At 63.4% G+C, this 56825-nt stretch carries 51 protein-coding genes (2 of these 51 only partly in view); 26 read left to right on the top strand and 25 right to left on the bottom strand.

The window, feature by feature from the left end; translation table 11 throughout:
• Positions 1–723 carry the 3' portion of a LysR substrate-binding domain-containing protein gene (locus tag AC097O_RS05445; protein ID WP_479591840.1) on the top strand. It extends 201 nt beyond the left edge of the window, so 723 of the gene's 924 nt are visible here — the last part of the coding sequence; its start codon lies beyond the left edge, outside the window; the stop codon is at positions 721–723.
• Between the two features lie 200 nt (positions 724–923).
• Positions 924–2261, top strand: coding sequence for a Fic family protein (locus tag AC097O_RS05440; RefSeq protein ID WP_479591839.1), 1338 nt, complete (start codon positions 924–926; stop codon positions 2259–2261).
• Positions 2262–2346: 85 nt separating this feature from the next.
• Here the strand turns inward: AC097O_RS05440 and AC097O_RS05435 are convergent, their stop codons facing one another.
• Entirely contained in the window at positions 2347–3414 is a 1068-nt protein-coding gene (locus AC097O_RS05435) for a hypothetical protein (protein ID WP_479591838.1), read from the bottom strand.
• 121 nt (positions 3415–3535) lie between these two features.
• Positions 3536–3901 carry a helix-turn-helix transcriptional regulator gene (locus AC097O_RS05430; RefSeq protein WP_479591837.1) on the bottom strand — a complete coding sequence of 122 codons (366 nt, stop codon included), beginning with the start codon at positions 3899–3901 and terminating at the stop codon, positions 3536–3538.
• A gap of 258 nt (positions 3902–4159) precedes the next feature.
• On the opposite strand from AC097O_RS05430, the gene yghU reads away from it, so the two are divergent.
• The 4 genes from yghU to AC097O_RS05410 all read left to right on the top strand — a co-directional run bounded on the left by yghU (position 4160) and on the right by AC097O_RS05410 (position 8236).
• Positions 4160–5032: a glutathione-dependent disulfide-bond oxidoreductase gene (gene yghU / locus AC097O_RS05425; RefSeq protein ID WP_479591836.1), complete on the top strand. Its 873-nt coding sequence runs from the start codon at positions 4160–4162 to the stop codon at positions 5030–5032.
• Positions 5033–5307: 275 nt separating this feature from the next.
• Positions 5308–7041, top strand: a complete 1734-nt coding sequence (locus AC097O_RS05420) for a M35 family metallo-endopeptidase (RefSeq protein ID WP_479591835.1) — start codon at positions 5308–5310, stop codon at positions 7039–7041.
• A 68-nt stretch (positions 7042–7109) separates the two neighbouring features.
• The gene (locus AC097O_RS05415) at positions 7110–7334 is read left to right on the top strand and encodes an ATP-binding protein (protein WP_479591834.1); all 225 of its coding nucleotides are present in this window, start codon (positions 7110–7112) and stop codon (positions 7332–7334) included.
• Between the two features lie 41 nt (positions 7335–7375).
• Positions 7376–8236, top strand: coding sequence for a hypothetical protein (locus tag AC097O_RS05410; RefSeq protein WP_479591833.1), 861 nt, complete (start codon positions 7376–7378; stop codon positions 8234–8236).
• An 87-nt stretch (positions 8237–8323) separates the two neighbouring features.
• Here AC097O_RS05410 and AC097O_RS05405 read toward each other — a convergent pair whose 3' ends face one another.
• Positions 8324–8764, bottom strand: a complete 441-nt coding sequence (locus tag AC097O_RS05405; protein ID WP_479591832.1) for an OsmC family peroxiredoxin — start codon at positions 8762–8764, stop codon at positions 8324–8326.
• Between the two features lie 88 nt (positions 8765–8852).
• Positions 8853–9251 (bottom strand): hypothetical protein, encoded by a 399-nt coding sequence (locus AC097O_RS05400; RefSeq protein WP_479591831.1) that lies wholly within the window; start codon positions 9249–9251, stop codon positions 8853–8855.
• A 183-nt stretch (positions 9252–9434) separates the two neighbouring features.
• Here AC097O_RS05400 and AC097O_RS05395 point away from each other — a divergent pair, with 183 nt between their 5' ends.
• Positions 9435–10193 carry a sulfite exporter TauE/SafE family protein gene (locus AC097O_RS05395; RefSeq protein ID WP_479591830.1) on the top strand — a complete coding sequence of 253 codons (759 nt, stop codon included), beginning with the start codon at positions 9435–9437 and terminating at the stop codon, positions 10191–10193.
• A 55-nt stretch (positions 10194–10248) separates the two neighbouring features.
• On the opposite strand, the gene AC097O_RS05390 is transcribed toward AC097O_RS05395, so the two are convergent.
• The 5 genes from AC097O_RS05390 to AC097O_RS05370 all read right to left on the bottom strand — a co-directional run bounded on the left by AC097O_RS05390 (position 10249) and on the right by AC097O_RS05370 (position 15939).
• Positions 10249–11226 carry a peptide ABC transporter ATP-binding protein gene (locus AC097O_RS05390; RefSeq protein WP_479591829.1) on the bottom strand — a complete coding sequence of 326 codons (978 nt, stop codon included), beginning with the start codon at positions 11224–11226 and terminating at the stop codon, positions 10249–10251.
• A complete protein-coding gene (locus AC097O_RS05385) occupies positions 11223–12197 on the bottom strand; it encodes an ABC transporter ATP-binding protein (RefSeq protein WP_479591828.1) in 975 nt (324 codons plus the stop codon). The genes AC097O_RS05390 and AC097O_RS05385 overlap by 4 nt, the downstream gene beginning before the upstream one ends.
• Positions 12198–12216: 19 nt before the next feature.
• Entirely contained in the window at positions 12217–13149 is a 933-nt protein-coding gene (locus tag AC097O_RS05380; RefSeq protein WP_315203079.1) for an ABC transporter permease subunit, read from the bottom strand.
• Positions 13150–13155: 6 nt separating this feature from the next.
• Entirely contained in the window at positions 13156–14184 is a 1029-nt protein-coding gene (locus tag AC097O_RS05375; RefSeq protein WP_479591827.1) for an ABC transporter permease subunit, read from the bottom strand.
• A gap of 159 nt (positions 14185–14343) precedes the next feature.
• A complete protein-coding gene (locus AC097O_RS05370; RefSeq protein WP_479591826.1) occupies positions 14344–15939 on the bottom strand; it encodes an ABC transporter substrate-binding protein in 1596 nt (531 codons plus the stop codon).
• 275 nt (positions 15940–16214) lie between these two features.
• Between AC097O_RS05370 and AC097O_RS05365 the strand changes: the two genes are divergently transcribed.
• From AC097O_RS05365 to AC097O_RS05355, 3 genes are all read left to right on the top strand, one after another.
• Entirely contained in the window at positions 16215–18194 is a 1980-nt protein-coding gene (locus AC097O_RS05365) for an EAL domain-containing protein (RefSeq protein WP_479591825.1), read from the top strand.
• A gap of 138 nt (positions 18195–18332) precedes the next feature.
• Positions 18333–19316, top strand: coding sequence for an aldo/keto reductase (locus tag AC097O_RS05360; RefSeq protein ID WP_479591824.1), 984 nt, complete (start codon positions 18333–18335; stop codon positions 19314–19316).
• 7 nt (positions 19317–19323) lie between these two features.
• Positions 19324–20253: an NAD(P)-dependent oxidoreductase gene (locus AC097O_RS05355; RefSeq protein ID WP_479591823.1), complete on the top strand. Its 930-nt coding sequence runs from the start codon at positions 19324–19326 to the stop codon at positions 20251–20253.
• A 66-nt stretch (positions 20254–20319) separates the two neighbouring features.
• Here the strand turns inward: AC097O_RS05355 and AC097O_RS05350 are convergent, their stop codons facing one another.
• From AC097O_RS05350 to AC097O_RS05340, 3 genes are all read right to left on the bottom strand, one after another.
• Positions 20320–21564, bottom strand: a complete 1245-nt coding sequence (locus AC097O_RS05350; protein ID WP_479591822.1) for a D-arabinono-1,4-lactone oxidase — start codon at positions 21562–21564, stop codon at positions 20320–20322.
• A gap of 65 nt (positions 21565–21629) precedes the next feature.
• Positions 21630–22343, bottom strand: coding sequence for a PEP-CTERM sorting domain-containing protein (locus tag AC097O_RS05345; protein ID WP_479591821.1), 714 nt, complete (start codon positions 22341–22343; stop codon positions 21630–21632).
• Between the two features lie 21 nt (positions 22344–22364).
• The gene (locus AC097O_RS05340; protein ID WP_479591820.1) at positions 22365–24584 is read right to left on the bottom strand and encodes an ExeM/NucH family extracellular endonuclease; all 2220 of its coding nucleotides are present in this window, start codon (positions 24582–24584) and stop codon (positions 22365–22367) included.
• A 279-nt stretch (positions 24585–24863) separates the two neighbouring features.
• On the opposite strand from AC097O_RS05340, the gene urtA reads away from it, so the two are divergent.
• From urtA to AC097O_RS05310, 6 genes are all read left to right on the top strand, one after another.
• Positions 24864–26123: an urea ABC transporter substrate-binding protein gene (gene urtA, locus AC097O_RS05335; protein ID WP_315185488.1), complete on the top strand. Its 1260-nt coding sequence runs from the start codon at positions 24864–24866 to the stop codon at positions 26121–26123.
• A 138-nt stretch (positions 26124–26261) separates the two neighbouring features.
• Positions 26262–27836 carry an urea ABC transporter permease subunit UrtB gene (gene urtB / locus AC097O_RS05330; protein WP_479591819.1) on the top strand — a complete coding sequence of 525 codons (1575 nt, stop codon included), beginning with the start codon at positions 26262–26264 and terminating at the stop codon, positions 27834–27836.
• Positions 27833–28936 carry an urea ABC transporter permease subunit UrtC gene (gene urtC / locus AC097O_RS05325; RefSeq protein ID WP_479591818.1) on the top strand — a complete coding sequence of 368 codons (1104 nt, stop codon included), beginning with the start codon at positions 27833–27835 and terminating at the stop codon, positions 28934–28936. The genes urtB and urtC overlap by 4 nt, the downstream gene beginning before the upstream one ends.
• Positions 28933–29808 carry an urea ABC transporter ATP-binding protein UrtD gene (gene urtD, locus AC097O_RS05320; protein WP_479591817.1) on the top strand — a complete coding sequence of 292 codons (876 nt, stop codon included), beginning with the start codon at positions 28933–28935 and terminating at the stop codon, positions 29806–29808. Before urtC ends, urtD begins: the two co-directional genes overlap by 4 nt.
• A 644-nt stretch (positions 29809–30452) precedes the next feature.
• On the top strand, positions 30453–31145 hold the full coding sequence (urtE, locus tag AC097O_RS05315) for an urea ABC transporter ATP-binding subunit UrtE (RefSeq protein WP_479591816.1): 693 nt from the start codon (positions 30453–30455) through the stop codon (positions 31143–31145).
• Positions 31146–31268: 123 nt separating this feature from the next.
• Positions 31269–32675, top strand: a complete 1407-nt coding sequence (locus AC097O_RS05310) for an HDOD domain-containing protein (protein ID WP_479591815.1) — start codon at positions 31269–31271, stop codon at positions 32673–32675.
• Between the two features lie 70 nt (positions 32676–32745).
• On the opposite strand, the gene AC097O_RS05305 is transcribed toward AC097O_RS05310, so the two are convergent.
• The gene (locus tag AC097O_RS05305; protein WP_479591814.1) at positions 32746–33624 is read right to left on the bottom strand and encodes an EamA family transporter; all 879 of its coding nucleotides are present in this window, start codon (positions 33622–33624) and stop codon (positions 32746–32748) included.
• Between the two features lie 171 nt (positions 33625–33795).
• On the opposite strand from AC097O_RS05305, the gene AC097O_RS05300 reads away from it, so the two are divergent.
• From AC097O_RS05300 to AC097O_RS05285, 4 genes are all read left to right on the top strand, one after another.
• On the top strand, positions 33796–33996 hold the full coding sequence (locus AC097O_RS05300; RefSeq protein ID WP_315185503.1) for a hypothetical protein: 201 nt from the start codon (positions 33796–33798) through the stop codon (positions 33994–33996).
• Between the two features lie 22 nt (positions 33997–34018).
• A complete protein-coding gene (locus tag AC097O_RS05295; protein ID WP_315185505.1) occupies positions 34019–34393 on the top strand; it encodes a hypothetical protein in 375 nt (124 codons plus the stop codon).
• A gap of 103 nt (positions 34394–34496) precedes the next feature.
• A complete protein-coding gene (gene alaC / locus AC097O_RS05290; RefSeq protein ID WP_479591813.1) occupies positions 34497–35708 on the top strand; it encodes an alanine transaminase in 1212 nt (403 codons plus the stop codon).
• 152 nt (positions 35709–35860) lie between these two features.
• Positions 35861–36940, top strand: a complete 1080-nt coding sequence (locus AC097O_RS05285) for an adenylate/guanylate cyclase domain-containing protein (protein ID WP_315185509.1) — start codon at positions 35861–35863, stop codon at positions 36938–36940.
• A gap of 52 nt (positions 36941–36992) precedes the next feature.
• On the opposite strand, the gene AC097O_RS05280 is transcribed toward AC097O_RS05285, so the two are convergent.
• The 3 genes from AC097O_RS05280 to AC097O_RS05270 form a co-directional block, all read right to left on the bottom strand.
• Complete coding sequence (locus tag AC097O_RS05280; protein ID WP_479591812.1) at positions 36993–37823, bottom strand: urease accessory protein UreD; 831 nt, start codon at positions 37821–37823, stop codon at positions 36993–36995.
• An 85-nt stretch (positions 37824–37908) separates the two neighbouring features.
• On the bottom strand, positions 37909–39654 hold the full coding sequence (locus tag AC097O_RS05275) for a response regulator (RefSeq protein WP_479591811.1): 1746 nt from the start codon (positions 39652–39654) through the stop codon (positions 37909–37911).
• Positions 39655–39669: 15 nt separating this feature from the next.
• Positions 39670–39978 (bottom strand): flagellar basal body protein, encoded by a 309-nt coding sequence (locus AC097O_RS05270; protein WP_479591810.1) that lies wholly within the window; start codon positions 39976–39978, stop codon positions 39670–39672.
• A 278-nt stretch (positions 39979–40256) separates the two neighbouring features.
• On the opposite strand from AC097O_RS05270, the gene AC097O_RS05265 reads away from it, so the two are divergent.
• The 6 genes from AC097O_RS05265 to AC097O_RS05240 all read left to right on the top strand — a co-directional run bounded on the left by AC097O_RS05265 (position 40257) and on the right by AC097O_RS05240 (position 46608).
• Complete coding sequence (locus tag AC097O_RS05265; RefSeq protein ID WP_479591809.1) at positions 40257–40835, top strand: Csu type fimbrial protein; 579 nt, start codon at positions 40257–40259, stop codon at positions 40833–40835.
• A gap of 93 nt (positions 40836–40928) precedes the next feature.
• Positions 40929–41456 carry a Csu type fimbrial protein gene (locus AC097O_RS05260; RefSeq protein WP_479591808.1) on the top strand — a complete coding sequence of 176 codons (528 nt, stop codon included), beginning with the start codon at positions 40929–40931 and terminating at the stop codon, positions 41454–41456.
• A gap of 28 nt (positions 41457–41484) precedes the next feature.
• The gene (locus tag AC097O_RS05255; RefSeq protein ID WP_479591807.1) at positions 41485–42291 is read left to right on the top strand and encodes a fimbrial biogenesis chaperone; all 807 of its coding nucleotides are present in this window, start codon (positions 41485–41487) and stop codon (positions 42289–42291) included.
• 72 nt (positions 42292–42363) lie between these two features.
• The gene (locus AC097O_RS05250; RefSeq protein ID WP_479591806.1) at positions 42364–44745 is read left to right on the top strand and encodes a fimbria/pilus outer membrane usher protein; all 2382 of its coding nucleotides are present in this window, start codon (positions 42364–42366) and stop codon (positions 44743–44745) included.
• Positions 44738–45721, top strand: a complete 984-nt coding sequence (locus AC097O_RS05245) for a Csu type fimbrial protein (protein ID WP_479591805.1) — start codon at positions 44738–44740, stop codon at positions 45719–45721. Before AC097O_RS05250 ends, AC097O_RS05245 begins: the two co-directional genes overlap by 8 nt.
• Before the next feature lie 197 nt (positions 45722–45918).
• Positions 45919–46608 (top strand): response regulator transcription factor, encoded by a 690-nt coding sequence (locus AC097O_RS05240; protein ID WP_479591804.1) that lies wholly within the window; start codon positions 45919–45921, stop codon positions 46606–46608.
• 7 nt (positions 46609–46615) lie between these two features.
• Here AC097O_RS05240 and AC097O_RS05235 read toward each other — a convergent pair whose 3' ends face one another.
• The 9 genes from AC097O_RS05235 to AC097O_RS05195 form a co-directional block, all read right to left on the bottom strand.
• Positions 46616–50098, bottom strand: coding sequence for a response regulator (locus tag AC097O_RS05235; RefSeq protein WP_479591803.1), 3483 nt, complete (start codon positions 50096–50098; stop codon positions 46616–46618).
• 276 nt (positions 50099–50374) lie between these two features.
• Complete coding sequence (locus AC097O_RS05230) at positions 50375–51226, bottom strand: SDR family NAD(P)-dependent oxidoreductase (protein ID WP_479591802.1); 852 nt, start codon at positions 51224–51226, stop codon at positions 50375–50377.
• On the bottom strand, positions 51214–52395 hold the full coding sequence (locus AC097O_RS05225) for an ABC transporter substrate-binding protein (RefSeq protein ID WP_479591801.1): 1182 nt from the start codon (positions 52393–52395) through the stop codon (positions 51214–51216). Before AC097O_RS05225 ends, AC097O_RS05230 begins: the two co-directional genes overlap by 13 nt.
• A 64-nt stretch (positions 52396–52459) precedes the next feature.
• Positions 52460–53164 (bottom strand): ABC transporter ATP-binding protein, encoded by a 705-nt coding sequence (locus AC097O_RS05220; protein WP_479591800.1) that lies wholly within the window; start codon positions 53162–53164, stop codon positions 52460–52462.
• The gene (locus tag AC097O_RS05215) at positions 53161–53880 is read right to left on the bottom strand and encodes an ABC transporter ATP-binding protein (protein ID WP_479591799.1); all 720 of its coding nucleotides are present in this window, start codon (positions 53878–53880) and stop codon (positions 53161–53163) included. The genes AC097O_RS05220 and AC097O_RS05215 overlap by 4 nt, the downstream gene beginning before the upstream one ends.
• Positions 53881–53891: 11 nt before the next feature.
• Positions 53892–54872: a branched-chain amino acid ABC transporter permease gene (locus tag AC097O_RS05210; RefSeq protein ID WP_479591798.1), complete on the bottom strand. Its 981-nt coding sequence runs from the start codon at positions 54870–54872 to the stop codon at positions 53892–53894.
• A gap of 12 nt (positions 54873–54884) precedes the next feature.
• A complete protein-coding gene (locus tag AC097O_RS05205) occupies positions 54885–55736 on the bottom strand; it encodes a branched-chain amino acid ABC transporter permease (RefSeq protein ID WP_479591797.1) in 852 nt (283 codons plus the stop codon).
• Between the two features lie 28 nt (positions 55737–55764).
• Positions 55765–56547, bottom strand: a complete 783-nt coding sequence (locus AC097O_RS05200) for an SDR family NAD(P)-dependent oxidoreductase (protein ID WP_479591796.1) — start codon at positions 56545–56547, stop codon at positions 55765–55767.
• Positions 56548–56793: 246 nt separating this feature from the next.
• On the bottom strand, positions 56794–56825 hold the final stretch of the coding sequence (locus AC097O_RS05195) for an FAD-dependent oxidoreductase (protein ID WP_479591795.1). 1684 nt of this gene lie beyond the right edge of the window; only the last 32 of its 1716 coding nucleotides appear in the window; the start codon falls outside the window, past its right edge; the stop codon is at positions 56794–56796.

Raw genomic sequence — 56825 nt, 5'->3', positions numbered from 1 at the left:
CTGCGCCACACCCGCCGCATCCTCGACCAGGTGCGCATCGCTGATGAGGCCATGGCCGCCAGCCGCAATGGCGAGGGCGGGCTGCTGCACCTGGGCGTGGTGCCCACGGCGCACTACTTCGCGCCCGCGCTGCTCATGGCCTTCAAGGCGCGCCACCCCGGCATCCGCTTCAAGCTCACGGTGGAGCGGCGCGACAAAATCCTGGCCATGCTGCAAGACCACCAACTGGACGTGGCCATCGGCGGCTACCCGCCCAGCGAGGCCGACGTGGAAGCCGAAACCTTTGCCCGCAACCCCCACTGCATCGTCGCCCCGCCCAGCCACCCCTTGGCTGCGCGCCGCAAGCTCACCTGGGCCGATTTGCGCACCGAGGATTTCATCTTCCGCGAGCCCGGCTCGGCCACCCGGCAGTTTCTGGAGCACCTGCTGCAATCCCAGTCGCTGCAGGTGAATGTGTCCATGGAGCTGTCCGGCAACGAGACCATCAAGCAGGCCGTGATGGTCGGCATGGGCATCAGCTTCCTGTCCGCCCACGTGTTCCAGGTAGAGCTGGCCGCGGGCATGCTGGCCGTGCTGGACCTGCAGGACATGCCCAAGATGCTGGACTGGTGCCTGCTGCACCGCAGGGATGCCGTGCCGTCGGACCTGGGGGCGGCATTTCGGGACTTTGTGCTGGGGGATGGGGCGGGGTTTGCGGAGTGTCGGCTTAGCGGGCGGGGGTGAGGGTTGTGAGCCAAATTGGCACTTTGCGCTTATTCAGTGGGCGGGAGTAGCTATGGATTTTGTAGTGTGAGCGGATATGCTTAAGAATGAGCCGATTGATCCAATTTAAAGCATTGGCTCAAAATTTGCCCAGTATCGGCTCAAAATAGCATAATAGGCTCTCAGTTTGAGCCAATTTTGAGCGGATTGTGAGCCGATACATGCCAGCACCCCCGAAACCGACCGACCACGCCCTGGTCCAAGCCCTGCAAGCGCTCTTTCTGCAAGGCCACGCTTTGGTGACCACCACGCAGTTGGTGGAGGCGCTGCAGACCAGCCCGGCCACCGTTAAACGCATGCTGGAGCGCCTGCTCGCCGCCCAGCAAGTGGCCAGAGTGGGCCAAGCCCGCGCCACGCGGTACAGCTTGCCCGCACCAACACAAAGCCATGCTTCCAGTGGGCCGCTGTGGTCGGCAGACAGCCTGCAATTGCAGCAGCGGTTGGCCGTGCCTCTGGGTGCCCGCGAACCCGTGACCTACCAACGCAGCTTTGTCGAGGCCTACCAGCCCAACGAGTCCGCGCTGCTGCCCGCCAGCCTGTCCGCAGAGCTGGCCCAACTTGGCCGTATGCAGGGCCAGCAACCCGCAGGCACCTATGCCCGCAAAGTGCTGGAGCCGCTGTTGATCGACTTATCGTGGGCATCGTCCCGGCTGGAGGGCAACCGCTACAGCCTGCTGGCCACTGAAGAGCTGTTCAAGAGCGGTGTGGCCGGTGGCGACATGGATGCCGTCATGCTGCTCAACCATAAAAGCGCCATTGAATTCCTGGTAGACGCGGTGCCCAGCTACGGCTTGTCCATGGGCTTGGTGCGCAACCTGCATTCCGTGCTGATGCGCGACCTGCTGCCCGATAGCAGTGCCCTGGGCACCATCCGCAGCAAGGTGGTCAATATCTCCGACACCGTCTACGTGCCGTCGCAAGTGCCCACGGTGCTGCAAGAGATGCTGGAGGCCATCCTCCACAAGGCCCAGCAGACCAAGAACCCCATCGAAGCTGCCTTTTTCTTGTGGTTGAACCTGGCGTACCTGCAGCCCTTTGACGACGGCAATAAACGCGTCAGCCGCCTGGCAGCCAACATCCCGCTCATGCTCTACAACCAGGCCCCCTTGTCCTTTCTGGACGTGGCCCCGCAGGACTACGCCAGCGCAGTGCTGGGCGTGTACGAATTCAGAGACGTGGCCATGGCCGTGGACCTGTTCGACTGGACCTACCGCCGGTCCATTAAAAAGTACACCGTGGTGCTGGAGTCCATGGGCGGGCCCGACCCCGTGCGCCTGCGCTACCGCGAAATGCTGAACGAGGCGATTGGGCTGGTGGTGGGGGACAAATATCCGCTGCAAGCGGCCTTGGACCAGTTGCAAGCCACAGAGGCCACCGCGCCGGGGTTTCGGGATTTGCTGGTGAGGGAGTTGGGTAGCCTGGAGGTGTTCAACTGCGCGCGCTACCGGCTGGGGATGGCGCAGACGGAGGCTTGGATTGCGGCGGGGCGGTGGGGGTGAGTGCGGTTCTACACATTTACTCGAATTTATTAAATAAAAAATATTATTAATTTACTTGTATATCTGGTGTTAATTTATTGCGTGATTAGTTTAATAAATCAAGAATTTTTTTAAAATCTTCATCTGCAATATTTTTAAATAAAGTATTTTTTACATCTATATCGAAATGTATGGCGTTATTTTTTCTTTGATAATTATGGGTTTGGAGACCCGTCCAGAGAAGTGCCAATGATTTATCTTCCGTAAGTAAGACTACTCTTTGATCTGGAAAGTCAGCAATTAGCCCAATTAGCAGATCCAGTGAGCGTAGGTCACAGAGTACGTTGTAGGCATCTTTTTCAGTGAAATGCTTCTTTGGCTTTATAAGTTTTTTGGCGGGATTCGTAGCTTGATTCTCAGAGGATGCGCTTAGCACTGTGAGTATTAATATTGATGCCCTGCTTATGTCATATTTGTCTGCGTAATTTATGATACTTTCCCATACCTTTTGAAGATTTTTTCTGCTAATTGACGGGGCGAGTAATGGGGCTATTTTTATTAAGAATTTCTTTTTTCGAATGAATCCCTCTGCTGTATCGCTAATAATCCCTAGGAGACCTTGGATAGCCGATTTTTTGTCCGGAATAATAATTGCGGCAGGTAAGGCTTCAAGAATTTTTTTGCTCGCCCTATCAAAAAGTTCTGATAATTCTTCGGCGGTTGGATTTTTTGTTCCATTGTTTCCTTCTAGCGCATAAAGCAGCGGATTTATACTAATAGGGTGATCGGCGACAAAATCAAGAAAATCTGTCGATTGACTCTTTTTTGAAAATCCACCTAAAAAATGACTGCGTATCGCTGCTACAGTACAGCGGTCGGGCAGTAAAATGCTATCATTCACTGCCAAACCAGAAGGAAGCCATCCGCCATTAATTAAGCCAATGATTTTAGAGCCACGATTGCTATTTAATGTTGCTGAAATATTGTATGAGAGGTTGGGGTCAAAATCAGTGAATTCATTTTTTTCAATCACAACTCCTTTTAGGTTTAGTGGAAATTCGATGGGTTGATCCAAAGATTTAATTATCTTGGATAGATCTTCAAAGCCTAAGGGGTCCACCTCGCCCTCACTTATAGAGATTTTTTTCTGAGAACTATTTTCTACGTATGTCATGGAAATTTTTGACATAATTAATTGAGTTATAAGTTTATTATTAAAATTTATGTGATTAAAGCGGTGATGTTAAATATATTATTTTTTAAGCTATTTTGGTACCCTTGCGTATTTAAATAGATTACGCATCCTGAGTTTTTGAAAAATCACTTGATTTTTGCTTGGTCGAACGCGTATGGCGGGCGTTCACCACGGTGCGCGACTCTTCCATCGCAGCCTGCGTCTCAGCGTTAGGCACATTGAACTCTTGCACTACGGCTTCCGGCTCTGCCGACGGCAGCCCCTCCACCCGCAACTCTCCCCCCAGCGCATGCAGCACCCGCAAAATATGCTCCAGCCGCAGCGTGGGCTTGCCCGCCTCCATCTCCACCACAAAGCGCACGCCCACACCTGCGGCCAGGGCCAGTTGCGGCTGGGTCAGGCCGAGCTGTTTGCGGGCGGCGCGGGTGGCGACGCCGAGGGCGGCGGGGGAGGGGATGGCGGTCATGCTAATTTCCTGTTCGGGAAATTATGGAGCTAAATCGGTGAAATGGCAAATAAATGCCCCGTTCGGGAAATTAAAGGTTAGATAGGCAATTTTTTACAAAAATATTGCGTACGGGAAATTTTCCCCAAAATGCTTAGCTGCCAAGCCGCAGCACTTACCACCTGTGACCAAAACCTTCAACTCCACAGGCCATCCCACCCCCGCTAACCTGCCATCCATTCCAAAATAACCCGCACACCATCCAAGGAAGCCCGTTTCATGACCGACACCACCGCCTACGTACCCCCCAAAGTCTGGACCTGGGACCAGGAAAACGGCGGGCAGTTTGCCAACATCAACCGCCCCATTTCCGGCCCCACACACGACAAGGAACTACCCGTTGGCAAACACCCGCTGCAGCTGTATTCGCTGGCCACGCCCAACGGCATCAAGGTGACGATCATGCTGGAGGAACTGCTGGCGCTGGGCCACACGGGGGCGGAATACGACGCCTGGCTGATCCGCATCCAGACCGGTGACCAGTTTGGCAGCGGCTTTGTGGAGGTGAACCCCAATTCGAAGATTCCGGCCTTGATGGACCGCAGCGGGGCCGAGCCGGTGCGGGTGTTTGAGTCGGGCGCTATCCTGCAGCACCTGGCGGAGAAGTTTGGCGCGTTCTTGCCCGCCAGCGGTGCGGCGCGGGCTGAGTGCCTGTCGTGGCTGTTTTGGCAGATGGGCAGTGCGCCGTTTCTAGGTGGCGGCTTTGGCCATTTTTATGCCTACGCACCGGCCAAGTTCGAGTACCCGATCAACCGCTACGCGATGGAGGTCAAGCGCCAACTCGATGTGCTGGACCGCCGCCTGGCCGAGCACGACTACCTGGCCGGTAAGGACTACACCATTGCCGACATGGCGGTGTGGCCCTGGTACGGCGGCCTGGTGTTGGGGCAGTTGTACGACGCGGCCGGGTTTCTGAGCGTGCACCAATACAGCCACGTGCTGCGCTGGGCCCAGCAGATCGCCGCCCGCCCGGCGGTGCAGCGCGGGCGCATGGTCAACCGCGCCTGGGGCGAGCCGTCGGAGCAGTTGCACGAGCGCCATGCAGCCAGTGATTTCGACAACAAAACCCAGGACAAGCTAGCCGAAAAATAGGCATTAAATAAGACTCCAGCGCCCATGGGATAGGCGCTAGCAGCTATAAAAAATGTAGTCTGTCGCCACGGTGGTGACCCGCGTATACCGGGGATGCCACACAAATAATTTGCTTTGGTATTTTATTTGGATTTATTGCCATGGATGGCTTGGGCGCTGTATGATGAAAGTTACTCAAATTACAAATTAAGTCACGTTGTTTTTAATAACGTTATCTTTATTTATCGTAAATAAATAAAATTTAATATTGGTATTTTCTTGTAAAAGGAATAAATATGCCATCGTACCCGTCCAAACCCATACCCCCTCTTTTTAAGGGCGGCATGACTCCACAGGAATGTGAAACCTGGACGCGTGCATACGAGTGGGCTTACACCAGCATCTTGGGGGCCTTGCTGCGGGTGCAGGCGTATAAGCCGCCACAGCCGTACAAAGACTACAGCGACTGGTTCGAGGCCAGCCCGGGGAATGGCTGGGAAGGCCGCCTGAAAACCGTTAATGCGTCTCTCACCAGCATGGTTGAGCGCATGTCCAGCATGGCGATCACCATTTTGAAATCGACCGACGACATAAAGTGCAAACGGCAAGGCTTCATTGAAAAACTATTTCAACAAAGAGATGCCTATGTCGAAATATTGCAGGGAGACTTTCCCGGCGATAAGGCGATTTCTTTGTGCGTCAATGCATTTGATGATGACCATCTGCGGTTGTCTTACCAAGATTCTGCGGAATGGGCGCGGGCATTTATTTTGGTGCATGAAATGCACCATGCCGCAGCAGATACCAAACACACGATATTAATTGCCGATAGCCATTATTCGCGTATAAGCTGCGGCACGCTTCCATTTTCCGATCCCGGGCTGGCGGTAAAAAACGCACAAAACTATGCGTATTTTGTGATGGGTACTTATTGGGTCCGCCCGGTGCCCGAACCCGGCTGGAAACCCGACTACGGCATTTGGTCCGAACGAACGGTGGAGTCAGGCTGGGGCCGTGCGGCCGACAGTCCGGCGGCCGCGGCCATCCTGAATGAGCTCATGGTGGCCTACCGTGAGCCCGAGGCGCAGGGTGCGCGCCTGATGGTCCGGGTGTTAAAAATCATCGACAAGAAAGAGGTTTGGCTGGACCCCATGCCGTTCCAATTTTTGCGCACCGATGGCCACAAGCAAGAGGGCGGCAGTGTGGTGGCCCCGGCACTGGCGGCCTGGGGGCCTGAGGCCTATTGCGTATTCATCGACAAGGAGAGCAAAAACTTGGTGTTTGTGGTCGGCAAGTTCTCGGGTTACATGCAGTCCAGCGACTACGCGACGCTCTATTGGGGAGGTGCATCGGCCGTGCCAGACCTGATTGCCGCTGATCCTTTGCTGAGGGAGGGCAACGCGCCCAGCCCTAGCGCCGCCATCGCGGTCTACCGCCCGGGCACGGCACCCAACGGGGCCGTCAACCAAAGCGCAGGTCTGTACTGTGTGTACGTAGACAAACAACACAAGCTGCGATGCGCGGTGCGCCTGGACGGCATGGCGTTTGGCGGCGGCTGGAAACCCCTGCTTTTTGACCAACCCCGCGGAACCGACATGACCCCCACTCTGGTGGTGCACAACGGGCAGCTCAAGTGTATTTACCGCAGTAGTAGCGAGGCCAAATTTGTGGTGCTGGCGTATGAGCCTGTCATGAAACGGCCGCAGTTCGGCGACCCCCAGGTCGGCGTGTGGAAGGAAGACAGCAGCATCGCCGCCCCGACGCTGGACGCGGAAACGCTGGCGGTCGGCTCGTGGAACACCGCCAACGGGGCCGTTCTGGTGGCCGTCGGCAACAAGGCCGAAATCCGCGACGGCAGCCTGCGTTATGCCTTGTGTGCAGAGACTCGGACCTGGTCTAAAGACATACGCCTGGGCACGGTGGTGAGCCCAAACCGCCCGGCACTGGTGGAATATGGTTCCAGCATGTATTTGTTTTACCGCAGTGCAGACGGCAGCATCCATTCCAGGGCGGCACGCCCGCCCAAGTAAGCCCTGGCGATTAACCGGCCAGGTTTGCTCCTGCAAAGCCGTGGCGCAGGCTGCCTATGATGTTGCTTATGCCGTCCCCGCGCCCCGTCCCCAAACCCGTGATCGACACCAGCCGCTGCACCGGCTGCGGCTGGTGCGTGCCCACCTGCAATTTGCATTTGCTGTCGCTGGAGCCGCAGGGATGGAAGAAGTTCTCGGTGCTCAGCGATCTGGACGCCTGCACCGGCTGCCGCAAATGCGCAGTGCGTTGCCCGTTCGATGCCATCAGCATGGTGGAGGCCCAGCGCGGATAACCGGGTTACAGTGGCCCACACTTTGCTACCAGGGCCTCCAGATGAATCCCCAAACCATGCACTTCGACCCGGCCAGCGCCAGCAAAATTCTGGTGTTCGACGAGGTGTATCCGTTTCGGGCGGCGCAGGAGCAGGCCGAGCGCAAGAAGCTCGGTGCCTTTGGCATGCTGGCCAAGCTCAACCCGCTGAATCGGCCCAAGGATGCCACCGTCCAGTTGGCGCGCCAGGAGCTGCGGCTGGAGCCGTTCTGGCACATCGCGGCCAAGCGCTCGGTGGACTACACCTGCCAGCTCACCTACCAGGTGCCGGTCAACAACCCCTATGCGCAGACCTTGACCGTCGAGGGCCGGGTGTTTGACGTGGCGCGCCAAAAGGACAAGGCCCGCATCGAGTTTGTGGCGCTGGAGCAATGCCACCGCAAGATCGAGTTCAACCGTTTTCTGGACGGCATGCAGCGCAGCACCAAATCGGCCGTGCTAGAAGCCTACATAGCCAAATACAAGTACACCGAAGTCGAGTCGCTGGAGCGGCCCGGTGTGCTCAAACCCCTGCTCTCGCTGGCCGGGGCCATGCAGCAGGCCAGCGCTAGCCTGACCGGCGAGGCTGTCAACGCGTTTGAAATCCAGTCAGACAGCATAGCCTTTGACCGGGCCTACATGTATCTGCGCCCCGTGTTTGCCTTCGAATTCAAATGGACCACCGCCGACAAGGTGGGCGTGATCGAGGTGGACGGCCTGACCGGCGAGGTGGTGGAAAACGGCGACTGGTTCAAGGACAAGGTCCACAAAATCATCACCCGCGAAAACCTGGTGGACCTGGGGGCCGAGGTGGCGGGCAGCCTGATTCCGGGCGGCGGCATTGCCGTAAAGCTGATCGGCAAGTTGTCCGAGCCCGACCAGTAAGCCGCCGCAAAAATACCTCAAATGCTATCTATTTCGTAGCTTTTCGCGCCCATCCTATAAGCACAGGCGGCCTGAAAGGCTTGTAACTTAGCCCGGCAGCAGCGTGGCCTGCAGGGTGATTTCGGGCACGCTGGCCAGGGCTTTGGACAAAGGGCAGTCGCGCTTGGCGGCCAGCGCCAGCGCCTGGAACTGCGCTTCCTCCAGGCCCGGCACGTTGGCTTGCAGGGTCAGGGCGATGCGGTCGATGCCAAAACCTTCGCCCTGCGGCACCAGGCGCACCTGGGCACGCGTGTCCACCGTGGTGGTGGCAAAGCCGGCCTTGTCGCAGGCAAACGAGAACGCCATGGCGAAACAGGCCGCGTGCGCGGCGCCCAAAATTTCTTCGGGGTTGCTGCCCTTGCGGTCGTCGGCAAACCGGCTGGCAAAGCCGTAGGGGTAGTTTTTGAGCGCGCCGGTTTCGGTGCTGATCTGTCCCTGGCCTTTTTTGCCGGGGCCTTCCCAATGGACGGTGGCGGTTTTCTCGATCATGGTGGGCCTTTCAAAGTGAGTTGCCACCATGGTGTCCGCGACCGCTGACGGGGTCTGTGCGGCAGCGCACAGAATGCCCCGCGCACGCCTACTGGCCCTCGAACAGCCCTCCCACGTCCAATATCTCGTAGGCCATCTCAGGCCGCTGCTCCAGGCTGCGCTTGATGGCGGCAGGGATGGACTGGCGGGTTTTGCGGCACAGGCCGGGCTGCTCGTGCACCAGGATCACGATGCCGCGCAGGCTGCGGACCTCGTTGGGGCTGGTGCCGATGCTCAGCCGGATGCCGAGCTGCTGCTCCATGCGCTCTTCCAGTCGGCGCAGATCGGCCAGGCTTTGCAGGTTCTCCAGCCGCTGCAACAGGCGCAGCTCGTCCTCGCGGGTCAGGCGCAGCACGCGCAGGTCACCCAGCGGGTTTTCCAGCAGCGCGTCGCGCCCGCAGTTGCAGGCTCCGGGTGGGCATTGGGTACGGATGGGAGTAGGGGACACAGCTACGGTCAGATCTGTTCAGGCAGATTTATAAAAAATAAGGCTCTAGCGCTTATGCTAAGGGCGCAAGCAGCTATCGAAAAAATAGCGAGCAGCTTACCAGGCCCAGGGTGCCGCATGTTAGTACGCCGTGGACTGATCCCAATCGGGCAGGGCAATGTCAGGGCAATGGCAGGAGAAGCAATGGATTCGGTCGTGTGGGTGGTGGCGCTGGGCGCGGTGGTGGCGGGCTTTGTGCAGGGCTTGTCGGGCTTTGCCTATGGGCTGGTGGCGATGTCGTTCTGGGCCTGGACGCTGGAGCCACGGCTGGCGGCGGCGCTGGCGGTGTTCGGTTCGCTGACCGGGCAGGTGCTGGCGGCGGTGACGGTGCGCCGGGGCTTTGATGTGAAGGCCTTGCTGCCGTTCGTGCTGGGCGGGCTGGTGGGTATTCCGCTGGGCGTGGCCTTGCTGCCGCGGCTGGACATGGACTGGTTTCGCCTGGGGCTGGGCAGCCTGCTGGTGGTGTGGTGCCCGGCGATGCTGATGGCCCGGCACCTGCCCTGCATCACCGCCGGGGGCCGCTGGGCCGACGGCGTGGTGGGCATGGCCGGGGGCGTGATGGGCGGGCTGGGTGGCTTCACCGGCGCGCTGCCCACGCTGTGGTGCACGCTGCGCGGGCTGGAGAAAGATGCCCAGCGCGCCATCGTGCAAAACTTCAATTTGTCGATGCTACTGGTCACCATGGGCACCTACCTGGCCAGCGGCATCGTCACGCGCAGCATGCTGCCGATGTTTGGCGTGGTGGCCGTGGCCATGCTGGTGCCCACCCTGCTGGGTGCGCGGTTGTATATCGGCATCAGCGAAGCCGCGTTCCGCAAGATTGTGCTGGGGCTGTTGACGGCCTCGGGGGTGGCGATGCTGGTGGCCTCGGTGCCCAGGCTGCTGGCGCGGTTTGCTACTTAAATGAGAGCTTTCCGTGCTTATGGGATAAGCACGGGAAGCCTTTTTTATTTAAATTTCAAGCCGGGTTGATGGTCTCCGCATGGTGGCAAGCCACCTCGCGGCCCAGCAGGGGGCGCAGCAGCGGTTCCTCGGTCGAACACAGTGCCGTGGCGTGCGGGCAGCGCTTGTGGAAGGCGCAGCCGCTGGGCGGGTTCAGCGGGCTGGGCAGCTCGCCGGTGATCTTGATCTTCACGCGGCGCTGGTTGCGGTCGATGGACGGGGTGGCCGACAGCAGGGCCTGCGTGTACGGGTGCAGCGGGCGCTCGAAGATCAGGCCCTTGGCACCTACCTCGACCGCGCGGCCCAGGTACATCACCATCAGGTCGTTGGCCACGTGCTCCACCACCGCCAGGTTGTGCGACACAAACACGTAGGCGGTGTTGAACTCTTCCTGCAGGTCCATGAACAGGTTCAGCACCTGCGCCTGGATGGACACGTCGAGCGCCGAGGTGGGCTCGTCGGCCACCAGGATCTTGGGCTGCAAGATCATGGCGCGGGCGATGGCGATGCGCTGGCGCTGGCCGCCCGAGAACATGTGCGGGTAGCGCTGCGCAAACTCGGGGCGCAGGCCCACGCGGCGCATGGTGTCATGGACCTTGGCGGTGCGCTCGGCAGCGCTCAACTGGGTGTTGAGCAGCAGCGGCTCGGCCAGCTGGTCGGCAATTCTTTGGCGCGGGTTCAGCGATGCGTAGGGGTTCTGGAACACCATTTGCACCTTGCTGCGCATGGCTTTGCGCTGGGCGCTGTTGGCGGTGTCGAGTTGCTGGCCGTCCATCACCAGGGTGCCGGAGGTGGGGGCTTCGATCAGCGTCAACTGGCGTGCCAACGTGCTTTTGCCGCAGCCGGATTCGCCCACCACGGCCAGGGTTTTACCGGCCTGCAACTGGAACGAGATGCCGTTAAGCGCCTTGACCTGCAGTTTGGGCTGCATAAACCCCTGGGCTACGCCGTAGTAACGGGTGAGGTTCTTGGCTTCTAAAACAACCGTGCTCATGCGGCCACCTCTTCATTCAAAGGAAAGAAGCAACGCACACCATTGCCGTCGTGTTGCGCCAGTGCGGGCCGCTCGGTGGTGCAGCGGTCTTGCACGCGGGGGCAGCGCGGCGAGAGCAGGCAGCCTTTGGGGCGGTCGTATTGGCCGGGCACCATGCCTTTCAAGGTGCTGAGGCGGCGCGCGCCGTGGCTGCGCTCAGGCACGGCCTGCAGCAGCGCGTGGGTGTAGGGGTGGGCGGGGTGGTCGAACAGGCGGGCCACGCTACCGGTTTCGACCACCTGGCCGGCGTACATCACGGCCACGCGGTGGGCCACTTCGGCCACCACGGCCAGGTCATGGGTGATCATGACCAGGGCCATGTTGTGGGCTTTTTGCAGATTCACCAACAGCTCCATGATCTGCGCCTGGATGGTTACGTCCAGGGCGGTGGTCGGCTCGTCGGCGATCAGCAGGCGCGGCTTGCAGGCGATGGCGATGGCGATCATCACCCGCTGGCTCATGCCGCCCGAGAGCTGGTGCGGGTACACGTCGAGGCGGCTTTTGGCGGCGGGTATTTCCACCATCTCCATCAGCTCCACCGCGCGGGCGGTGGCGGCCGCACCGCGCAGGCCCATGTGCTGCTTGAGCACTTCGATGATCTGGTAGCCCACGGTGAAGCTGGGGTTGAGCGAGGTCATCGGGTCCTGGAAGATCATCGCCATGTCTTTGCCCAGCAGCTTGCGGCGCTGGGCGGGGGCGATTTTCAGCAGGTCCTGGCCGTCAAAGTTCAGGGTGTCGGCGGTGATGCGGCCCTGGCCGTCGAGCAGGCCCATCAAGGCCATCATGGTGACCGATTTGCCGGAACCGGATTCGCCGACGATGCCGACGATTTCGCCTTGCGAGACGGTCAGATCGAGCCCGTCCACGGCCCGGAACGCCCGGCCCTGGGGGCCGAACTCGACCGAGAGATTTTTGATTGTGAGCAATGCCATCGTGGTTCTTCTCGCAGTCTTAGGCTGCAGTTTTTAATTTGGGGTCGAGCGCGTCGCGCAGGCCGTCGCCCATCAGGTTGATGGCCAGCACCGAGAACAGGATCGTCAGGCCGGGCAGGGTCACGACCCACCAGGCGCGCTCTATGTAGTCGCGGGCCGAGGCCAGCATGGTGCCCCACTCGGGCGCGGGCGGTTGCACGCCCATGCCCAGAAAGCCCAGGGCCGAGATTTCCAAAATGGCGGCCGAAAAGCCCATGGTGGCGTGCACGATCAGCGGGGCCATGCAGTTGGGCAGCACGGTGACAAACATGATGCGCAGCGTGCCCGCACCCGAGAGCCGGGCGGCGGTGACGTAGTCGCGGTTGAGCTCGGTCATGGCCGAGGCGCGGGTCAGCCGCACGTAGGCGGGCAGTGACACCACGGCAATCGCCACCAGCGCGTTGCCCAGCCCGGGGCCGAGGATGGCCACAATCGCCACCGCCAGCAGCAGGGCGGGGAGGGCCATCATGATGTCCATGATGCGCATGATGGTGGAGTCCAGCGCACGGCCAAAGGTAGCGGCGACCAGGCCCAGCACCACGCCGGGAATCAGCGCCAGCACCACCGACACCAGGCCGACAAACAGCGATAGCCGCGCGCCATGGATCAGGCGCGAGAGGATGTCGCGGCCCACCTCATCGGTGCCCAGCAAGAACTGCGACGACCCCCCGGCCACCCAGGCGGGCGGCGTGAGGAAGTGGTCGCGGAACTGCTCGATCGGGTCGTATGGCGCCACCCAGGGCGCAAACAGCGCGGCCAGGCAGACGATGGCCATGAACACCAGACCGACGACTGCGCCTTTGTTCTTGGTAAAGCCACGCCAGAATTCCTGCCAGGAGGAGGGCGGTGTGCCGGGGGCGAGCTCCAGCTCGTCGGTGGCAGACGCGGAGGGTAGGGACGGAGAGGTTTGCATGGTGCTTTACTTGTTGTGCCGGATGCGCGGGTTGGCTACGCCATACAGAATGTCGACCACAAAATTGGTCACGATGACCATGGTGGCTACCAGCAAAATGCCGCTTTGCACCACGGGGTAGTCGCGCCGCCCGATGGCATCGATCAACCACTTGCCGATGCCGGGCCAGGAGAAGATGGTCTCGGTCAGCACCGCGCCGCCCATCAGCGTGCCCACCTGCAGGCCAATCACCGTGAGCACCGGAATCAGCGCGTTACGCAGGGTGTGGATGAACACCACGCGGGCGGGCGACAGGCCCTTGGCGCGGGCGGTGCGCACATAGTCTTCACGCAGCACTTCCAGCATGCTGGAGCGCGTCATGCGGGCAATCACTGCCAGCGGAATGGTGCCCAGCACGATGGTGGGCAGGATCAGGTGCTTCACCGCATCCCACAACGCGCCGTCGTTCAGGCTGGGGTCGGCCTGCTCGGCGCGCCAGGCATCGATCAGCATGAAGCCGGTGTCGGGCGGAATATCGAACATCAGGTCGATGCGGCCCGATACCGGGGTCCAGCCCAGGCCGCTGGAGAACACCATGATCAGCACCAGGCCCCACCAGAAGATGGGCATGGAATAGCCGGTCAGCGCCACGGTCATCACGCCGTGGTCCAGGAACGAGCCGCGTTTCACCGCTGCGGTGACCCCGGCCACCACGCCCACCACCAGCGCGAACAGCAGCGCCACCAGGGCCAGCTCCAGCGTGGCGGGGAACAGGGTTTTGAATTCGGTCCAGACGGGGATCTGGGTCTTGAGCGATGCGCCCAGGTTGCCCTGCAGCAGTTCGCCCAGGTAGTTGAAATACTGCACCGGCAGGGGCTTGTCCAGCCCGAGCTGCTGCATGGCGGCGGCGTGCAGCACCGGGTCCAGCGTGCGCTCGCCCATCATCACTTCGATGGGGTCGCCCGGGATCATGCGGATCAGTGAAAAGGTCAGCAGGGTGATGCCGAAGAAGGTCGGGATCACCACCGCGAGGCGTTTAAGGATGTAGATAAACATAGTGCTTGGTAGTTATGCTGCGCACGCGCTGGCGGCTTGTGGCTGGCTGGGCGGCGTGGAGTACATCGTGCTCTTTAAAAACGAAAAAGCAAGGTGACGCTTGCGGGTCACCTTGCTTTGGGCCTGTTGAAAGGCGGGGGGCGCTACGTGCGCATCACCTTATTTGGTGTTGCTGACGTAGGTGAAGTTGTAGTCGCCAAACGGGCTGATCTTGAAGCCCTCCACGCCCTTGGCCATGGGCTGGTTCACCGTCGAGTGGGCGATGGTGGACCAGGGCATGTCGCGCTTGAAGACTTCTTGCGCCTTCATGTACAGCGCGGTGCGCTCTTTGGGGTCGGTGGTGCTGCGGGCCTTGAGGGTGTAGCCATCAAATTCCTTGCTGCAGTAGCGCGCGTAGTTGGAGCCGCCCACAGCTTCGCAGGTTAGCAACACGCCCAGGAAGTTGTCAGGGCTGGCGTAGTCGGCCGTCCAGCCGATCAGGCCCGCGTCGTGCTCACCGGCCTTCATGCGCTTCAGGTACTCGCCCCATTCGTAGCTGACGATCTTGGCCTTGACACCGATCTTGGCCCAGTCGGCCTGGATCATTTCGGCCATCAGCTTGGCATTGGGGTTGTAGGGGCGCTGCACGGGCATGCTCCACAGCGTCATCTCGAAGCCATCGGGGTAGCCTGCCTTTTTCAGCAGCTCTTTGGCTTTTTCGACATCGACTGGTGGGTTTTTCAGCGCGGGGTTATACGACCACAGCGACGATGGGAACGGGTTGGTGGCCTCCTGGCCCTGGCCCTGGTAGACCGCGTCGATGATGGCCTTGCGGTTGATCGCCATGTCCAGCGCCTGGCGCACTTCGAGCTTGCCGGTGGTGGGCTTTTCGGTGTTGTACGACAGATAGCCGATGTTGAAACCGGGCGCGCTGATCATCTTCAACGCGGGTTCGGTCTTCAGGCCGGCCAGGTCTTGCGGCTTGGGGTAGGACATGATCTGGCATTCGCCGGCCTTGAGCTTTTGTACCCGCACCGATGCGTCGGTGGTGATGGCAAAAATCAGGTTGTCGATCTTCACAGCCTTGGGGTCCCAGTACTGCTTGTTACCCGCGTAGCGGATTTGGGAGTCTTTCTGGTAGCGCTTCAAGATGAACGGGCCAGTGCCCACGGGCTGCTGGTTGATCAGCGCGGGCGTGCCCGCGGCCATCAGCTTGGCCACATATTCGGCCGACAGCACCGAGAACGCGGGCATGGCCAGCTTGGCCAGCAGGTCCGGGTCGGGCTTTTTCATCAGGAACACGACGGTGTAGTCGTCGGTCTTGCTGACCGACACCACGTTGCTGTCCAGGCCGGTATCCGACGCGTAGGGGAACACGGCGGGGTAGGCCTTGGTGAACGGATGCTGCTTGTTCACCATGCGCATGAACGTGAGCACCACGTCATCGGCGTTGAAGTCGCGGCTGGGGGTGAAGGTGTCGGTGGTGTGGAACTTCACGCCCTTGCGCAGCTTGAAGGTGTAGGTCAGGCCGTCGGGGGCGGTAGTCCAGGACTCGGACAGGCTGGGGACCACCTTGGTGGAGCCTTTTTCGAATTCCACCAGCCGGTTGAACAGGGCGTGGCCTGCGGCATCGAAGGTTTGGCCGCCGGTGTATTGGGCGGTGTCAAAACCTTCAGGGCTGGCCTCGGAACAGTAGACCAGGGTGCCGGCGGCGTGGGTTGCCAAGGCTGCGGCGGTCAGGCCCAGTGCCAGAACCAGTTTGCTCAAATTTTTCATGTTGCTCCAAATAGATCAAAACGCAAAGGCAGACGTGCACCTCGATGGTGCTCGTTTGGTGCGGCACGGGGATCGGTACATACCCCAGCGTCTGCCAGCGGGATTATCAGCAGGTTTTGTGCCACGGCATGGGCTCCTGTCGCCTGCGCGTCAGGCCATTTCCGTTGCATTTATTTGTATGTTTTTGTAAGAATTATGATTTTTGCATACAGTTAAATTTTTAAAATCTATCATCGCTTGCACCGCGTCCCCACTGCAGGAAACTGAACCTCACGATGCTCGATGTATGGCTGCCCTTGACGCAGGAACAGGTTCGCAACTACCCCGTGCTGATGCTGCAGGCTGCAGCCCTGGTGGGTATCTTGAGTACCGTGCTGAGCCTGCGCCGCAAGACCACGCCCTTGTTGGGCTCGGAGGGGCTGGCTTACGGCTGCGTGCTGGGCATTTCCGGTTTCCTGCTGCTCGGGCTGGCGTTTGAATTTCTGGCCCAGCCGTCCAAACCCTATCTGAATACCGACGTGCTCTTCCTGGGCGGCCTGTTTGGCGGCTGGCTGGGTGGAGCCATCTGCTGGGCCTGCATGGTGACCGCGCGCCTGCTGTTCGGCGGGCTGAACAACGGGTTTGCCGCCGCCGCAGACATGGCCATGCTGACCCTGGGCGGCATCCTGATGCACCGCTGGGCGATGCGTAAAAATCTGGTGGAACTCTCGGTGCGCGACATCTGGATGGTCTGGCTGGCCAAGATGGCTTTCAGCCTGGGGTCGATCGCGGCCATTGGCGCGGTGGGCCTGGTGCCCACCAAGACCAGCCAGAACCTGTTGGTCCTGCGCCTGCTCGGGGCCGGGCTGTCCTGGTTGATTCTGGGTGGCCTCCTGGTGCTGCTGCGCCGCGAGGCGCGCGACCGCGATGCGGCAGACCGGGCCCAGACCCAGGACCGCACCGATCCGCTCACCGGCCTGCCCAACCGCCGGGCCCTGCGCGAATACCTCGACGGCTTGGCCACCCAGCCGGGCGAGGTGACCAGCACCGTGCTGACCCTGGAGCTGTCCAACCTGGGCGAGATGGTGCGCCTGCACGGGCATGGCTGGCCCGACACGTTCTGGGGCCAATTGGTGGCCGCTGTGCGTGCCCATGCCCTGACCTGCCCCTTGCAGCCCTACGCACCGCAGTACTTCATGTTTTCCGACCTGGCGCTGGCCATCGTGCTGCGCGGGGTGACGCTGGAGAAGCTGCAACACACCGGCATGGCCGACCATTTCTACGCCGAGCTGTCCGACTACCTGCTGCGCACCCGCGCGGGCGAGGCCGCACCCCGCCTGCGCATGGGCGTGGCCATGGGCAACGACAGCACGCACAAGTCGGCCGATGCCATCCTGCGCAACCTCAGCCTGGCGCTGCAAAGCGATACCCGGCCCCTGCGCTACTTCCACCGCTCGTTCGAAGAAAAAGCCTTGCTCGACGAAAAGCTGCGCGTCCTGCTGATCGACTGGATCAGCGCCGGCCGCGCGCCGCTGGCCTACCAGCCCAAGTGCGACCTGCGCAGCGGCGAAGTGCTCGGGGCCGAAGCCCTGTTGCGCGCCAAGGATGCCAGCGGCCAGCCGATCTCGCCGCCCCTGGTGCTGGAGGTGGCGGCGCGCAACCAGTTGCTGATCGAATTCGAGTGGTGCACCGTGGAGACCGTGGTGCACGCCATCGGCCTGGCGCTGCAGGCCCAGCGCCCCTTGCCCCTGGCGGTGAATGTGTCGGCGGCCTCGCTCACCGTGCCGGGCTTCGGCATGCGGGTGGTGGCGCTGCTTCGCATGGCGCGCATCCCCTGCGATCTGCTGACGGTGGAGGTCACCGAAAACAGCCCCGTGCCCGACATCGACACCGTGGGCGAGAGCATGGCCGCCATGGCCAGCGCCGGTGTGACGCTGTCGCTGGACGACTTTGGCACCGGCTATTCCGGCCTGTCCATGCTGGCCAAATTTGCCTTTACCGAGATCAAGATTGACCAGAGCATGGTGGCCCGCCTGGAGCAGCCCCGCATGCAGGCCGCCGTGTCGCTGGCCCAGGAAAGCGCCTTGCGCTACCACGCCAGCCTGGTCGCCGAAGGCGTGGAAACCCCGCAGCAAATCGAGCGCTTGGTCGCCTTGGGCATCCGCTGCGGCCAGGGCTACCACTTCGCCCGCGCCATGGACCTGGACAGCCTGCTGGCCTGTGGCCGCCTGCCCCACGCCGTGCCGGTGCGGGTGGAACCCACCACCCAGCATTGACTGAGTGCTATTGAATAAATAGCTGCTTGTGCTGCTGGAATGGGCGCTGAGGGCTGATTTCTCTTAGATTGTTGACGCGCTGCACTAAATCGCCTGCGGTGCGATACTGGCCGCCCCCATTACAAAGAGACGCACGCAATGCAATACCGCCCCCTTGGCCGCACCGGCTGGAACATTTCAACCGTGAGCTTCGGCGCCTGGGCCATTGGTGGCACCTGGGGCGAGGTCAGCGATGCCGAATCCATGGGTGCGCTGCACCGCGCACTCGACCTGGGCGTGAACTTCTTCGACAGCGCCGACGTGTATGGCGATGGCCGCAGCGAACGCCTGCTGGCCCAGCTCAAACGCGAACGCAGCGAGCCGTTCTACATTGCCACCAAAGCCGGTCGCCGCCTGAACCCGCACGTGGCGGGCGGCTACAACCGCGAGAACCTCACCGCCTTTGTGGAGCGCAGCCTGGTCAACCTGAACACCGACGCGCTCGACCTGCTGCAACTGCACTGCCCACCCACCGACGTGTACTACATGCCCGAGGTGTTTGGCGTGCTGGACGACCTGCAAAAGGCCGGCAAGCTGCGCCATTACGGCGTGAGCGTGGAGAAGGTGGAAGAGGCGCTCAAAGCCATCGCCTTCCCCGGCGTGCAAACCGTGCAGATCATCTACAACCTGTTCCGCCAGCGCCCGGCGGATTTGCTGTTTGAAGAGACCCAAAAGCGCGGCGTGGGCATCCTGGCGCGGCTGCCGCTGTCCAGCGGTTTGCTCAGCGGCAAGATGGCGGCCGACAGCCACTTCGCTGCCGACGACCACCGCCTGTTCAACCGCGAGGGCGCGGCCTTCGACAAGGGCGAAACCTTCTCCGGCCTGGACTACGCCGTGGGCCTGCAGGCCGTGGAAGCCATGCGCCCCCTGGTGCCCGAGGGCATGACCATGGCGCAAATGGCGCTGCGCTGGATCCAGATGCACCCGGCAGTCACCTGCAGCATCCCCGGCGGCAAGCGCGCCACCCAGGTGGCCGACAACGTGGCCGCCGCCGACCTGCCTGCCTTGAGCGACAGCACCATGCAGGCGCTGGCGGATGTCTACGAGCGCTTCGCCAAGCCTTTGGTGCACCAGCGCTGGTAAGACGAATATGAGCACCGAAACCATCGGCTTCATCGGCCTGGGTTTGATGGGCCACGGCATGTCCAAGAACATCGTGGACAAGGGCTACCCACTCACGGTCTATGCCCGCAGCGATTCCGAGGCGGTAGCTGACCTGCTGCAGCGCGGTGCCACCCGGGCCGACTCGCCCCAGGCGCTGGCCGCGCAGGCCACGGTGGTGTTTTTGTGTGTGACCGGCTCCAAGGACGTGGAGGCGCTCATCCGCGGCCCGAACGGCCTGGCCAGTGGCTTGCGTGCGGGCTCGGTGCTGGTCGATTGCTCCACCGCCGACCCCACCTCCACCGTGGCCCTGGCCGCCGAGCTGGCCGCCATTGGCGTGACCCTGGTGGACGCGCCGCTGAGCCGCACGCCCAAGGAAGCCTGGGCGGGCACGCTGGACACCATGGTGGGTGCCGACCAGGCCACGTTTGACCGCATCCAGCCCATCCTGGCCACCTGGGCGGGCAAGGTGGTGCACATCGGCGGCCCGGGCGACGGCCACCGCATGAAGCTGGTGAACAACTTTATCTCGCTGGGCTACGCGGCGCTGTACGCCGAAGCCCTGGCGGTCGCGCAGGCGGTGGGCATCACGCCGCAGCGCGTGGATGCGGTGATCCGTGGTGGCCGCATGGACTGCGGCTTCTACCAAACCTTCATGGGCTACACGCTGGACGGCAACCAGGACGCGCACAAGTTCACCCTGCAAAACGCCTTCAAGGACCTGCGCTACCTGGAGTCCATGGCCGACGCTGCGGGTGTGGCCAATCCGCTGGGCAATGCGGTGAAAAATTCCTTTGCGCTGGCCGTGGGCGGTGGTGCGGGGCCGAAGTACGTGCCCATGCTGCCGCAGATCATCGGCCAGCTCAGCGGGGTGGATCTGGCCCCCAAAGTTGCTCCACCGCCAGCGGGAACAACCTGAAGCCTTTGCTACTGATTTATTAGCTTATCGTGCTTGTCCAATAAGCGCTGGGGGCTTATTTTGCACTTAACCCAAAAGCGCCCGCACGTGGTCGTTTAGAAAGCGCCCCTGCGGGTCCAGCTTGCGCCGCAGGGCGCGGAAATCTTCCGCCCGCGGGTACAGCGCGGTCACGTCGTCGGTGTCCAGAAAATGCATCTTGCCCCAGTGCGGGCGTGAGCCAAACCGGCGCAGGATGGCATCCACATCGCGCAGATAGTCCCAGTAGTCCACGCCCGGCTGGCCGGATACCGACAGCGTGATGCTGTCTTGCTGGTGGAACGGGCTGATCCAGGCCGGGTCGCCCGCAGTGAAGCGGTATTCGATGGGGAAGATGCAATTGGTGTGCTTGGTGAGCATCAGCTCGCGCACGGCGCGTACCGCCTCTTTGCCGTGCTGTACCGGCACGGCGTATTCCAGCTCGTGGAAGTTGGGCACGTACTCGATGGGGTAGATCTCGGACGAGTAGGCGATTTTTTCAAACGGTGTGTCCAGCGCCGGGCGCTCGGTAATGTCGATCACCTTCATCTCGCACACGTCAGCGGTCTTCGCCGTGGTAGTCAAGGGTGCATCCGCCGTATCGGCCAAACAGTACAGCTGGCGGCTGTGCGGCGTGGGGCACCAGAAAAAACCGAAATGCCGGTGCGTGGCGGCCAGCTCGTCGTGGCGGGCCATGCAGGTTTCGAAGTCGTCGCGCCACACGTGTTCATGCAGGTGGTAGGCATCGGTGACCTGCAGCGTCAGCTCGGAAATCACCCCCAGCGTGCCCACCGACACCTGGGCGGCGTGCAGCAGATCCTGGTCCGATCCATCCACCACCAGCACGCTGCCATCGGGCTGCACCAGCCGCAGCCCGGCAATCGAGGTGGCCAGGCAGCCCAGCTTGGCACCGGTGCCGTGGGTGCCGGTGGTAAAGGCACCCGCCACCGCCTGCGAGTCGATATCGCCCTGGTTCACCAGCGAAAAGCCGTGTGACTTGAGGGCAATGGCCAGGTCGTGGATGCGCGTGCCTGCGGCCACCGTGACCTGCTTCTTGGCATCGTCAAAGCGGTGCACGCCCTGCATCTGCGCCAGCGACAGCAGCACCCCGCCCGTGCCCACTACCGGCGTGAAGCTGTGGCCCGAGCCCGCCACGCGCAGGTTCAAATCCAGTCGGTCGGCCTCGGCCACCATTTCGCACAACTGGGCCTCGGACGTGGGCGCGCCCTTGTAGCGCGCAATGCACGACTGGTTGCCGACCCAATTGCGCCACAAACCGCCTTTTTCGAATTGCATGGGGACTCCGACGAAATGGGGTGAAATACATAGCGGCTTGTGCAGGGCTGACAAGCGCCAAAGCGCTATTTAACCTTAAATTTCCGGCAAGCCAACATGCCCAAGCCCAGCGCCACCAGGGCCAGCGATGCGGGCTCGGGCACGTCGTTGCGGGGGCTGAGCTGCACGTCGGCGATGGTCAACGACGACAGCACGGCAGTGTCGCCTACGTCCACCACGCCAAACGCCAGGCTGTGGTTGCCGCTGCTGCCCAGCGTGAGGCTGTAGCGGCCAAAGCCGGTTTCCAGCAGGGTGTCGCCCGTGCCGGTGAGCGTGGCATCGGCCGACCCGGCCAGGCGCAGCAGCACGCCGTCGAGCACTAAAAAGGCGTAGTCGGCAAAGCTGTCGCGGGTGCCAAAGTTCCACAGAAAGCTCAAAGTCTGGCCCGCGTTGGCGCTGAAGTTTTGGCTGGCCAGCGCGCCTTCGGTGGCGGCATCGAACACCGACACGTCCAACGCTCCGGCGACCAGGGCGCTGGCCGCCGTCAGCAGGCCCGCCTCGGCTGCATCGGTGCCCGAGCGGTTGAAGCTGGCCACCGGGTTGCCCAGGGCATCCACATCGTCGGCCACCACGGTGCTGGTGTTCAGGGTGAGTTGGCCGCCTTGTACGCTGGCGTCGCCCAGGGTGCTCCAGCCGGACAGTCCTGCGCTGAAGTTACCGTTGACGACGCTGGCCTGCGCGGTGCCGCACAGGGCGGCGATCAGGGACATGGCCAGGGTGGTGTGAGAGAAGAAGTTCATAGTGTGTGGAAATGTGAAAAGTTAACGCAGCACGATGTCGCGGGCGATCTGAATGTCAGCGGGGGCCAGGTTTTGCAGCGTTGCCAATGAGCGCCACACACCGCCAGCGTTGAATTGCAGCACGCTGTGGCTGCCGTTGGGCAGTACGCGCAGCAGGCTCTCGGCACCGGGTGCGTCTGCCGCATAGCCCAGGCTGGCCAGCAACAGGCGCAGGTCGAGTTGGTCCTTGGTGGGCACAAAGTCGGTGATGGTGTCGCCTGCATCGCGCAAATTTGTGATGGCAAACAGGTTGCGGCCCGCGCCGCCGCTCAGGGTGTCGGCACCCGCGCCGCCCACCAGCAGGTCGTCGCCGGGGGTGCCGCTCAGGGTATCGCGGCCTGCGGTGCCGGTGATGGTCTTGTACAGGTTCAGGCCCAGGACCACGGGGTCGTGGTCGGACGAGCGGTACGCGCTGGCGCTGTACAGGTCGGGGCCGCAGGTGGCGCAGGCGGGTTGCTTGAATTCCAGGTTGTAGTCCAGCACCGAAGGTTCATCGGCGTTGATGTGCCACTCGGTGGCGCGGACCACTTTGGGCGACATGCTGGCGGTGGTGATGGCGTGGTCAAGCCGACCCGCCGCGCCGTTGAACACGTACGAGTAGCCAAAGTTGCTGAAGCGGCCAATCTGGTCCACAAAGCCGTTGCTGGTGAGGTGGTGGACCGGGTCTTCCTGGCCGTAGGCGTTGAAGTCGCCCACCAGCAGCACGTCGTTGCTGGCGCTGCGGGTTTGCAGGCTGCCGACAAAGCTGCGCAAGGCCTGGGCCTGTTGCAGGCGCGTGCTGTTCCAGCAGCCTTGCAGGTCACCCTGGTCGGCATCCACACCGGTGGCATCGCCACAGCTTTTGGACTTGAAGTGGTTGACCACCAGGGTGAAGCGTTCGCCATTGGCGGCGGCAAACGTCTGGGCCAGGGGTGGGCGGTTGTGGATGGGGCTGGCATCGCTGGAGGCATCACCCACGCGGCCCAGCCGGGCGGGCTTGTAGATCATGGATACCTTGATGGCGTCGGTGCCCGTGCCAGTGCTGGGGTCGGGCACCACGGCGTAGGTGGTAGCACCCAGGCGGGCGTTGAGCGCATCGACCAGGTTTTGCGGCGCGGTGTTGCCGTTGTTCTGGATTTCCATCAGGCCTACTGCGTCGGCGTTGATGGCCAGCAGGGCTTCCACGATCTTGGCGCGCTGGCGCTCGAATTCGGCCAGGCTGTTGGCACCCCGGCAGTTGCTGCGCACATTGCTGGTGCCCAGCGTGCAGCCCTGGCCGGTCTGGCCGGAGGCGGTGGCCCCGGTGGTGAAGGTGGTGAAGAAGTTCAGCACGTTGAAGCTGGCCAGACGGATGTTGCCGCCCACGGCTTCGGGCGTGGCGGTGCGGGCGTTTTGGCGGCTGAACACCGGGGCTGCGGTCGGGTGGATCTTGTAGGAGCCGTAGTCGGTGTTGGTGGCGGTGGCCAGGCCGTAGTCGAGCACGCCGGTGACCGCGGCTACGGTGTCGCCCGCGCGCAAGGTGTTGTCTGCGCCCACATAGGGCATGGGGTTGGGGTTTTGCAGGCTGCTGCCGTCGTCCAGGATGAAGCTGCGGCGGGCGTTGTCGGCGTTTAGCGCCAGCGCTGGGGCACCGGGGCGCAGGCGGTTGGTGGGGTTTTCCAGGCGGCCCTGGGCCGACAAGGTGAGCTGGCCGTAGCGGCCCTGGAAGTAGTTTTGCGACACGGTCAACGGCCCGTTGATGGTGACCAGCATGCCCTCATAACGCTCGAAGTCTTCCACATCGGCCAGGGGCAGGGTGATGGCCACCGGGGCAATGCTTTGGCCGGTGCCGATGACGGACAGGCCGGTGATGGTGGTCAGCTCGGTCACGGTGTGGGCCAAGGTGTCGGCATTGGCGGCGGCACCAGTGTTGAACTCGACCACGCGGCCTGTCAACCGCACCAGGTCGCCCCGCGCCACGGTGGGGGCGCTGCCGGTGAACACCAGAATGCCGTCCGAGGTGGCCGGGTTGCCGTCGCCCAGCATGTCTTGCAGGTAAAAGCTGTTGTTGTTGATGCGTGTGACCACGCCGGTGGTGGTGACGGTTTGGCCCACCAGCGGGCTGGTGCCGGTGCTGCCCTGGATGGCATACACCGGCGTGTCAGCGGCCTGGGCCTGGGTAGAGGCGACCAGCAGCAGGGCGCTGAGGGCGGCGGTGGAGAGGGCGGTGCGGGAAAAACGCATGGATGTCCTTGGGGCTGTGGGTAGGCCGCACACTGTAGAGCGTGCCAGACCTGTGGATAGAACAGGTGTTGCGTTTGGGGGACCACCATGGTGGTGCCACCCGGACGCAGATCAACACTGCATTTTTATGGGCTGCAATGACAGTGGTGTGTCGATGGCACTGTGGGTTGCTGTACGCCACCCGGCGTATTCCCGTATCGGCGGGCCCCCCCTAAAGTCCACCCATCGCCGCATTTCACAACGGCGAGCCGGGTTCATTTACTTTACGGAGAAGCACACATGCAACGTCGATTCACTCTCAAGGCACTCACCGCCGCTGTCGCCCTGTCCTCCCTGTCCATGGTGCCCGCCCATGCGGCCGACACCATCAAGGTCGGTGTGTTGCACAGCCTGTCCGGCACCATGGCCATCTCGGAAACCGTGTTGAAAGACACCGTGCTGATGGCCATTGACGAAATCAATGCCAAGGGCGGCCTGCTGGGCAAGAAGCTGGAACCCGTGGTGGTGGACCCCGCGTCCAACTGGCCGCTGTTTGCCGAAAAGACCAAGCAGCTGCTGGGCCAGGACAAGGTTTCGGTGATCTTCGGCTGCTGGACCTCGGTGTCGCGCAAGTCGGTGCTGCCGGTGGTGGAAGAGATGAACGGCCTGCTGTTCTACCCCGTGCAGTACGAGGGTGAAGAGCTGTCCAAGAACGTGTTCTACACCGGTGCTGCACCTAACCAGCAAGCCATTCCCGCCGTGGATTATTTGATGAGCAAGGCCGGTGGCGGTGCCAAGCGTTGGGTGCTGCTGGGCACCGACTATGTGTACCCCCGCACCACCAACAAGATTCTGCGCGCCTACCTGCTGAGCAAGGGCGTGAAAGAGACCGACATCGACGAGAAGTACACCCCGTTTGGTCACTCTGATTACCAGACCATCGTGGCCGACATCAAGAAGTTCTCTGCCGGTGGCAAGACAGCCGTGGTGTCCACCATCAATGGCGACTCCAACGTGCCCTTCTACAAGGAACTGGGCAACGCCGGCCTGAAGGCCAAGGACGTGCCCGTCGTCGCCTTCTCGGTGGGCGAAGAAGAGCTGCGCGGTGTGGACACCAAGCCGCTGGTGGGCCACCTGGCTGCCTGGAACTACTTCATGAGCATCAAGAGCCCGGCCAACACCGAGTTCATCAAGAAGTGGTCGGCCTATGCCAAGGCCAAGAAGCTGCCCGGTGCCGACAAGCCTTTGACCAACGACCCGATGGAAGCCACCTACATCGGTATCAACATGTGGGCCCAGGCCGTGAAGAAGGCCAACAGCACCGACACCGACAAGGTGATCGCGGCCATGGCTGGCCAGAAGTTCAACGCACCCTCGGGCATCGTGTCCGAGATGGACGGCAAGAACCACCACCTGCACAAGTCGGTGTTCATCGGCGAAATCAAGGCCAACGGCCAGTTCAACGTGGTGTGGAAGACACCCGGCCCGGTGAAGGCTGTGCCATGGAGCCCGTTTATCGAAGGCAACGCTGGCAAGCCAGATGAGCCTGTGAAGAAGTAAGCACCTCGTTGCTTTTGTCTTTGGGCGCCTCTTGCTTTGGGCGAGAGGCGCCCTTTTTTTTCGGCAGGCTAAGTCTGCTGGAACAGTATTTGCATACAGATCTGGTATCGCTTCCATGCCCAACCAACAGGCCACTCCATGTTGATTCGACAACTACTCTTTGCTGCTACGCTTTTGGTAGCTGGTCACGCTTATGGATTAAGCGTTGACGAGGTAAAAGGCTTGGCAACCGGCGAAACCGAGGCACGTATCGAGGCCTTGAACAAAGCCGTGGTCAGCGCTGACGAGAAGACCGTCGCCTTCATCCAGGCCATCTCCGACGACCAGGTCAAGACACTGGAAGACAAGGTCTTTTTGATGCAGGGCGACAAGGCGGTAGACCCGGTCACGGGTGCCGAGCTGGCGCTGCCTGAGGAAGCCGAAGACATCATCAACAACAACCAGATGCGTGGCGAGCTGGACAATGCCCTGGCCGCCCTGCAGCTGTTTTCCAAAGACGACAAGGTGCGCGCCGCTTCGGTCACCACCCTGTTGGCCGAGCCCGACCCGGCCAAGCTGGCGCTGGTTGAAAAAGCCTTTGCCGCCGAGACCAACCCCGCCATCAAAGACCAGCTAGGCCTGCTGCGCGGTGCCCTGCTGCTGGGCAGCCCCGACAAGGTCCGCCGCCTGGAAGCCGCCGCCACCCTGGCCGACAGCGGTAACCCTAGCACCAAGACCGTGCTGCTGGCGCGCCTGACTGTCGAGACCGATGCGGATGTCAAAACCGCCCTGAACGCCGCCCTGGCCAAGGTCGAGGCCTCGCTGGCCTGGGGCGACAAGCTGGGTGCCGTCTTCAGTGGTATCAGCCTGGGCTCCATCCTGCTGCTGGTGGCCCTGGGCCTGGCCATTACCTACGGGCTGATGGGCGTGATCAACATGGCCCACGGCGAGCTGATGATGATTGGCGCGTATGCCACCTACTTGGTGCAAACCGCATTTCTCAAGTACCTGCCGAACGCGTTCGACTGGTATTTGCTGGTCGCCGTGCCAGCCTCTTTTCTGGCCGCAGCCCTGGTGGGCGCGGCGCTGGAACGCAGCGTGCTGCGCTTTCTGTATGGCCGCCCCCTGGAGACCTTGCTCGCCACCTGGGGGATCAGCCTGATGCTGCAGCAGGGCGTGCGCAGCCTGTTTGGCGCGCAAAACGTCGGCGTGGAAAACCCGGTGTGGATGAGCGGGGGCTGGCAGGTCATGTCCAACCTGTCGCTGCCCTACAACCGGCTGGTCATCATTGCGTTTGCGGTGGCCGTGCTGCTGGGCGTGGCCTGGCTGATCGGCAAAACCCGCCTGGGCCTGTTTGTGCGCGGGGTCACGCAAAACCGCCCCATTGCCTCGTGCATGGGGGTCAACACCGCGCGTATCGACACCTATGCGTTTGCACTGGGCTCCGGTATCGCCGGGCTGGCCGGATGCGCCCTGAGCCAGGTGGGCAATGTCGGCCCGGACCTGGGCCAGGGCTACATCGTGGATGCGTTCATGGTGGTGGTGCTGGGCGGCGTGGGCCAACTGGCGGGCACCGTCTACGCCGCCATGGGCCTGGGCATCTTGAACAAGTTTCTGGAGGGCTGGACCGGCGCGGTGCTGGCCAAGATTGCGGTGCTGGTGCTGATCATCATCTTCATCCAGAAGCGCCCCCAGGGAATTTTCGCCATGAAGGGCCGGAGTGCAGAAGCATGAGCAACGTTCAATTACCCCTTAAAGGCCCCTTGCTGACCCGTAGCGGCTGGAGCAGCTTCATGGTGGCGCTGATCGTGGTGTGCGCCGTGGCACCGCTGCTGAACCTGGTGGTGCCGGCCGACAGCATCTGGCACATGAGCGACTACGCCATTGGCCTGGTCGGCAAGATCATGTGCTACGCCATCGCCGCCCTGGCCATGGACCTGATCTGGGGCTACACCGGCATCTTGAGCCTGGGCCACGGCATGTTTTTCGCACTCGGCGGCTATGCCATGGGCATGTACCTGATGCGCCAGATCGGCCAGGACGGCAACTACAAAAGCGACCTGCCGGACTTCATGGTCTTTCTGTCGTGGAAAGAGCTGCCCTGGCACTGGGCGCTGAGTGGCAGCTTCGGGGCCACGCTGTTCCTGGTGGTGTTTGCACCGGGCCTGGTGGCGCTGATCTTTGGCTTCTTTGCCTTCCGCTCGCGCATCAAGGGCGTGTACTTTTCCATCATCACCCAGGCCATGACCTTTGCGGCCATGCTGCTGTTCTTCCGCAATGAAACCGGCTTTGGCGGCAACAACGGTTTCACCGACTTCAAGCGCATCCTGGGCATGCCCATGGCCACGCCGTCGATGCGCATGGTTTTGTTTGTGCTGACCGGGCTGACGCTGCTGGGCTTCTTCTTGTTTGCCAAATGGCTGGTGGGCAGCAAGTATGGCCGCGTGCTGCAGGCCATCCGCGACGCAGAAACCCGGGTCATGTTCTCGGGCTATTCGCCGCTGGGCTACAAGCTCAGCATCTGGGTGATTTCGGCTGTGATGTGCGGTGTGGCCGGGGCCTTGTACGTGACCCAGGTGGGCATCATCAACCCCAGCGAAATGAGTCCTGCGAATTCGATTGAGATCGCTGTGTGGGCGGCGGTGGGCGGGCGTGCCACGCTGATCGGGCCCATCCTCGGTGCCTTCATAGTCAACGGGGCCAAGAGCTGGCTTACCGTGGCCTACCCCGAGTTCTGGCTGTACTTTTTAGGGGCCTTGTTTATTGCCGTCACGTTGTTCCTGCCGGACGGTGTGGTGGGGCTGGTGAAGAAATTAAAGGGAGCCAAAGCATGACCCCCGATCTGATGGAAGAGGGCGCGCGCCGCCTGGAAGCCAAGGACCCTGCCTATGTGTCGGGCAACACCGAGTCCGGTGGCCGCGAAGCCGGTTTCTCGCGGCTGCACACACCCGGCGAGGTGGATGTGTCCCATGGCCGCATCCTGTACCTGGAAGACGTGCACGTGAGCTTTGACGGCTTCAAGGCCATCAACGGCCTGTCGCTGGACATTGCGCCCGGCGAGCTGCGCTGCATCATCGGCCCCAACGGTGCGGGCAAGACTACGATGATGGACATCATCACCGGCAAGACCCGGCCCAATTCGGGCACAGTGTTTTTCGGCAGCACCATCGATTTGCTGCGCCACAACGAGCCGCAGATCGCCCAACTGGGCATTGGCCGCAAGTTCCAGAAGCCAACGGTGTTCGAGCAGCTCAGCGTGTTCGAAAATCTGGAGCTGGCGCTGAAGATGGACAAAAGCGTCCAATCGTCCATGCTGTTCAAGCTGGATTCGGCCCAGAGCGACAAGCTGGCCGAGATGCTGGTCACCATCCACCTGGCCGACAGCGTGGGTCGCCAGGCAGGCAACCTCAGCCACGGGCAAAAGCAGTGGCTGGAGATTGGCATGCTGCTGATGCAAGACCCCAAGCTGCTGCTGCTGGACGAGCCCGTGGCCGGTATGACCGACGAGGAAACCGCCCGTACCGCCGAGCTGTTCTTGACGCTCAAGGGCAAGCATTCGCTGATGGTGGTGGAGCACGACATGGGCTTCATCCGCACCATCAGCGAAATCGTCACCGTGCTGTGCGATGGTTCCGTGCTGGCACAGGGGACGTTGGACCAGGTGCAATCGGATGAGCGGGTGATCGAGGTGTATCTTGGTCGGTAAATTTATTAGGGGTCAGACCCCTATTGGTCTGATGCCACTGTGGGTTGGCGTTAACGCTGGCCCCTGGCCGGGAGTTGCGCCCGGCGGCGCAGTAACTTTCTTTTGCTTGGCCAAAAGAAAGTCACCAAAGAAAAGGCCACCCCCACTACCTGCGTCCTCCGCTGCGCTGCGGAAACCTGCGGTGCTCGCTTCAGGCGGGGTCTGGCTAAACTCGCTGCGCTCAAACAACGCCAGCCCTTTTCCGCCTGAAGCTGCGCTCCTCGGCGCATCTAGAGGGGGACCCCGGGGATCGGGATCGGTGGCGCTTTGCGCCACATCGCGCCTAGGGCGCGAGCCCGGCAGGGCCGGGCTGGGTGTCCGCTCCCGCGTCCATGCCGTGTGGCGTCGGCGAGTAGCGCAGGGCTGGGCGGATCAGGGCTGGCGTTGTTTGAGCGCAGCGAGTTTAGCCAGACCCCGCCCAGACCGAGCAACGCAGCGTACCGGTACGCAGTGCCGGGCGACGACTTCGGCTGGCCTTTTCTTTGGTGACTTTCTTTTGGCCACGCAAAAGAAAGTTACTGCGCTGCCGGGCGCACGTCCCGGCCTGCTGATGGACGCTAACCAACGTACAGGCACGCGCCATCTCACAATCTGGAGTTAGCACCATGCTGAACGTCAAAAACATCAACCAATACTACGGCGGCTCCCACATCTTGCGGGATGTCAGCTTGCAATGCACCAAGGGCAAGGTCACCGTGCTGCTGGGCCGCAACGGGGTGGGCAAGACCACCTTGCTCAAATCGCTGATGGGCCTGGTGGCGATCAAGACTGGCACCATCGAGCTCGACGGCAAACCCATCCAGGGTTTCACGCCGTACGAACGCGCCCGCGCCGGGGTCGGCTTTGTGCCGCAGGGCCGCGAGATTTTTGCGCGCCTTACGGTGGAAGAAAACCTGCGCATGGGCCTGGCCTACAAGAGCGCCAGCACGCCGATACCCCCCGAGCTGTTCACGCTGTTCCCTGTCCTCAAGCAGATGATCAACCGGCGTGGCGGCGATCTGTCGGGCGGGCAGCAGCAGCAGCTGGCCATTGCCCGCGCGCTGGCGGCGGGGCCGAAGCTGCTGATCCTGGATGAGCCCACCGAGGGCATCCAGCCCAGCATCATCAAAGACATTGGCCGCGTCATCCGCATGCTGGCCGACCGGGGTGACATGGCGATTTTGCTGGTGGAGCAGTACTACGACTTCGCCCAGGAGCTGGCCGACGACTACCTGGTCATGGAGCGCGGCGAGTTCATCGCCCGCGGCCTGGGCAAGGACATGGAAGCCAACGGCGTGCGCAATCTGGTGGCGATTTGACCCTGGGGCCGCGGGGACCCTGGCCCGCATGAAAGAGTAACAATTTCATACAATTTCATGCGGAAGGCGATAAAGTGAGGGCTGTCGCATCCTTGCTCCTTGACTGGACGAAGCTCTAAGCCCATGACCTCTTTTTTCCAACGCGCGCTGTCCAAGTTGTTGGGTGGTAAGCCGACCCCAGCTACCCCTGCGCCGCCTGCCTCCGCCCCGCGTTCCAGCCGTCCTCAGCCTGTTGCCAGCCCGCCGCCCGTTGCGCCTGCAGCGGTGGCGGTCCCTCCCTCGCGTCCTACGCCGGTGGCCCTGGCGGCGCGGCGGCCCCTGATGGGGGCCAATGGCCAGGTGGCGGGTTTTGAGTTCCGTATCGACGACATGGCTTTGCGTGCGCTGGCCATGGGAGCCGACTCCGTCGCGCAGGCCGCGCATGTGGCGGCGGTGCTGGTGGCGGCCCGGCTGGTGGCCATGGACGGGCGCATCGGCTTTGCGCGCCTGCCCGCAGCCTGGTTGCCGCTGGCGGTGGTGCCCAAGAACGACGCAGGCACGGTGATTGGCGTGGAATTCAATGCGGCAGCGGCTCCCTTGTCGTCTGAGCTGATGTTCGGCGTGGCGGCCAAGGTGGCCGAGTTCCGTGCGGTGGGGGCCAAGCTGGCCTGGGGGGCGGGGCAGTCCATGGGCTCCAACCCCGACTTTTTGCTGGTCCGGCCCGGCACGCCTGCGGCGGTGACCGGGCTCATCGCTGCCGTCAAATCGCCGCCTGAGGGCCTGGCCAATATTCCGTTTATCGCCATTGACATGGCCAATGTGGAAGACCTGGAGCGTGCCCTGCACGGCGGCGTGCGCCTGGCCAGCGGTAGCCTGACCGCCACCGACATGGCCAAGACCGTAGCCGAAGCCGGGCCGCTGGCACCCGAGGTGGGCCGCGTGGCGCTGCTGATCAGCAAGCTGGCGGCGGGTGCCGACACGGCGGTCATCGTGGGCGACATCAAGGGCGACATCGGCGTGTCGGTGCGCCTGCTGCAGCGCATGAACAGTGCAGCCTACGCCCACCTGGGCGGCGTGGCCAGCATCGACCAGGCGGTGATGCTGCTGGGCCGCAACGACCTGCACCGCTGGCTGTCGCTGATGCTGATGCAGTTTGCGGGCAGCCGCCAGTTGTCGTCGGCGCTGCAAGAGGTGGCGCTGTGGCGCGCCCGCTTTGTGGAGCTGCTGGCGCTGGAGCGCGGCGAATCCGAACCGGGCCGCTTCTTTACCCTGGGCCTGGCCTCGATGCTGGGTTTGATTTTGAAAATGGCCCCGACCGACGTGGTGGCCACCCTGAGCCTGCCGCCCGAGGGCGCACAAGCCCTGCTGACGCAGTCCGGCCCCTGGTTTGTCTACCTGCGCACCGCGCTGGACGTAGAAAACCACACCGCCAGCGAAGCCAGCGCCGCCGCGGACGGCTTCACCAGCGCCACCCGGGTGCTGGAGCTGTCGGCCCAGGCCTGGACCTGGGCGGCAGAGAACAGCGTACGCGGGTCGGCTCCGGCAGCTTGATTTGAAATACTATGGATTTAATAGCTGCTCGTGCTTATTGAATAAGCGCTAGCACCCGTTTTATATAGATTTACCGGGTCCGCAAGCGCGGCCACAGCAGGTTCAGCACCAGGCCCAGCATCACCAGCGCCGCCGCCACCAGCTTCCACGCAGGCAGTGGCTCGCCCAGCCACCAGGCCGATGCGCCCATGCCAAACACGGGGACTAGCAAGGCCGTGGGCGTGATGGTGGCGGCCGGGTGGCGCGCCAGCAGCCAGCCCCAGGCGGCGTAGCCAAACAGGCTGTTGCCCCAGGCTTGCCAAGCCAGCGCCAGCCAACTGGGCACATCAGCCTGGGTGAGGCTGGTGCGCCAGGCATCCGCGCCCTCGAACACTAGCGACAGCAGCAGCAAAGGCGGCACCGCAAACGCGCTGGACCACACTACATAGGCCAGCATGTCCACCTTGCCCGCTTTGCGCGATGCCGTGTTGCCACCGGCCCACGACAGCGCTGCGCCCACCACCATCAAGAGCCCCAACGGTGTGGTGCTGCCGTCGGTGTGCAGCACGATCACCGCAATGCCCGCCACCGCCAGCCCCAGCGCACACCACTGGAAGGGCTGCACCCGCTCGTGCGTGGTCCGCATTGCCAGGCCGATGGTGAAAAACACCTGCACCTGCACCACCAGCGAAGCCAGCCCCGGCGAGATATGCCCTTGCATGGCCAGGTACAGCAGGCCAAACTGCCCCACGCCAATCAACAGCCCGTAGGCCGCCAGGTTGCCCCAGCTGGCCGTCGGGCGCGGCAGAAACAGCACCGCGGGCAGCAGCGCCAACGCAAACCGCAACGCTGCCAAAAACAGCGGCGGGAAGTGCACCAGCGCCACCTTGATCACCACAAAGTTGCTGCCCCACACGGCCACCACGGCCAAGGCAAGCAAAAGGTGGCGCAGGGGCAGGGATGTAGGCATGGGGTGGAAACTATGGTTTTTGTAGCTGCTTGCGCTGATGGAATAAGCGCTAGAGGCCTATTTTTTATAAATTCTAGCCGCCCGGATGGGACACAGGTTTCGGGCGGTTTCCAGTCGTTGCATACAAGCGTGTGCGCTCCTAAAATGGCGAGACTATCCCAGGAGCCCGACATGGATGTCTCTTCAGTCTACCGGCAGACCGCACAGCCGATTTCTTCCTCCAATGCCCCCCAGCCCGCGCAAAACCGCGCCGCCCGGCCCGACGATGCCGACCTGAAAAAAGCCGCCGAGGTCACCGAATCCAAGCCGCCCAAACCCGTGGTCAACAGCCAGGGCCAAACCACCGGGCGCATCGTCAACACCACCGCCTGAGCCTGCGCCACAGGGGCTCGCCATGGTCAGCATCGCCTTGAATAGCAGCCCCGCGCCGTCGCCCTCGGCCACGGCGGACAAGACGCGGGTGGTCCAGGCCCGGCGCGATGCCGAGCAGGCCCAGAACACCGCCGACGACCTGCGCCGCCATGCCGACAGCGCCGAACGCACGGCCCAGGTCAGCCAGGAGAACGCCCGGTCTCTCGCCGAGCGCAGCAACCAGCTGGTGGCCAACTACGTGCAGTCTCTGCGCGTGGCCCAGAACGAGCCCCGCACGCTGGGCACGGGCGTGGTGTCGCGGTTGTACGCCGATCCGCCTGCGGCCTCGTTGCTGCTGCCGCCCGTGGTGAATGCGCAAGGGCAGGCCACCGGCCAGCTGGTCAACCTCAGCGCCTGATACCATCTCACCGGGTCTGCCCACACCGGGGTAACACGGTGTTTCATATTCGGCAGGCCACGTCGCTCGGACGGTTCCGGGCGCTTACGTGAGATATATCAACATGGCTGCATCCCCCGCAGGCAAGCGCCGTTTCGCGCGCATTGACCGGCTTCCCCCCTACGTCTTCAACATCACGGCCGAACTCAAGCTGGCCGCGCGCCGCCGTGGCGAGGACATCATCGACATGAGCATGGGCAACCCCGACGGGGCCACGCCCGCGCACATCGTCGCCAAGCTCACCGAGGTCGCGCAGCGGCCCGACACCCACGGCTATTCGGCCAGCAAGGGCATTCCGCGCCTGCGCCGCGCCATCAGCAAGTGGTACCAAGACCGCTACGCGGTCGACATCGACCCCGACAGCGAAGCCATCGTCACCATTGGCTCCAAGGAAGGCCTGGCCCACCTGATGCTGGCCACGCTGGACCGCGGCGACACAGTGCTGGTGCCCGACCCCAGCTACCCCATCCACATCTACGGCGCGGTGATTGCCGGGGCCGACATCCGCAGCGTGCCCATGGCCGAAGGCGTGGACTTCTTTGGCGAGCTGGAAAAAGCCATCCGCGGCAGCTACCCCAAGCCCAAGATGATGGTGCTGGGCTTTCCCAGCAACCCCACGGCGCAGTGCGTGGAGTTGCCGTTCTTCGAGAAAGTGGTGGCCTTGGCCAAGAAGCACGACATCTTTGTGGTGCACGACCTGGCCTATGCCGACATCACCTTCGACGGCTGGAAGGCCCCGTCCATCATGCAGGTGCCAGGCGCCAAGGACATTGCGGTGGAATTTTTCACCTTGAGCAAGAGCTACAACATGGCGGGCTGGCGTATCGGCTTCATGGTGGGTAACCCCGACCTGGTGGCGGCCCTGGCGCGCATCAAGAGCTACCACGACTACGGCACCTTCACGCCGCTGCAGGTAGCGGCCATCGCCGCGCTGGAGGGCGACCAGGCTTGCGTGGCCGAGATCGCCGCCACCTACCAAAGCCGCCGCGACGTGCTCTACAAGGGCCTGATGGAGGCCGGTTGGCAGGTCGATTGCCCGAAAGCCAGCATGTACATCTGGGCGCGCATCCCGCCGCACTACGCGGCCCTGGGCTCGCTGGAATTTGCCACGCAGCTGCTGGCCAAGGCCAAGGTGTCGGTGTCGCCCGGCATCGGCTTTGGTGACCACGGCGACGGCCACGTGCGCTTTGCCCTGATCGAAAACGAGGCCCGCATCCGCCAGGCGGTGCGCGGCATCAAGGCGATGTTCAAGGCCGACGGGGTGCCTGTGGCGTGAAAGTGTCAGGACTTACGCAAGTTCCCCCTGTAAGCCCGAAGGGCGATACAGGGGCGCCGCGCAAGTCCTAATTGTTTCAGGGTGTTGCATCTTGACCATAATCGGATGCCGCCCTATTCTGGCTTGGCTTACCTACATGGAACATGAACCGCATGAAAACTGATCCAAGGACCGAGGCGCACAGTCGCCTGCAGGCGCTGCTGGCGCGAGAGACGGGTGCGCCGGTATCGCCCGTGGTACAGGCGGAGCTGGCCGCGATTGTGGATGTGGCCCTGGGCGGCCCCGACACCGCCAACCTGCCGGTGGAGAGCCGCGAGGTCACCATTCTGGTGGCCGATTTGCGTGGCTTCATTGCGCTCACGTCCTCGCAGCCCGCAGGCACCATCGTCACCATGCTCAACCTGTGCCTGGAGCGCATGAGCGCGGTGATCTACCGCTACCAGGGCGTGATCGACAAGTTCACCGGCGACTCCATGACCGTGCTGTTTGGCGCGCCCGTGCAGCGGCCCGACGACGTGATGCGCGCCATGGCCTGCGCGGTGGAGATGCAGCTGGCCATGCGCCTGCTGAACGACCAGTACCAGCGGGGCCGCATGCCCGAGCTGTTCATGGGCATCGGCCTGAACACCGGCACGGTGATGGCGGGGCGGTTTGGCTCGGAGGCGTTTTCGCAGTACACGGTGATCGGCAACCAGGTCAGCCTGGCCTCGCGTATCGAGTCTTTCAGCCTGCGCGGCCAGGTGCTGATCAGCGAAACCACCTACCAGCGCTGCCACGGCACGGTGTCGGCCACCGAGCCGGTGGAGGTGTTTGTGGCGGGCAAGCTGGTGCCTGTGAAGGTGCGCGAGCTCATCGCCATCCCCAGCCTGCACCTCAAGGTGCCGCGCCAGGAGTTTCGCCGCAGCCACCGGGCCGAGGTGCGCATTCCCTGCAGCCTGCAGATCCTGGAAGGCACCACGGTGCTGCCCAACGCCATCAAGGCCCACATCCTGGACATCGGCTACCACGGCGTGCTGCTGGAGCTGGACTTGCCGATCGAGGTGGGTTTCGACGTGAAGCTGAACTTTGACATGACCCTGGTCGAGTACCCGGTGACCGACATCTACGCCCGGGTGATGAAGACCAAGCACGAAGACGGCCACTTGCTGGCGGGCCTGGAGTTCACCGCCCTGGGTTCTGAGACCAACGCCAAGCTGCAGATGTTTGTGCAGATGCTGGTGGGTGCCAGCTAGTCTTTTGATAGCTGGTCACGCTTATGGAATAAGCGCCAGGGCCTGATTTGGCTTACATGGACCAGATGCGCGGGCGGGTGGCCGACAGACCCCAGAAGTGCGCCCGCCACGCCGCCCACACCTGTTTCACCAGGTCCATCGCGGGCTCGACCAGCGGGGCCAGCACCCGCACTACCACCACCTGGCCGTCGGGGCTGGTGGCACCCGCAGTGTGGTGCAGGCTGTGGGCGTCGATCACTTGCCGGGCCACATCCAGCGCTGCTGCCTGCCGCTGCCGGTCCAGCTTGCTGCCTGCCAAAAAGAACAGCGAAGCCATGCACTTGTAGCCCGCCAGGCCCAGCGGGCTGTCCATCAGGCGCGTATCCAGCGCGTCGATGCGGCCCCGCTCCAGCCACACGCCGGGCAGCTCGAGGTGTTGCACAAACTGGCCCTGGGCAAACGGCTGGTTGGCCTGTGGCAGGCCAAAGGCGGTCACGTCCCAGCCCATCAGTTCCGCCCCCGGCTCCAGCTGGAAACGCACGCGGTTCTCGGCGTGGCACTGGTGGTAGCAAATCGCCTCGGTGGGCAGCCATTCGAGCCGTCCGCCGCTGGCGACATGGATCTGGGTGTTTTGCAGTGCCAGCGGGCCTGCCGAGCGGTAAAACCGGGTCGCACCGGGGGTGGTGATCAGGCCGTGGGCTCCGGACTCCACCTGCACGGTGATGTCCAGCGTGTCGCCGCCGACCAGCCCGCCGGGCGGGTGTACCAGCACGTTGTGGCAGATGGCATCGCCCTCGGGGTACAGGCTTTGCAGAATGCGCAGGGGGCCCTGGTGCTGGTGGCGGGCCACGCTGCGGGCGGCTTCGAGGCGGTAGTTCAGGTCAAGTTGGGCGTGCCAGGACATCGTCAAAAAAATGGTTTAGGACTTACGCAGCGCCCCTGTATCGCCCTTCGGGCTTACAGGGGGAACTTGCGTAAGTCCTGTGGGTTCAAGGTGGATCGGAAGGGAGCAGGCCCGGTGGCAAGAACGCATGGCGCGGCACGGGCGGCTCTGCCGGTTGCCAGCCGGGCAGGGCGCGGGCCTTGGCGCCGCCGCCGGTACGCAGCATCAACGCGCCCGCAGGCCGCTGCGGCTCGCCCAGCACCGAGCGGCCATGGGCCGGGGCGAAGCGGCTGCGCAGGTCTTGCACGCGGGCTTGCAGGCTGGCACCGCCGTCCATGCTGTGGCTGTCCATGGTGCTGCTGTAGCGCTGCAGCACCAGAAAAGCGGTGTCGATGAGGCGGGCGTTCAAGGTGGTCTGGCCGTGGGTCAGCAGGTTGTCTACCGCGCCGCGGGGGTCGCCGTGCAGGCTCAGCGAGATGGCGCTTTCGGTGATCTTGGTGATTTGGGCGTTGCAGGCGCGAATACGTTCGGCGTGCGCCGGGTGGGCGGCCGCCGCAGTCACCAGCAGCTCGCTCAAAGGCCGGGTGGTGCAAAAGCGCATGCCCAAGGTGTCGACGGTGGCCTCGATCTGGTCGATAAACACCTTGCGCTGCGCCAGCGCACAGGCCAGGGCCAGCAGGTTGGTGGCGGCTTCAAAGTCAAATTCAGGGGCGCTGAGCTGCCCGGCCAGCGTCTTGACCGCCTCGACCGCCGCCGGATACTGCTGCTCTTGCACCAACATGAGCGCGGCGATGGTGGCTGCGTGGCGCTCGGTGCGTACGGTGTCGGTGCTGCGGGCGGCCACGCGTTTGTAATCTTCCTGGCAGCGCAGCAAGGCTTTTTTGTCGCCGGATTCCAGCCGCAAAAACGCCAGCAGCACCAGCGCCTGGCAGTCCAGCATCTTGGAGTCCAGGCCCATGCGCACGGTGCGCTCCAGCAACTGCTCGGCCTGTTTGCGGTCGCCCACATAGGCCATCAGCAGACCGAAGTTCTGCGCCCGGGTGATGGAGTGGGGCGAGCGCTGGGCCGCGTTCTGGTAGGCCTCCAGCGCCTGCGGGTACTTGCCCAGCTCAAACTGGGCCCGGCCCAGCATGTCGAAGGCATCGGCGTAGTCGGGGTTCTCCAGCAGCAGCTTCTCCAGCGCGCTGGCCGCCTTGGCCGCCTGGCCGCTTTCCAGCAGGGTGCGGGCAATGCCCAGCCGGGCCCAGAGCATGGGTTTGGCGGCAATCACGGCGTTCAACAGCGTCAAGGCCCCTTCGAACTGGCCGGTGCGCAGCAGCAGGTCGGCGCCCATGCGCGCGGCATACAGCCAGAACGGGCCTTTGGCGGCAAAACGCTGCAGGCACAGGCGGGCGGCCTGGTCAAAGTTGCCGTTGTCGATGGCCTCGAAGATCTCGCGCAGCGACAGCTTGCGGGTGCGGGCCTGGTACAGCCGCTCGCCCAGGCTGTTGGCGCTGTGCGGCTTGAGCAGGTAGCCGTCCAGGGCCGATTCGGCGGCATCGGCCACCTTGGCATAGGTAGCCTCGGCGGTGACCATGATGAACACGGTGGAAAACGGCAGCAGCTGGTTGCGCCGCAGGTCGTCCACCAGGTCTTGGCCCGAGAAACCCCGGCTTTCAAACGCGTGCTCGCACAGCACTACATCAAAGCGTTCTTGCTCCAGCAGCTTGCGCGCGGCGGTGGTATTGACGCACTGCACCACCTTGCCCAGGCCAAACTCCCGCAGCTGCGCCACCAGGATGGAGCGGGAGGTGGCGTGGCTGTCGATCACCAGCGCCTGGCTGGTGGAGAGGTCGTCGGGGCGGGATTCCACGGAGTTGGGTGGGCTTCAGGCTTGGGTGTTGAGCAGCGTTCCCAGCACCGCATCCTGGGTTTTGAACACGTTCAGGTTGGCCAGAAATGCGTTCTTGGCCTGCAACTGGGCCACCACATCGCCCTCCAGGCCTGTGCTGGGCTGGCTGGCGCGGCTGACCTGGGTGCCGACGCCGCCACCCGCCTGGGTGCTTTGTTCCACCTGCAGCGGCTGGAACCCTTCGGTCTGGCTGTTGGCCACGTTGTGGGCAGACACCTGCAGCCGGGTTTGCGCCGACTGCAGGCCCGACAGGGCGATCGAAGAGGTGGAGGCGGTAATAAACATGGGGTGCCGATCCGGCGCGCATTTTTCAAAGGTTGCAAAACACTTTTAGTATGCACCTGAACTGGGGCACCGTTGGATCTGTTCACAGTTGCGTCACGATCTTTTACCGGCCTACTCCCACAATCCAGCCATCGACCTCCCAAGGGTCGTAAGCCCGGAGCAAAGCACCCTGTTTGCATCCTGTTGAAGAAACACTTTGCCAAAGACACCCAGCTTGTTCCAAGCGCTCTTCGGCACCCTCGGACGAAGACCTCGTCCTACCGTACGGAGAAATGACCATGAAGACCCGCAACTACATCGCTACAGCCACTTTCGCCCTGGGCCTGGGTTTGGCCAGTGTGGGCGCACAGGCCGCTGGCAGCATGGCCGGCCAGTTGAACGCGCAAATGGTCTTGCAGTCCAGCTGCTTTATTACCGGCGCGTCGGGTGCGGGTACCACGGGTGTCAATTTTGGCGCACTGGACTTTGGCTCCCAGCCCAGCACTTTCACCGGCGTGTTGACCTCGGCGGCCAGCGGCGGCGCAGGGGGGGCGGGTGCCACGCAGATCACTTGCTCGCCCGACATCACCGCCATCACGGTGTCGGTCAGCGGCGGCAACAATGCAGGCCAGGGCGGCAGTGTGGGTGCGGGCTCGCGGGCCATGAAATTCAATACCTCTTATTTGCCCTACGAGGTGTATAGCGACTCCGCGTTGACCACCGCCTACCCGGCCAATGCCACGTCGCTGGGTGTGGTGCTGCCGGGCACAGGGGCCTCTGTGGACCTGCCGGTATTTGGCCGTATCAACAAGACCAGTTCCAACGCCATGCCCACCGGCACCTATGTGGACGTGCTGCAGGTCACACTGACCTGGTAGGCCCACAGTCAGCGCTGTTATCTGTATCAGAATGTAGAAAACTATGGCAAAGTGGGCTGAAGGGCTTTTGCCATAAACCACAAGGAGTGCCGTATGCGTCGCCTGGTTGTGTCCGTATTGGCCGGGGTGGGGGCTTCCTGGACATGGGCTGCAACGCCCATTCCTACCACGGCCAGTTTTGCGGTGAACGCGACGGTGCAGGCCGGTTGCCTGGTGGTGGGCAACCCCAGCCAGGCCAGCGGGGTGAACTTCGGCATGCTGGACTTTGGCACCCATTCTGCGGTGGCATCGGGCACCCACTCGGCAGGGCTGAGTTCTAGCGGCGGCAATATGGCCCAGGTGCATTGCACACCCGGCGCAGCAGTTACGGTCACGCTGGATGGTGGCCTGCATGCAGTGGGTTCCCAGCGTCGGTTGAAGATGGGCAGCCACCACTACCTGCCGTATGCGCTGTACCTCTCGTCCGCCATGTCCACGGGGTATCTGCCGGGTGTGGGCGTGTCGGTCGATACCAGCGCCGGGGCCATGGCGCTGCCGGTCCATGGGGTTGCCACCCCGCCGGTCGGGGGCTTGCCGGGTGGCCAGTACAGCGACACCGTGCAGGTGGTTTTTGCCTGGTGACCCGCCTGGCCTACAGGGAGACTTGACTATGCACACCAACTGGTACAGAACCGGCAGACGCTTGGCTTGCGCAGTAGCAATTACCGGTGTTTTCCAGTGTGCCCCGCTGGCACAGGCCGCCAGCTCGGTGATGATCTGGCCGGTAGACCCGGTGATTGAAGACGACCAACAGGCCAGCGCCTTGTGGCTGGAGAACCGTGCCAGCGATAACGTCTCGCTGCAGATACGCGTGTTTGGCTGGAGCCAGTCGGGCACCGAAGAAAACTTCGAAAACCAGGACCAGCTCATCGCCAGCCCGCCGCTGGCCGTCATACCGGCGGGCCAGCGCCAACTGATACGGCTGATGAACACCGGCCCGGTGCCTGCGGGCAAGGAGCTGGCCTATCGGGTGCTGGTGGACGAACTGCCAGAAACCGACACGGCCAATGGCACCAACCCCAACGGCAACCCAGGCGGCAGCGCCATGGGGGTAAAGCTGCAAATCCGCTATTCGATACCGCTGTTTGTCAACGGCAAAGGGGTGTGGACCAAGCCGCGCGCAGACAAACCGCGCGATCCGGCCACCGCCGCCAAGCCCGCTTTAAGCTGGCGGGCGGTGCGAGAGGGCAGCGCGCAGTACCTGGTGGTGCGCAATAGCGGCCCCGCCCATGCGCGCCTGACGGCGGCCCAGTGGGTCGGGCCCGGCCAGCCGGTGGTGATCAACCCCGGCCTGTTGGGCTATGTGCTGGCCCACTCCGAGATGCGCTGGTTGTTGACGGCACCGCCGCCAGCGGGCTACGCGCCGGAGGCGCGGGTCAATGGCGGCGATACACCGCTGCAACTGCCATCCCGTTAGATGCGTGTGTCCACACGCTGTCCATATGACCCGATAAGCCCTGCATGGCGTGGTTTTTGGGTCAAGCTGGGTGTGGGCGCTGTGCCAGTGTGGCTGGTGATGGCGGTGCCCAGCAGCTATGGGCAACCACTGCCACCACCGCCCAGCCGCATTGCTCCGGCGCAGATCACCTTGTTTTTGGAGCTGGTGGTCAACGAGCGCGCCAGCGGCCAGGTGGTGCCGGTGGTGGTGCGTGATGGCCATTATTTGGTCGGCGCTGCGGTGCTGCAGGCCTTGCATGTGCGTACCGCAGCAGGCGCGGGCACGCTGGTGGCGGTGGACCAGATCGCCGGTGTCACGGTGCAGTACGACAGCACCGGGCAACGCCTGAAACTGGCCGTGCCCACCGACTGGCTGCCGTCGCAGGAACTGGGCGGCGGCACGCCGAGCGCCGCTTTTTCGGCCCAGAGCAGCGCCGGTATGTTGCTGAACTACGACCTGTACGCCAGCAACCCCGGTCGCAACAACGCGCAGGCATCCCTGTTGAGCGAGCAGCGGGTGTTTGGCGGCTGGGGCAGCCTATCCAACACCGGGGTGTACCGCGCTGGCGCGCAAGCGACCGACAAGGGCTATGTGCGCTACGACACCCGCTGGACGTATTCCGATACCGAGCGCATCCGCACCTACACCGCCGGTGATTTGATTGCAGCGCCCTTGTCCTGGGGCAGCGCGGTACGCATGGGCGGGGTGCAGGTGGCGCGCAACTTTGCGATCCGGCCTGATCTGGTGACCTATCCGTTACCGCAGTTTTTGGGCCAGGCAGCGGTGCCTTCGGCGGTGGATTTGTTCATCAATGGCTACAAGGCGAGCAGCGAAACCGTGCAGCCCGGGCCGTTTACCCTCAACACCATTCCGTACATCAACGGTGCGGGGGAGGCATCGGTGGTCACCACCGATGCAGCGGGACGGCAGGTGGTGACGACGGTGCCGTTTTATGTGGCCAGCAACCTGCTGAAAAAAAACGCCAGCGACTACAGCCTGGCGGTGGGAACTTTGCGCCGCGACTATGGGGTGCACAATTTTGCCTATGGCCCCGCCGCCGCCAGTGGGGCTTACCGCGTGGGGTGGAACGACACTTTCACCCTGGAAACCCGGGCCGAAGCGGCTTCTTCCTTGGCCGTAGTGGGCCTGGGGGGCGTGCAGGCTTTGGGTACCTGGGGCGTGGTCAATACCGCATGGAGCCAGAGCCAGGTGCGTGGCCAATCGGGCCGGCAGCTGAACCTGGGCTACCAGTACAACGGGCGCAGTTTCGGTGCAGGTGCGCAGCACACCGCACGCAGCCCAGGGTATGCCGACCTGACCAATTACGACAGCCCCAGCCTGCAGCTGAACCGGCGCAGTACCCAGGTCAGCAGCAGCCTGTCGCTGGGGCAGGCGGGGGCGCTGTCGGCAGCCTATTTCAGCCTCGAAGATGCCGTACGGCAGCGCACCCGTTTGCTGAGCCTGTCGTACAGCAAGTCTTTGCCGGGCAATGCTTTTTTGGCGCTCAACCTCAACAAAGCCGTGGGCCAGCGGGCGTTAAGCCTGCAGGTGCAACTGACGTTTTCCTTGGACGAGCGCAGCATGGTGGGCCTGACCGCCGTGCGGGACCGCAGCAGTACCCACAGCCAGGTCCAGTACAGCCGAAGCACACCCGCCGATGGTGGGATGGGTTGGAACCTAGCCTATGCCGGTAGCCAGAGCGGCAACAGTTACCGCCAGGCCAGTGCCACCTGGCGCACCAGCAAGACGCAGTTACAGGCCGGGGTGTACGCCCAGGGCTCTGACAGCTCCAGCTGGATGGGGGCGACCGGTTCGGTGGTCGCTATGGACGGTGGGGTATTTGCCGCCAACCGCATCAACGATGCCTTCGTGCTGGTCTCCACCAATGGCGTGGCGGGCGTGCCTATCCGCTATGAAAACCAGTCCATAGGCCGCACCGACGCTGCGGGCCATATCCTGGTGCCCGGCGTGCCCGGTTTTTACCCTGCGCGGGTGGAGGTGGACGTGCTGGAGCTACCCGACCACATGCAGCTCGCGCAGTCCCAGCAGCGGCTCAGCGTGCGCTCCGGCAGCGGTGCCTTGCTCAGGTTCAACATCGAGAAAACCCTGGCGGCGCGCATCACGCTGGTGGACGAACAGGGGCGGCCGCTGCCCTTGGGTTGGCAGGTGGAGCATGTGCAAACAGGCCAAAAATCCGTCGTGGGTTGGGATGGACTGGTGTATCTGGAGGGGCTGAAAGCGCTGAACGAGTTGCTGGTGCGCGGCCCTGGCACGACCCGCTGCCGCGTGCGCTTTCCGGTGATGGTGGATGGCCCGCAGGTGCTGCGTATCGGGCCACTGGCGTGCCAGCCCGAGAGCGGCGAACAAACCGCATTGATGACCTTGTCGCGCCCTGTGGGCGCGCTAACCCTAGCCCTTTACCGCCATGAATAACTGTCTATCCTGGGCCACCCGGCTGCTTGCTGCTGTGGCGTTTCGCCGTTTCTGCCTGTGTATCGTGGTGTGGGGACTGGCACCGGTGGCATGGGCTTGCACCAGCACGGAGACCGGCGGCAACCTGGGCACCGTGACCTCCCAGCAGGTCAAAAACGGAGCCTCCATCACCGGCTCGGGCAACTTGTCGTACACCTGTGGCCCGGTGGTGCTGTCTGTGTTGGCCGGAACGCCCACCCTCAAAGCCACGCTACAGCCCTCGGTCAGCGGCTTGACTCTGAAAAACGGTGCCCATGCCATTCCCTACCAGGTGTTCAGCAACCCGGGCCTGAGCACGGCGTACAGCGGCGGGCTGGTGGTCATCAACCTGAACGGCAGCAGTTTGCTGTCTCTTCTGAACACGGCCGGTGGACAGGTGCCCATTTATATCGCCACGACACCGGGGGCGAATATTCCTGCGGGTACCTACACCGACACCCTGCAACTCACCTGGGCGTACCAGAATATTTGTGAGGGTCTGGTCAACCTGGGAGGGCTGTGCCTGGGTGTCTTGAACAACGGCTCGGTCACCCGCTCCATGGTAGTGAGCCTGGTGGTCACCAACGATTGCACCATTACCGCCCCCACCGTCAACTTTGGCAGCGCACCGCTGGTCAGCGGCTTCCTTACGGTGTCGCAAAACCTGTCGCTGCTGTGTACCAAAGGCATGACGTACACCGTGGGCCTGGGTGCAGGCAGCCATGCATCCGGGGGGCGCCGCCACATGGCCAGCGGTGTCCACCGGCTGGCCTACGACCTCTTCAAAGCAGACAGCACGCTCTGGGGCAGTGTGACCACGGCGCGTGCCAATGGGCCTGCGGCCAGCGATGGCGTCAGCCTGCAGACCATTCCTTACACCGCCCGGGTGTACCAGGACCAGGCCACTCCGGCTGCTGCCGTGTACTCGGACAGCGTGGTGGTGGATGTGAGCTTTTAGGTGAGCCAGTTTGTGGGGCCGCCGTAGGCATCCGGACGGCTCCTGCCAGACTACATTCTTCATCCATTTGGTTGAAGCATTCCCCTTGTTTCAGAATGTAAGCTGACTGCGCCGGGACTGGCCGGTGGATTTGCGCACAAAATGGCCTGCAAACGCGAGAACCACCGTACATCCATACCTTCGGGTCAGGAGTCACTATGCATATCGGGGTACTGGAGGATGACCCTTCTCAGCTGGAGCTTATTTTGCTGCTGGTGGAAGAAGGGCAGCACACCACCCGTGGTTTTAACCTGGGGAAAGACTTCAAGGCGGGCCTGAAGCGCGAGACTTTCGACCTGGTGCTGGTGGACTGGGTGCTGCCCGATGGCAGCGGGGGCGAGGTCATCCAGTGGATGCGTTCGAACATCGGCTGGCATTTACCCGTGATTGTGGTCACCGCCGAGGAGGACGAAACCACGGTGGTGGCGGCCCTGGAGGCGGGTGCCGATGACTACATCGTCAAACCCCCCAAGCCTCTGGAGTTGCTGGCACGCATTACCTCGGCCATGCGGCGTGCCAAGCCCAACGGTCTGGCCATCGTGCGGGTGGGCGACTATGAAATCGACATCCAGCGTGAGCGCCTGAGCCTGGCGGGCGAGCCCATCACCATGACGCAAAAGGAATTTGATTTGTCGGTCGTGGTGTTCCAGAGCATTGGCAAGATACTGTCGCGCGACCACCTGCTGGACAAAGTGTGGGGGCAATCAACCGATGTGGATGTGCGCACCGTCGACACCCATGTCAGTCGGCTGCGCCGCAAGTTGTTTCTGGACGGCAGCCGGGGCTGGAAGCTGGCACCGGTCTATGGCTTTGGCTACCGTTTTGACCGGGTGGATGCGGTCCCGTGAAAGCCCTCTAGGTTTCCAGGCGCTGGGCCAGCTCGGCGATCAGGGCGTTGAGGTCGTCGCTCAGAACCTGGCCCAATGACAGCACCTGGGGCAAGGGCGCGTTGGCCTTGATCGCAGCCTGCAACTGCACTACACCTTCTTTGACCTTGACCGCCCCGGTGGCCCCGGCTGCACCCAGCAGCGAATGCAGTTTGCGCCGTGGCTCTTCGAATTCTCCCTGGCTGAGGTGGTCCATCAGCGCCGCGCCCGCGTTGCGGTAGTGGGCCAGGAACTGCTTCAGCACACGCAGCGCCAGCTCGGGTTTGCCCGCGCACTGTTCGTAGGTGGTGCGCAGGTCCAGCCCCTGGATGCCCTCCAGCCGCTGGGCCGCGGTGATGGGTGTCTGCGCGGAAGGCGGTATGGGCAGGGCGGACCGCGAACGCCGCTCGCGCGTGGGCAGCCAGCGCAGCAAAGCCTCGTGCAACACCCGTGGATCGACGGGTTTAGCCAGGTGGTCGTTCATACCGGCTTCGAGGCAGGCCAGACGGTCTTCGCTGAAGGCGTTGGCTGTCATGGCAATGATGGGCAGGTTGGCCAGCGACGGCTCTTTGCGCAGGGTGCGGGTGGCCTCCAGCCCGTCCATACGCGGCATTTGCATGTCCATCAGTACCAGTGCGTAAGACGTGCGCAGCGCCATGCGCACCGCCTGCTCGCCGTCACTGGCAATATCCACCACCAGACCTGCCGCCTGCAGCAGCTCGGCCGCCACCTCCTGGTTGACCGGGTTGTCTTCTGCCAGCAGAACCCTGGCACCGCGGTGCTTGTCGCGCAAGGCGTTTTCCAGCACTTCCACGCTGCGCAGCAGGGGTGGGGGCGCGTGGTCTACGTTCTTCAGCAGGTGCATCAGTCCGTCCAGCAGCATCGAGGGCGTCAGGGGCTTGAGCAAAATCACACCAAAGCCAGCCGCGTTCGCCATGGCTTGCAGTTCATCCTTGTCGTGGGCCGACACCAGCACCATGGGCGGCGGTGACGGGATGTTTGCGCGTATGCGTTGCGCGGTTTCCATGCCGTCCATGTCCGGCATCATCCAGTCCATCAGCACCACCGCGTACGGGTCATGGTTGGCGCTGGTTGCGCCCAGCATGGCCAAGGCTTCGGTGCCGCTGGCGGCTACATCTGCGCGCAGGCCCAGCGTGCGCAGTATCTCGGCCATCGCGGTGCGGGCCTCTGGCAGATCGTCGACCACCAGGCTGCGCAGCCCGTTCAGTACCGGGGGGCTGGTGGCCTCGGCCTGCAGGGCGTGCATCAGGCTGACGGTGATCCAGAACCGGCTGCCTTTGCCGGGCAGGCTTTCGCCACCCGCTTCACCGCCCATCAGTTCGGCGATATGCCGCGTGATCGCCAGGCCCAGGCCTGTGCCGCCATGTCGGCGCGTGCTGGAGTCATCGGCCTGCGCAAAGGGGGTGAACAGCCGGGGCAGCATCTCCGGGTCAATGCCCACACCGGTATCGCGTACCTCGAAGCGGATGCGCAACTCCGCCCCTTCGCGGGCTACCAGTTCGCCACGCAGCAAGACCGAGCCGCGTTCGGTGAACTTCACTGCATTGCTCAGAATATTCAGCAGCGCCTGCATCAGCCGGGTGGGGTCGCCGTTCAGGCGGTCGGGGATCTGGCTGGTATCCAGCACCATTTCCAGGCCTTTTTCGCGGGCCACATCCAGCACCATGGCGCAGGTACGGGTGAGCAAGGCATCCAGCGAGAAGTCGATTTTCTCCAGCGACAGCTTACCCGCCTCGATCTTGGACAGGTCCAGGATGTCGTTGATGACCTGCAGCAGGTGGTGGGCGACGTTGTCGATCTTGGTCAGCCGGGCCAGGTTGGTCGGGTCTTCGGTATCGCGCCGCAGGATGTGCGTCAGGCCGATGATGGCGTTCATCGGGGTGCGTATTTCGTGGCTCATATTGGCCAAAAAGTTGCTCTTCGCCCGGTTGGCCGCGTCGGCCCGGTCGCGGGCATCGGCCAGTTGTGCATTGCCCAGCTGCAGCAGCTGCTCGGCCTGCTTGTGGCGGGTGATGTTGCTGCCGAGGACAAAAAACCCCTGTACCTTGCCCTCGCGGATGACCGGCAGGTACTGCACGCGGCTGACGGCAAGCTCGCCCTGGCCATTGAACTCCTCGCGTTCAAAGTCTTGGGTCTCACCCGCCAGCGCCGCCATGGTGCGCACTTTCACCTTCTCGAAGAATTCTGCGCCAAGCACATCGATGATGGTGCGCCCCAGGATGTCTTCGTTGGCAAGGCCAAACCATGCGCTATAGGCCTGGTTCACAAAGCGGCAGCGCATGCTGCTGTCCCAGTAGGTGATGTAGCCGGGGATGTTGTCGGCCACCAGGCGCATGAATACCTCGGCTTCGCGCAACTGGACATTGCGTTGCTGCAGGTCTTGCTGCGCCATGCTGCGTTCGTCCAGCGCCGCCACCAGGGCCGCGGTACGTTGTTCGACCTGGGCTTCCAGCTGGTCGCGGTGCTGGGTGAGCTCGGCCTCGAAAAGCTTGCGTTCGTGGATGTCGGTGCAGGAGCCAAACCACTTGAACGGCTTGCCATGGCCGTCGTACACCAGGCCCGCTCGGGTATCAAACCAGCGGTAGGCCCCGTCGTGGCGGCGGATGCGGTACTCCACCTCGAAGTTGCCGCCGTTGGCCACATTCGCCTTCCAGTACTGGAACACCCTGTCCCGGTCGTCGGGGTGGATCAGCTCCACCCAGGCACTGCCAAGGTAGCGCTCGGTGGGCAAGCCGGTGTAGATGGCCCAGCGGCTGCTGAGGTAGTCGCATTCGCCACGGGCATCGCAGCTCCACACCAGTTGGGGCATCAGTTCGACGGTCTGCCGAAAATGGCTTTCGCTGTCGCGCAGCTCCTGCTCGACCCGGTTGAGCCGCTGGTGGTCACGCAGCACAAATATCCCGACCAAGGTGAGCAACAACAGGGCTGCGCCCACGGCCAGGTTGAACTGCTGTCGCTGGTCGGCCATCAGCACCCGCAGCCGGCCCGCGTTGTAGCTGTCGAGCCGACCCATGCCGTTGTCCAGCTCCAGATAGCTGCGTTTGAGGTCGGCGGTGCGGACGGGCCCGCTCCAGGTGCTGTCGTGCAGCACGATCTGCTTGAAATCATCCAGCCGCCTTTGCACGTAGGCGGCAGTACCGTCGGGGTCGGTGCCCAACAGTTTCAGGTGTTCGTCCACACGGGCCAGTGACCGGGTGATCAGCGCGCGGTCACTAGGGGTTTGGGCCTCTTCAGTCGGTGTTTCGTTCCAGTTGAGGTGCAACACACTGGTGCTCAGTTCCAGACGGGCCACCCGCAAATCGCGCACCTTCACCAGGTTGCGCTCAAAAGTTAGCGTCTGTGAGTGCTCCAGGTAGGCCATGGCCAGAATGATCAAGCCACCCGCTACCAGGGTCAGGATGGGAACCAGCAAGCGCCAGCGTGCTTGCGCGGCCAAGATTGCATCTTTCATGCATCCTCCGGGTAGGGTGGTGGCAGATCGTCAACACTCCCAGATGGCCAGTCTGGAGCCGGTGCCTTGCCAGAAACGGGCTTGCAGCCCGGGAGGGCGAAGCGAAGCTAGTGCGGTGAAGAGGGTCGCTGCTATAGAAAAGTTTAGAAACACTTTACCTATTTTTGATACGGCTCACAAGCGCGCAGGCAAGCGATGCTGCGGTTATGGGTGTGGGCCGCAGGTGGAGCGTGTACGGGCCCTCCCTGCGGATGGTCAGTGGATGGAGGCCAGGGCTCAGGCACTTTCCGGCTGGCCCACCGGCGGCTTGCCGGGCCGCCCTGGAACCATGGCCAGCATGTGGTCTGAAATACCGCCGTCCACCAGCAGGTTCTGGCCCGTGACGTACGACGCTGCCGCGCTGCTGAGGAACGCCACCGCTGCGCCCACGTCTTCGGCCTGGCCGATGCGGCCCAGGGGCACCAGGGCTTGGCGCTGCTGCAGCGTGGCCGCGTCCTGGTAGACGGCTTCGGTCAGCGGCGTGCGGACCATGCCGGGGCACACCGTGTTGACGCGGATGCCGTCCGCCGCCCATTCCTGCGCCAGTTGGCGGCACAGCATCACCAGGGCAGCCTTGGCCGCCGAATATGCGCCGTAGCCGGGGTGCGGTGTCAGGCCCGACATCGAGGCAATCGCCGTGATGCTGCCGCGGGTGCGCGCCAGCGCCGGGTAAGCGGCCTGCGCCAGCAGCCAGGCCGAGCGGGTGTTGAGCTGGAAGGTACGGTCCCACTGCGCCACCGGCAGGTCGGCCAGGCGGCCCGGGCCGGAGGCACCGGCATTGCAGACCAGGGCCGTCAGGTCGCCGCCCCTCGCCTGGGCCTGCGCCACCAGGCTGGTGCAATCTGCGGGCTCGGTGATGTCGCCCGCCACGCCGTGGGCACTGGCGCCCGCAGCGCGCAGTTCGTCCAGCAGCTGGTCGAGCTTGGCACCGGGCTGCGAGGCGGCAGCGCTGATGTGGATGGGGATGCCGTCCTTCTGCGCCTGGGCGATCAGCGCAAAGCAGATGCCCTGGCCGATGCCACCGGTAGCACCGGTGACCAGGGCGTGTACCGCAGTGGAGTGCGCCAATGCGGCCATCACATCTTGCACAAGGGCGAGGGTGCGGGCGTCAGCGACGGGTCGAAGCGCTGCTCGATCACCGCGCGCAGCACACCGTCGGCCACCTTGGCGCGGCCCACGTAGTTGGGCAGCACCAGCTGGTTGTCTGCTGCGCGCATGGTCACGTCGCCGTAGATCGAGTCGAACTGGGCACCGCGCAGGGCCTTGCTGACCTCGGCGGGCTTCACGCTGCCGGCTTTCTTCACGCCTTCAAAGATCACCTGTGTGCCGTTGTAGGCACCGCCTTCGTTGTCGGACGGCAGGCGGTTGAACTTGGCTTTCCAGGCGGTTACAAAGGCCTTGTTGCGCGGCGTGTCGATGTCCACGGCGTAGGGGATGGTGCCAATGGTGTCTTTGAGCGCGTCGCCCGAGCCTTCGATCATGAAGTTCAGGATCAGTGAGTGGCCGATCAGCTTCTTCGCCGGGATCAGGCCAAACTCTTGCGCCTGCTTGGCAAACGCAATTGCGTCGCGGCCGGTTTCTGCCACCCAGATGGCTTCCACGTTAGAGGCCTTGAGCTGGGCGATGTAGGGCGAGAAGTCCTTGGTGCCCATCGGCACGTACAGGCTCAGCGGCACGGTCTTGCCCTGGGCTTCGACGGCTTTCTTGAACGACTCGCCCGAGTCGCGGCCCCACACGTAGTCGGCCGCCAGCACAGCAAACGACTTTTCCTTGAAGCCCTTGGCCCACTGGCCGATCATGGCCATGTCCATCGCGTCAGAGTGGTTGGTGCGGAAGCTGCGCGGGCGGCAGGTGTCGCCGGTCAGCTTGTCGGACTTGCTGGCCACGGCAAAGTAGGCCGCGTCCCAGCGCTCCAGGTTTTGCGCCAGCGCCAACGAGATGGACGATGGAATCGCGCCGATCAGCAGGTTGTAGCCGTCACGCGCCAACTTTTCGGCCACGCGGCGGCCTGCGTCGGGCGTGCCTTCGTCGTCTGCCGTCTGCACCTCGACCTTGCGGCCATCCACACCGCCTTTGGCGTTGGCCTCGTCGATGGCGAACTGCACGGCACGTATGACTTCTTCGCCCTGCTGGGCAAACACGCCCGACTTGGACGACACCAGGCCGATCTTGACGGGCTCCTTGCCCTGGGCCAGTGCGGCCAGGGGCAGGGCGGCGGTGAGTGCCAGGGCGGCGAGGATGCGATTTTTTATGAACATGGTTGTGTCTCCTGAATCAAATTGCCGGAAGCGGCCCGGTTGCCGATGAAAAGAGGTGCGTGCTTTAAACCATCACGTGGGCTTCCAGGTCCTGCAGGCAGGCCTTGCTGTTCTCCACCGGGCCCTCGGCCACCACCGCGCCCTTGGCCATGGCGCAGTAACGTTCGGCCACGCGCACCACCAGGCTCATGTTTTGCTCGATCAGCAGCAGGGCCGTGCCCTGGTCGGCCACGCGTTTGAAGATCACCGCCAGCTGGTCCACGATCACCGGGGCCAGGCCCTCGGTGGGCTCGTCCAGCAAGATCAGCGCGGGGTTGGCCATCAGCGCCCGGCCCACGGCCAGCATCTGCTGCTGGCCGCCCGACAAGGCGGTGCCCGGGGTGTGGGCGCGCTCTTGCAGGATGGGGAAGAGCTTGTAGATCTCGGGCACGTTCCACGGGCCTTTGCGGCCCACGGCGGCACCCAGTTGCAGGTTTTCTTCCACGGTTAAATTGGCTACGATGCGCCGCCCCTGCGGCACCACCACCACGCCCTGCTGGGCCGCCATGTAGGGGCGCGGGCGCGGCAGGGTTTTGCTGCCCACGCGCACACTGCCGCCGCGTAACGCGGCCAGGCCCAGCACGGTGTTGACCACCGTGGTCTTGCCCACGCCGTTGCGGCCGATCAGCGCCACGCGCTCGCCGGGGTGCACCGCCAGGCTCAGGCCGTGCAGGATGTGGGCCGAGCCGTAAAAGGCGTTGATTTTTTCCAGTTGCAGTAGTGCGCTCATGCCGTGCTCCCCAAATAGGCTTCGCGCACACGCGGGTCGGCGCGCACGCTGGCCGGTGCGCCGCTGGCGATCACCCGGCCGAGTTCAAAAACCGTGACCACATCGGAGATGCCGAAGACCACGTCCATGTCGTGTTCGACCAGCAGCACCGACACGTCCCAGCGCGAGGTCAGTGCCTTCAGGTGCCTGGCCAGGTCGTGCGATTCCTGCACCGACAGCCCGGCCATGGGTTCGTCCAGCAGCAGCACCTGCGGGCGGCCCACCAGGGCCAGCGCCAGGTCCAGGCGGCGCTGCTGGCCATAGCCCAGGTCTTCGGCCGTGGCGTCGGCCAGCGGCATCAGGTCCAGCTCTTGCAGCACTGCGTCGGCATCGGCTTCGGAGTCGGCTACGCCCATCTTGTGCGAGGCCAGTTCCACCTGCTGGCGCACCGCCATCTGGCCAAAGATGCTGGTGCGCTGAAAGCTGCGCGACAGCCCGCGCATGCGGCGCTGGGTGGCACCCAGGGCGGTCACGTCCTGCCCGGCCAGGTGCACCGTGCCGCGGGTCAGGCGGGTGCGGCCGGTGATGGCATCGATCACCGTGGACTTGCCCGCGCCGTTGGGTCCTATCAGCCCGCGGATCTGGCCGCGTTCCAGCGTCAACGAGACACCGTCTACGGCCTTCACGCCGCCATAGTGGATGGCCACGTCGGTGGCTTCCAATACATAGTTGCTCATGGGTGTTCCTCTCAGTGCCCGGGGGCTGTGCGCAGGGCGGGGGTGGATGGTTTGGGGCGCACCAGGCGGCCCAGGGCTCCGGCGATGCCGGTGGGCGAGAACACGATCACGGTGATCAGTGCCACGCCGAAGATGGCCATCCAGTGGTTGGCGTAGTCGCCCAGAATGTCCTTGGCCAGGAAGTACACAACGGCACCCAGCGCCGGGCCCCACAGGGCCTTGTAGCCGCCCACCACCACCATCATCAGGGCCACGCCCGACAGGCTCCAGTGCAGGTTCTCTGGCGACACAAAACCGGTGTTCAGCGCCGACAGCAAACCGGCCACGCCGGTCACCAGGGCCGACAAGGCGTAGATGGCCGCACGCGGCAGCAGGGTGCGGATGCCGATGAAGCGGGCCCGCTCCTCGTTGTCGCGCACCGCCTCGGTGATGCTGCCAAAACGGCTGCGCAGCAGCAGGGCCAGGGCCAGCAATACCATTACCAGCACCGTCCAGCACAGCAAGAACATGTGCGAGGACTTCAGCAGCTGCGACATCGGCAGGCCAAACAGCGTGGCGGGCCACTCGATGTTCATGCCGTCGGCACCACCGGTCAGGCCGCGGGAGCGCGAGGCCGTGAGGTAGAACATCTGCCCCACCGCCAGCGTCAGCATGCCAAAGGCCACACCGGGCACCCGCACAATCACCAGGCCCATCACAAAGGCCACGGCGGTCAAGACCAGCAGGGTGACGAGCATGGCCGCCTCGGCGGGCATGGCCTGCATCTGCAGCAGCAGGCCCACGCCGTAGCCCGCCGCGCCAAAGAACAGCGCGTGGCCAAAGCTGACCATGCCGTTTTGCCGCAGCAGCAGACCCACGCCGCTGGCAAACACCGCGTAGATGATGGCTTGGGTCAGCAGCGACAAGACCGTGCCCGAGGTGACGGTGGTCGCCACCACGGCCCCCACGCCCAATGCGCCTGCGGTGGATAGAGTGATACGTTGGATAGACATGTTGAATTCCTTTCAGGTGCGGCTGCCGGCAAAGCCCGCAGGCTTCCAGATGAGGATGGCGACCATGATCACGAAGGGCAGCACCGCCGACAGGTCGGGCAGGTACACGGCCCCCAGCGCCTGCACCATGCCCAGCGCCATGGCCGCCACAAAGGCGCCTATCAGCGAGCCCAGGCCGCCGACCACCACCACCACAAACGAATCGATGATCACGTCGCTGCTCATGGACGGCGACAGCGACAGAAACGGCGCGGCCACCACCCCGGCCAGCCCGGCCAGCGCGGTGCCCAGGCCCACCACCCCGGCGCTGAGCACGTCGGTGTTCACCCCCTGCATGGCGGTGGTGGTGGGGTCGGTGCTGGCCGCCCGCACAAACAGGCCCACCTTGGAATAGCGCAGCCACAGGCTCAGGCCCAGCGCCACCAGCGCACCCACGGCAATCACCGCCAGCCGGTAGGCGGGTACCGGCGTGCCCAGCAGATCGACCGAGGTGTTCAATGCCTCGGGGGCCGCCACCGACAGGTTGCTCTTGCCCCACACGCTTTGCACAAAGTCTTCGATGATCAGCAGCAGGCCAAAGGTCACCAGCACCACGCTGAGCGGGTCGCGGTCTTGCAGCAGGCGAAAGCCGTAGCGGTCCAGCAGCACGCCCAGCAACGCCATCACTGCCGGGGCCGCCACCAGCGCCACCCAGAAGTTGCTGTGGCTGGCGATGGAATAGCCCAGGTAGGCCCCCAGCATGTAGAGCGAGCCGTGGGCGAAATTCACCACCCGGCGCAGCCCGTAGATCAGCGCCAGCCCCGAGCACATCACGATCAGCAATGCGCCATAGACCAGGCCGTTGAAAAGGTTGATAGCCAACATTTTTGTCTCCTCCAGTTTTAAAAGTGGTTCAAGCCGCCAGGGCCGATAGCGCGGATTCCGGCGCGCCAAACGCCGTCCAGCCGCCGTCCACCGGCAGCACCACGCCGGTGATAAAGCTGGCCTGGGGCGATGCCAAAAAGGCGATGGCCTCGGCAATTTCATGGGGCTCGGCCATGCGGCCCAGCGGCGTGCGGTGGGCAATGCCCGGCAGGTCGATGGCCCCCTGTCGGCCCAGCTCGGCCACCAGTGCGGTGCGCACGTAGCCCGGGGCCACGGCGTTGACGCGGATGCCGTCGCGCGCCCATTCGCTGGCCATGGCGCGGGTCATGCCGATCACCCCGGCCTTGGCCGCGCTGTAGGCATTGCGCGCAGGCAGGCCGGTGCTGCTGGCGATGGAGCCCAGGTTGACGATGGCGCGGTGGCCGGTGTCTTGCAGCATGGTTTTGGCCACCGCCTGGCTGACCAGAAAGGTGCCACGCAGGTGCACGTCCAGCACCCGGTCAAAGGCCGATACGTCTTGCGCCACCGTGGGGCCGGTTTGGTCGGCGATGCCCGCGTTGTTGACCAGCACCGCAATGCGGCCCAGCGTGCGCGCTGCTGCAATGGCTGCGTCCACGCTGTCGGGCTGGGTCACGTCGCAGCCCAGGCCCAGGTGCTCGGGGCCGAGCTCGGCGGCGCGGGATTGTGCGGCCTGCGTGCGCAGGTCCAGCAGTGCAATTCGGTAGCCGCTGGCGGCCAGTTTTTGCGCCGTGGCCCAGCCGATGCCGTCGGCGGCACCGGTGACAACGGCAACCAAAGAGAGGGGGGCCATCCTTTAGGCCGGGTTCGAGGAATTTAAAGAAAAAAGGCTGCTAGCGCTTATTCGATAAGCACGAGCAGCTATAAAAATAATAGTTATCGGGTTGTGCATAGTTGTCTCCTCACGCGGTTTTAAAACAAGCGGTGTCTGCCGCCCTCTGTCAAAAGCAGCTGAATTTTGTTTTGCGGGAGGCTTGAATTCACCAACGAATCGGGCCATGAACAGGACATTTCCTGCATGGCCCGACAGGGGGTTTCCCTAGGTTGCGGTGCGTGCGGCAGCGTGGCGCG

The sequence above is a fragment of the Rhodoferax sp. LS1P39 genome, from assembly GCF_056521425.1.
Note: the sequence above shows the minus strand (reverse complement) of the source record. Positions and strands in the feature narration are given on the sequence as shown.

Coding starts and splice junctions, on each gene's coding strand:
- AC097O_RS05395 (WP_479591830.1), top strand. CDS start 9,435: ATGGATTCGGTCGTGTGGGTGGTGGCGCTGGGCGCGGTGGTGGCGGGC.
- AC097O_RS05390 (WP_479591829.1), bottom strand. CDS start 11,226: ATGAGCACGGTTGTTTTAGAAGCCAAGAACCTCACCCGTTACTACGGC.
- AC097O_RS05220 (WP_479591800.1), bottom strand. CDS start 53,164: ATGAGCGCACTACTGCAACTGGAAAAAATCAACGCCTTTTACGGCTCG.
- AC097O_RS05410 (WP_479591833.1), top strand. CDS start 7,376: ATGAATCCCCAAACCATGCACTTCGACCCGGCCAGCGCCAGCAAAATT.
- AC097O_RS05405 (WP_479591832.1), bottom strand. CDS start 8,764: ATGATCGAGAAAACCGCCACCGTCCATTGGGAAGGCCCCGGCAAAAAA.
- AC097O_RS05235 (WP_479591803.1), bottom strand. CDS start 50,098: ATGAAAGATGCAATCTTGGCCGCGCAAGCACGCTGGCGCTTGCTGGTT.
- AC097O_RS05295 (WP_315185505.1), top strand. CDS start 34,019: ATGGTCAGCATCGCCTTGAATAGCAGCCCCGCGCCGTCGCCCTCGGCC.
- AC097O_RS05440 (WP_479591839.1), top strand. CDS start 924: ATGCCAGCACCCCCGAAACCGACCGACCACGCCCTGGTCCAAGCCCTG.
- alaC (WP_479591813.1), top strand. CDS start 34,497: ATGGCTGCATCCCCCGCAGGCAAGCGCCGTTTCGCGCGCATTGACCGG.
- AC097O_RS05435 (WP_479591838.1), bottom strand. CDS start 3,414: ATGACATACGTAGAAAATAGTTCTCAGAAAAAAATCTCTATAAGTGAG.
- AC097O_RS05270 (WP_479591810.1), bottom strand. CDS start 39,978: ATGTTTATTACCGCCTCCACCTCTTCGATCGCCCTGTCGGGCCTGCAG.
- AC097O_RS05280 (WP_479591812.1), bottom strand. CDS start 37,823: ATGTCCTGGCACGCCCAACTTGACCTGAACTACCGCCTCGAAGCCGCC.
- AC097O_RS05240 (WP_479591804.1), top strand. CDS start 45,919: ATGCATATCGGGGTACTGGAGGATGACCCTTCTCAGCTGGAGCTTATT.
- AC097O_RS05350 (WP_479591822.1), bottom strand. CDS start 21,564: ATGCAATTCGAAAAAGGCGGTTTGTGGCGCAATTGGGTCGGCAACCAG.
- AC097O_RS05260 (WP_479591808.1), top strand. CDS start 40,929: ATGCGTCGCCTGGTTGTGTCCGTATTGGCCGGGGTGGGGGCTTCCTGG.
- AC097O_RS05385 (WP_479591828.1), bottom strand. CDS start 12,197: ATGGCATTGCTCACAATCAAAAATCTCTCGGTCGAGTTCGGCCCCCAG.
- urtC (WP_479591818.1), top strand. CDS start 27,833: ATGAGCAACGTTCAATTACCCCTTAAAGGCCCCTTGCTGACCCGTAGC.
- AC097O_RS05360 (WP_479591824.1), top strand. CDS start 18,333: ATGCAATACCGCCCCCTTGGCCGCACCGGCTGGAACATTTCAACCGTG.
- AC097O_RS05430 (WP_479591837.1), bottom strand. CDS start 3,901: ATGACCGCCATCCCCTCCCCCGCCGCCCTCGGCGTCGCCACCCGCGCC.
- AC097O_RS05375 (WP_479591827.1), bottom strand. CDS start 14,184: ATGTTTATCTACATCCTTAAACGCCTCGCGGTGGTGATCCCGACCTTC.
- AC097O_RS05420 (WP_479591835.1), top strand. CDS start 5,308: ATGCCATCGTACCCGTCCAAACCCATACCCCCTCTTTTTAAGGGCGGC.
- AC097O_RS05225 (WP_479591801.1), bottom strand. CDS start 52,395: ATGTTCATAAAAAATCGCATCCTCGCCGCCCTGGCACTCACCGCCGCC.
- AC097O_RS05285 (WP_315185509.1), top strand. CDS start 35,861: ATGAAAACTGATCCAAGGACCGAGGCGCACAGTCGCCTGCAGGCGCTG.
- yghU (WP_479591836.1), top strand. CDS start 4,160: ATGACCGACACCACCGCCTACGTACCCCCCAAAGTCTGGACCTGGGAC.
- AC097O_RS05415 (WP_479591834.1), top strand. CDS start 7,110: ATGCCGTCCCCGCGCCCCGTCCCCAAACCCGTGATCGACACCAGCCGC.
- urtD (WP_479591817.1), top strand. CDS start 28,933: ATGACCCCCGATCTGATGGAAGAGGGCGCGCGCCGCCTGGAAGCCAAG.
- AC097O_RS05300 (WP_315185503.1), top strand. CDS start 33,796: ATGGATGTCTCTTCAGTCTACCGGCAGACCGCACAGCCGATTTCTTCC.
- AC097O_RS05370 (WP_479591826.1), bottom strand. CDS start 15,939: ATGAAAAATTTGAGCAAACTGGTTCTGGCACTGGGCCTGACCGCCGCA.
- AC097O_RS05355 (WP_479591823.1), top strand. CDS start 19,324: ATGAGCACCGAAACCATCGGCTTCATCGGCCTGGGTTTGATGGGCCAC.
- AC097O_RS05310 (WP_479591815.1), top strand. CDS start 31,269: ATGACCTCTTTTTTCCAACGCGCGCTGTCCAAGTTGTTGGGTGGTAAG.
- AC097O_RS05205 (WP_479591797.1), bottom strand. CDS start 55,736: ATGTTGGCTATCAACCTTTTCAACGGCCTGGTCTATGGCGCATTGCTG.
- AC097O_RS05200 (WP_479591796.1), bottom strand. CDS start 56,547: ATGGCCCCCCTCTCTTTGGTTGCCGTTGTCACCGGTGCCGCCGACGGC.
- AC097O_RS05345 (WP_479591821.1), bottom strand. CDS start 22,343: ATGAACTTCTTCTCTCACACCACCCTGGCCATGTCCCTGATCGCCGCC.
- AC097O_RS05305 (WP_479591814.1), bottom strand. CDS start 33,624: ATGCCTACATCCCTGCCCCTGCGCCACCTTTTGCTTGCCTTGGCCGTG.
- AC097O_RS05365 (WP_479591825.1), top strand. CDS start 16,215: ATGCTCGATGTATGGCTGCCCTTGACGCAGGAACAGGTTCGCAACTAC.
- AC097O_RS05245 (WP_479591805.1), top strand. CDS start 44,738: ATGAATAACTGTCTATCCTGGGCCACCCGGCTGCTTGCTGCTGTGGCG.
- AC097O_RS05210 (WP_479591798.1), bottom strand. CDS start 54,872: ATGTCTATCCAACGTATCACTCTATCCACCGCAGGCGCATTGGGCGTG.
- AC097O_RS05380 (WP_315203079.1), bottom strand. CDS start 13,149: ATGCAAACCTCTCCGTCCCTACCCTCCGCGTCTGCCACCGACGAGCTG.
- AC097O_RS05340 (WP_479591820.1), bottom strand. CDS start 24,584: ATGCGTTTTTCCCGCACCGCCCTCTCCACCGCCGCCCTCAGCGCCCTG.
- AC097O_RS05215 (WP_479591799.1), bottom strand. CDS start 53,880: ATGAGCAACTATGTATTGGAAGCCACCGACGTGGCCATCCACTATGGC.
- urtA (WP_315185488.1), top strand. CDS start 24,864: ATGCAACGTCGATTCACTCTCAAGGCACTCACCGCCGCTGTCGCCCTG.
- urtB (WP_479591819.1), top strand. CDS start 26,262: ATGTTGATTCGACAACTACTCTTTGCTGCTACGCTTTTGGTAGCTGGT.
- urtE (WP_479591816.1), top strand. CDS start 30,453: ATGCTGAACGTCAAAAACATCAACCAATACTACGGCGGCTCCCACATC.
- AC097O_RS05255 (WP_479591807.1), top strand. CDS start 41,485: ATGCACACCAACTGGTACAGAACCGGCAGACGCTTGGCTTGCGCAGTA.
- AC097O_RS05265 (WP_479591809.1), top strand. CDS start 40,257: ATGAAGACCCGCAACTACATCGCTACAGCCACTTTCGCCCTGGGCCTG.